Here is a 56,612-nt window from a genome sequence, read left to right on the forward strand (position 1 = left end):
AGCGGTCAAAACTGGCAGTGAATGTATTGATCATTCGTGCCTGATGTCTAATAGCTTAGCGACGATCCTTGCTGTCGAATCGCTAGCATCTGGGTCTGCAATGAAAGTTGACTTGTCTATTTTAAACAATGAATAAATCATTTTCGGTAGAGATAATTAAAAATCAGATGTTGGACGGAGCTCGCAAAGATAGTTTTGCGGGCTACGATCCTTTCGATGGTTTGAATAGTAAGCTTTTCAATGTGATGCCTGTATTACGCAAAGGCATTGCAGGCCTTGCTTGGATTCAACTATTTAAACAATCTCCCTTTAATCTTCGTCCGATATTGGGTGTGGCTAAAAAGAGAAACCCTAAAGGTATCGGTTTATTTATTCTTGGTTTATTACAAGATTATAAACGAACATCTGATGCGTCTTATCTAGATGAAGCTGTCGCTCTTGCTGATTGGCTACTGACTCAGCAATGTGACCAGGATAAGTGGCAGCATGCTTGTTGGGGCTACCATTTTGATTGGAAGGCGCGTGCTTTCTATGTGCCACAAGGTAAGCCGAACGTTATTACTACTATTTATGTGTCTCAAGCTTTGTTTGCCTTAGCGAATATCCTTGAGCAGCAAGGCTCGGGTGAGGCAGAAAAGTTTCGTGAGCCAGCGTTAGACTCCGCTAGTTTTATCGTTAACACGCTTTACACCGAAGCAGACGGTCGATCTTTCTTTGCTTATATTCCAGGTGAGACAGCCTTTGTTCATAACGCTAGCCTTTGGGCTGCTGCGTGGGTTGCTGTTGTTGGTCGTTACACTCAAAACACGCTTTATTGTGATATGGCTTTAAAGGCTGCTCGTCAATCGGCTGGTGAGCAAGCAGAAGATGGATCGTGGGTGTATGGGGCGCGTCATCACCACCAGTTTATAGATGGTTTCCATACGGGGTATAACCTTGAGGCACTTGATCTGATTCGTAAAACACTCGATGTTTCTGAGTTCGATGAGCCCATCGAAAAAGGGTTAGCGTATTACAAAACCCATTTTTTTGATGAAGATGGCACGGCTAAATATTACAACAACAACCGCTACCCGCTTGATATGCACTCCGTTGCCCAAGCTGTGATCACGCTATTAAAAGTGGGCGGTACACAAGAAGATTTTGATCTGGCTGAAAAGGTCATTGGTTGGTCTATTAATGAGCTTTACCTTTCTGATAAAAAGCGATTCGTCTATCAAAAAACAAAACGCTTTGTAAATAAGATTAACTATACACGGTGGACCCAGGCTTGGGTTTATTATTCTTTTTCATACTTCAATCAAATGCAGGCTAAACGCAATGAATCGTATTAATTTTCTGGGTAGCCCTATGGATTCCGGCAGCATGTCGGATACGGTTAGTGCGATTTCTGAAAGAATATTAAGCCAGCAGTTTACCCAGCATGTAGTCGTTAATGTTGCCAAGCTCGTTAATATGCGTAAAGACCCAGAGCTCGCAAAGTCTGTTACCGAATGCGATATCATTAATATTGATGGTATGGGTGTTGTATGGGGTGCGCGTTTTTTAGGCCATAACGTTGGCGAGCGGGTTTCGGGTGTTGATCTGTTTGCCGAGCTCAACGCTATGGCTGAGCGAGAAGGTTTTCCGGTGTTTTATTTGGGTGCAAAAGAAGAGGTTGTCACCAAAACCGGCGAAGTGATGCAAGCTCAGCATCCTCAGTTGACTATTGCAGGCACGCATCACGGTTACTTTTGGGATGATGAGCAGGCGGTGGTTGAGCAAATTAAAGCGTCTGGTGCACGCTTGTTATTTGTAGCGATTACATCACCTAAAAAAGAGAATTTTATCAACCGTTGGAAAGATGAGCTCGGTGTAGATTTTGTTATGGGTGTAGGCGGTACCTTTGATGTGGTGGCCGGTAAGGTGAGCAGGGCGCCCGTCTGGATGCAAAAATATGGGCTAGAATGGTTGTATCGCGTTATTCAAGAGCCAAGGCGTATGTGGAAGCGTTACTTAGTGACTAATTCCCAGTTTGCTTGGTTACTTGTTCAGGCTAAGTTAGGGTTTTTGAAAGATACTAAGCATAATAACGTTTAAACGATTCAACACGATTTATTTAGGATTTTCTAATGATCCCTATCATTCTCTCTGGTGGTTCTGGTACACGTTTGTGGCCACTGTCTCGTACCCAATATCCAAAGCAGTTTTTACCGTTAAATTCTGATTTAACCATGTTGCAAGAAACGGTAAAGCGCTTAAAAAAAGTCGATACCGTTAATGTGATCTGTAACGAAGAGCATCGCTTTTTGGCAGCAGAGCAAATGCGCCAGATTTCACAGGCGTGTTCTGTATTTTTGGAGCCTGTTGGGCGTAACACCGCGCCTGCTATTGCTTTGGCCGCCTTGGATGCCGTTGCTAAAGGGAAGGGTGAAGAGCCATTGTTAGTCTTGGCTGCTGACCATGTGATTGAAAACGAGAATGCATTTCGTGATGCCGTTGCATTAGCAGAGCCACTAGCCGTTGCCGGTAAGTTTGTGACTTTTGGTATTGTGCCAACACAGCCAGAAACGGGCTACGGTTATATTAAGCGAGGGAGCTACTCACAAGCCGGTGGTTTTCAGGTTGAGGGTTTTGTTGAAAAACCTGATATGAAAACAGCCGTGCAATATGTCGATTCGGGTGAGTATTATTGGAACAGCGGTATGTTTATGTTCCGTGCCGATCGCTATTTAGAAGAGCTAGGTAAGTTTCGCCCCGATATTCTTTCTGCCTGCCAAGCCGCGATGCAAACTACCGCCGCGGATTTTGATTTTATTCGCGTGGATGCCGATGCATTTAAAGCCTGCCCGGATGAGTCTATCGATTATGCAGTCATGGAGCCATTAAGTGCTGTTGATGGTGGTGATTCAGTGGCGGTTGTGCCATTGGATGCCGGTTGGAGTGATGTAGGTAGCTGGTCTGCGTTGTGGGATATCAAACCCAAAGATGAGCAAAACAATGTGCTGTCAGGCGATGTGATTGCACACGATACACGCGGCTCGTTAGTGATGTCTGACGATCGCTTGATCACGACTTTGGGTGTTGATGACCTCATTATTGTTGATACCAAAGATGCTTTGTTAGTTGCACACAAAGATAAAATTCAGAATGTAAAAGCGATTGTTGCCGAGATTAAAGACAACGACCGTTCCGAGCATTTCCAGCACCGTGAAGTGTATCGCCCATGGGGCAAGTACGACTCGATTGACACGGGTGAGCGTTATCAAGTTAAAAGGATTACGGTTAAACCCGGTGCTAAGTTGTCGGTGCAGATGCACCACCACCGTGCCGAACACTGGATCGTTGTTTCGGGTACTGCCAAAGTAACGGTCGATAATGAAGAGCGATACCTAACCGAGAACCAATCGGTTTATATACCCATTACTGCGGTTCATGCATTAGAGAACCCGGGTAAAGTTAATCTGGAGTTAATCGAAGTGCAGTCTGGTGCTTATTTAGACGAAGACGATATTGTACGCTTTGAAGACCGCTATGGGCGTGTAGAATAAATAGTAACTTGTTTAACTACAGGTAGTGTAAAGCCCGATATGTCGGGCTTTTTATTTTTTCTATTATTAACACATAACATAATGTGTACTAATAGAATTAGAAGCGAGTAGATAAGGGGTTTTATATGGCTATTTTAGTAACAGGTGGCGCTGGTTATATCGGTAGCCATACAGATATTCTATTACTGGAAGCGGGCTTTGATGTCGTGGTGCTGGATAATCTTTGTAATAGTGATCCTGAAGTGTTTAATCGCATCGAGACAATCACCGGTAAGTGCCCGGTGTTTGTTGAAGGGGATATTCTTGATAAAGCGGCACTGAACCAAGTATTCACTGACCACAAGATTGATGCTGTCATTCATTTTGCTGGACTCAAGGCTGTTGGTGAGTCTGTCGCTAAGCCAGTTATGTATTATCAAAATAATGTGGCGGGTTCTGTTAATTTATTCGAAGTGATGGCTCAGCATAACTGTAAGCGTATTGTTTTTAGCTCTTCAGCGACAGTTTATGGTGACCCTGCCTCTGTTCCTATCCGTGAAGATTTTCCGCTATCAGCAACTAACCCTTATGGGCAGTCTAAGTTGATGATCGAGAATGTACTTAGGGATATTGCGTTGGCAGACCCACAATGGCAAATCTCTATTCTTCGCTATTTTAACCCCGTGGGTGCGCATGCCAGTGGCTTGATTGGTGAGGATCCAAACGGAATTCCCAATAATTTGATGCCTTATGTTGCGCAAGTAGCGATTGGTAAGCTAGAGCAGCTCAATGTGTTTGGTGGCGATTACCCTACCGTTGATGGTACGGGTGTGCGTGATTATATTCATGTTGTGGATTTAGCAGCGGGCCACTTAAAGGCGTTAGCTGCGCTTTCTGTAACAGACGCGAAAGGCTCTCTTACACATGGCTGCCAGGTGTATAACTTGGGTACGGGTAATGGGTATTCTGTACTGCAGGTTGTTAGTGCATTCGAGAAAGCCAGTGGCCGTCGCGTTCCTTATTTGATTGCGGGCCGCCGTGCCGGTGATATTGCTACTTGTTACGCAGACCCAGCCCATAGTGCTAATAAGCTGGGTTGGCGTGCTGAGTTTGGAATAGAGCAGATGGTAGAAGATCATTGGCGCTGGCAGTCTTCTAACCCGAGCGGCTACAAGGCTTAATCCATATTGTTAGCGTACCGCCTTGGGTGGTCGTAACAGGGAGGTTTTATGGTATCTATTCAGCATCACGGCGCAGTACAGGGAGTCACTGGGTCGTGCCATCAAATGACGTTATCTAGTGGCGAAGCATTGCTGGTTGATTGCGGTATGTTTCAAGGGGCTGAATCTGCAGGCCGAGAACTAGACGAAGAGTTTGGCGAAAAGCAGATTGATTTCCCGCTTGATAACATTAAAGCGCTGGTTGTTACGCACTGTCATATTGATCATGTTGGGCGCATTCCATTTTTATTGGCCGCCGGTTTTAATGGGCCTATTTATGCTACCCAAGCCACCGCGCATCTATTGCCATTAGTGATTGAAGATGCCATCAAGGTGGGCGTCTCTCGGGATAAAGACCTAATCAATAAAGTGCTGCAACGCCTACAGCAGTTACTAAAGCCTATTCCTTATGATCAGTGGTTTGTGGTAGATGGTTTGCCTAAAACACGCGGACGCTTTCGTGTTGCCGGTCATATTATGGGTTCTGCCTATGTTGAGTTTGACGCACAAGGTGAGCGGGTTTTATTTTCGGGAGATTTAGGCGCGCCCCATTCTCCGTTATTGCCTGCCCCTAAATCGCCGTATAAAGCGGATATTGTTGTTATTGAAAGTACGTATGGCGACAAACTTCATGAAGGCCGAAAAAAGCGCCGACAGTTATTAAAGTCGGTTATTGAGCGTTGCTTAAAAGATCGCGGTACGGTGCTTATTCCTGCCTTTAGTATTGGTCGCACTCAAGAGCTACTGTATGAACTTGAAGAGATTATTCATCGTGCTACTAAACGCAGTAACGCTAAGCAACAAGAGAAAGCAGAAACGCAAAGCCCTTGGGAAACTATCGATGTCATTGTGGATTCTCCTTTAGCAGCAAAGTTTACGGCGCATTATCGGGATCTTAAGCACTTATGGGATGCAGAAGCGCAGAAAAAACTAGCGGATAACCGCCATCCACTGTCCTTTGATCAGTTAATAACCATTGATAGCCATCAGCAGCATATGAAATTGGTGCAGCATCTTAAAGACTCAGGGCGCCCGTCCATTGTTATTGCCGCAAGTGGTATGTGTGCGGGTGGTCGTATACAAAACCACCTTAAGGCGTTGTTGCCAGACTCACGCACTGAGGTGTTGTTTGTTGGTTATCAGGCAAAAGGCACTCCTGGGCGTGATATTCAAACCTATGGGCCGCGCGGTGGTTATGTATTTTTGGATAATGAGCGGATAGATATCCGTGCCGGTATTTTTACGATTAGTGGTTACTCCGCACATGCAGACCAAGCTAACTTGGTAAGTTTTGTTAAACGTATCTACAAAAAGCCCAGCGAAGTGCGTGTTGTTCATGGTGATGAAGAGGCAAAAGCAGCATTGGTTAAAAAGTTACAAGCAATTGTACCCGGTGCAAAAGTGTGGGTACCGCATGAGTAATCTTTTAATACAGCATGGTTTCTAATGAATAGTCGGTTTTTATCTTCTGCTTGGTTTCGCTGGGCAATTTTTTTGTTGTGTGCAGCGGCTGTGGCTTATGGGGTTTTTAGGCCTGTACCACCGCCACAGTTATTCCATGGCTCAGATAAAGTAGGGCATGTCTGTGGTTTTTTAGGTTTGTCGCTTACGGCATGGGTTGCGTTTAGGTCGGTGAGTTGGTTCTATTTTTGGCCTGTGTTGTTTGGTTTAGCGCCATTGTTAGAGTATCTTCAGGGGGCGTGGCGGCCATTGCGTGTTTATAGCATGGGCGATAGCTACGCCAACCTTGCTGGCGTAGCTATTGCTTTGCTGTTTGTGCTCTCCTTTCGCGCTAGCGTCCGATTCCGTAATAGGTAAAACCAAGGCTTTCGAGTAGTTCTTTGCTGAACAGGTTACGGCCATCGATAATAAGCGGTGTGAGCATTCGCTCTTTCATCTCTTCGCAGTCAGGTGATGCATACTCTGGCCATTCTGTTAGCAGCAGCAGGGCATCTGCATTGTTGAGTGCTGCGTACTTATCTCGGTAGGTATGTACCTGCGGGTGCTCCCCGTAAAGCTTTTCGATATTCTCTAGTGCTTCCGGGTCATGTATGTGCACGCTTGCCTGTTGTGCGGTTAACGCGCTAATAATCTTTAAGCTGGGCGCACTATCCAGTGCTGCAGATCCGGGTTTAAATGATACGCCCCAAATCGCTATATTAAGGTTATGGATGTCGCATTCATAATGTCGCCACAGTTTACGAAACGGCTGTTCTTTCTGCTTTTCATTTTCTTCTAGTACGGTATCCAATAGTTGAGATTGGCGCTTTTCAGAGAGCAGGTTAGCCAGCCCTTTAATCGTTTGCGAAAAAGTATTACCGCCAAAACCACAACCCGGCGCAAGGTAATGATGCCCAATGCGTGGGTCGGCACCAAGGCTCTGCTTGATAACTTCGATATCAACATCCAGTTGTTCTGCTAAGTTAGCGAGTTCATTGATGTAGCCAATACGCAGTGCGAGCATGCCAGTGATGGATAGTTTGGCAAATTCAGCTTCTTTAGGTGTCATAACCAGTAGCTGTTCAAGCTGGCTACTAAAAGGCCGCAATAATGAACGGGTCATCATGCTGGCCCATTCGCTGGTGCTGCCTAAAGTGAGAGAGGTTGGTTTACGTATGTTTTTAAGTGCTTCACCTTCCGAAATGTTCTCTGCTAGATAGACCACCACTTGGTCTTTTTCGATATCGAGAATCTTTTGTAATTTGTCAGTGTAGCCTACGCCAAAATGGCTTTGGTTGATGATCAGTACTTTCTCTAAACCTTGTTTGGCTATTTGGGAAACCGTATGTTGGGCGTGCTCAAACTCGGCGGGGTTCATGCTGAGAAAGTGCGTAGAAAATAAAGCCGCTGAGCTACTTTGGATAAACTGTAAGTTTTGTTTGTCGAACTGCTGGTTAATAAGGTCTTTTAGGCCGGGTTCATTACTAATGCTACTTCCCATTAATGCGACAGGGTCAGTGATGTGTGTATCGTTAACAATAAAAACATCATTACCCGATTGTGCCAGCATGCCCGCTGTTGCCCAAGCGGTTAGTTCGAGCCCCCAGATAACGATTTTCATTATTTCAGCTCCTTATCAAGAGTTTGTAGCGAAAGAATGCTGTTCAACAGCCCTGTGGTTGAGCTATCAAATGTGGCGGGTGCATCCTCATTAAGCAGCGGTTTGAGAAGCTCTGTCGCCATTTTTTTGCCTAGCTCTACACCCCATTGGTCAAACGGGTTAACTTCCCAGATAACAGATTGCACAAATACTTTATGCTCGTACAAGGCAATGAGTTGGCCAAATGAGTATGGGGTCAGCTCATCAATTAAAACGGTAGTGCTTGGTTGGTTACCGCGGTAGCGTTTGTGGATCGGGGCTTTGTCGTTACCCTCAATCGCAGAGTCTCCCAGTGCCAGCAGGCGTGACTGGGCAAGGCAGTTAGCCAGTGATAATTGGTGTTGCTGTTGTAGTTCGGTATTTTCAAAACCATCATAACGTCTGGCAGGTGTAATAAAATCACACATGACAGACTCGGTGCCTTGATGGAGTAGCTGATAAAAGGCGTGTTGTGCATTAGGGCCAATCTCACCCCAAAGAATAGGGCAAGTGTGGTAATCAATGCTATTGCCTTGGCGATTAGCGCTTTTCCCGTTGCTTTCCATTTCTAGTTGTTCAAGGTAAGCGGGTAAGTGGCTTAACCGGCCATCATAAGGGAGGATGGCGTGAGCATGAATGTTCAGAAAATTAATATTCCAAATGCCGATCATCCCCAGTTGTACCGGTAGGTTCTCTTCAAAAGGTGCATTTTTGAAATGCTCATCCATAGCATGAGCACCACTAAGCATCTCTTTAAAACCGCTCATCCCTATACGTAACGCAATAGGTAGACCAATAGCCGACCATAAAGAATAGCGCCCTCCGGTCCAATCCCAAAAGTTGAGCTGGCTTTTTTCGGGGATGCCCCATTGGCTCATTTTATCTGGGCTGGCCGAAACGCCAATAAAATGTCGGCGGTTCAGTAGCTCGTCTTTAACGCCACTGGCTGATTTTAACCACTGCCGAGCGGTATTCGCGTTAGACAGAGTATCAATAGTGGTAAACGACTTAGACGAAATAATAAATAACGTCGTGGTCGGTGAAAGTTGGTCGAGTAGGTTGGCAATCTGGCTACCATCCATGGATGATACAAAGTGCATTTTTAACTGCTGGCCAGCGGGTGGTTGTGAATCACTTAATGCTTTGCAGGCCATCAAGGGGCCAAGGTCTGAGCCGCCAACACCTATATTAACGATGGTATCAATGGGCAGGCCTGAATATCCTCGCCATTGTCCGGCGTGTATGCGCGCAACCATGCTGCTCATATGTGCCAGGTTTGCTTGTATATCGGTCACAATGTTGTGGTTGTCGAGTGATAGCTGGCTGTTATACGGCAGGCGAAGCGCTGTGTGTAATGCTGGGCGGTTTTCAGATGTATTAATTGTGTCGCCAGAGAATAGCCGCTCTTTCCAGCGCTCTAGTTGGCAGTCTCTTGATAAGTTTTTTAACAGCGAAAGCGTTGTTTGTGTAATGCGTTGTTTTGAAAAATCGAGTAGTAAGCTGCCATTACTAACGCTGAATGTGTCAAATCGGCTGTTGGTCTTATCTATATTAGCGGGGGCGTCTACAGGTGTATCTTGTAAAAAAAGGTCGCGCAAATGCGTGGATTGCATTGTGTCAGCGTGTTGTTCGAGTGCTTTCCAGGCGGGTGATTCTTTTACGCTCAAAATTCCATCTCCGATGAGTAGTATGGAAGCCCGCTGTAAAGGTGCTAGCGGGCTGTAATACAGAAAGAAACTAGACCGTTAAACTAAGCCTTTTATAAAATCCTTAAAATCATTAGCGGTTTCACTGTGATGCAAGCCAAACACAACATTGGCTTGTAAAAAGCCTAGTTTATTACCGCAATCGTATGTTTTACCACGCATGCTGTAAGCATTAATAGGCGCTTCTTTGATCAACTGATCAAGCGCATCGGTGAGTTGTATTTCGCCGCCAGCGCCAGGTTTAGTGTCTTTTAATAGCTCCATAACTCTGGCAGGGAGAATGTAGCGCCCAACGATGGCTTGGTTAGAAGGCGCTTCTGCTTGTGGTGGCTTTTCTACCATGCCAACGATAGGTTGGCTTTGCCCGGGCGCGAGTGGTTTGCCTGCACAGTCAACAACACCGTAACGTTCTACATGTTCTAAGGGAACCGCTTCAACCATAATTTGGGCTGCGCCGCTATTGTGGTAGTCGGCGACCATCTCTGTTAAGTCACATTGCTCTGTTTGTGTACTATGAATCAGCATGTCAGGAAGCATAACTGCAAAATCATCATTGCCGATGGCTGGTGCTGCACATAAAACGGCATGGCCTAGCCCAAGCGGTTGGTTCTGGCGCACTGCACAAATAGACACATCTATTGGTAGTATGTCGCGTACGGCTGTTAGTAATGCGTCTTTACCTTTTCGAGCAAGTTCGGCTTCTAGTTCATAATGCTTATCAAAGTGATCTTCAATCGAGGATTTACCGCTACGCGTAACCAAAATGATCTCTGTAAAACCTGCCTTGATTGCTTCTTCGACAACGTGCTGAATAACCGGTTTATCAACAACGGTTAACATCTCTTTAGGAATAGCTTTACTTGCAGGTAGTACTCGTGTGCCCAGCCCTGCAACAGGTATGACGATTTTGGTTAGTGCGGACATCCATTTGCTCCCATTACCAATCAATTATTAAGAATGGCAGCATTCTAACATGGCTAGGCAACAAAAAACCTTTCCTTAATGTTCTGTGAAGTATTACCTATAAGGGCATTTTATTATTCTTTTTATTAAGTGAGACTGGCTGTGTAGGGCTATTAATTATTTGCGATAACAGATAAAATCGTAATAATTTTGCAGTGCAATACAGTTATACTTTTTTATAATCCTTTAATGATATTTTTAAAGTAAAACGGCGACGCTGTCTGAACGCAAAATGACTGGTCTGTCATTATGGAATCTAAAGATAATAGGAGTTATCTGCATGGAGTTTAAGAATACATACGCGTCGCTATTGGCTACGTCAGCACTGTTTACCTCGGCTATTGTTTCTCCCATGTTGGCGCACGCTATCGAGCCAGCCTCAATCTCTTTAGGCCCTGTTTCCATGATTCCTGCGCTAACTGTTCAAGCAGGTCATGATGATAATATTTTTCTTACGTCGACTAATGAAAAGAGCTCAGCGGTTACTGTTATTAATCCCACCGTGCAATTTATTGCAGAAGATGGTGCTAATGCCTATCAATTAACAGCGGATGTTAGACGTGGTATTTATCATAGTAGTCATGACGATAATTACACAGATATACAGCTACGCGGTGATGCTAACCTCGTTTTTGATGTGCGTAATAAATTAGACTTGCTCGCCGCTTACCTCAAAGCACACGAGGCGCGAGGCACGGGTTTAACGGAAGGTACTAATGCGACTGTTAACGATGCACCTGTTAAATATAACGAAAAAATAGTGGGCGCTACCTATACATACGGTGCCGATGAAGCGCAGGGGCGTATTGAAGGCAAGCTTTCTTACAACGTGCGTGATTATAGTAACTTTAGAAACCTAACTCGAAGTCGTGACCGCGATACGTTAAATACCGGTTTAACTTTTTATTACCGCGTCATGCCAAAAACCTCTTTGTTATTTGAAGCTCGCCGTACTGGTATTAATTATCAAAATGAGACAACGGGTGTTTCAAGCCTCGATAGTCATGAGTGGAAGTACCTGTTTGGTGCAACGTGGGATGCAACAGCCAAAACCACAGGTATCGTAAAAGCCGGTTATGCGCAGAAGAAATTCTCAGATGCAGGCCGAGATGATAAAGATGCATTTACCTGGGAAGCAGAGGTTAGCTGGGCGCCGCGCACATACTCTACTTTTGTTCTGCGTACAGGGCAGGAGCTAGAAGAGTCAAACGGTACTGATAACTTTATTGATACTCGCTCTGCTAGCGTGACATGGGATCATGCTTGGAATGATCGTATGAAAACTGCATTAGCATATGGCTTTGCTAATGAAGAATATGATTTAACCAATCGTAAAGATGATACCAATAGCTTTTCTGTTGGTGTGTCTTATGATCTTCGCCGTTGGTTGACTCTTGGCTTTGATGTTGAGCATGTTGAGCGTGATTCAAATCAGGCTGCATTTGATTATGATAATAATAGCGTATTCATGACAGTCCAGGGTTCTCTATAGCTTTAATGCTTTAGAGGGGTTGTCTGGTTTTATCGAGGTAATAGTTAACATGTGGCGTCGCGTTTTTGTGTATTTATGTCTGATTGCATTCAGTCAGTTATCGTATTCTGCCAGCGTATCGCAGGCTACTGAAGGCTCTCGTTCAGAAGGGTTGTCTGATTATCGTTTGGGTTCAGGAGACTTGCTAGGTATTAAGGTGTTTGGTGAGGAAGAGCTTAGCGTTGAAGTACGAATGAGTGACGCTGGTACTATCTCGTACCCTTTTCTGGGTGAGTTGCGAGTGAAAGGCCTTACTACGGGTGCGCTGGGTGATATGTTGGCAGCCCAGCTCAGAGATGGCTACTTAGTTAACCCTAGTGTGAGTGTAACTGTGCTTGAGTACCGTGAGTTTTATATTAACGGCGCTGTAAAAACCCCTGGCGCTTATCCGTATCAACCCGGTTTGACGCTGCAGCGTGCAGTGTCATTGGCGGGTGGCTTTACTGAAAGAGCGTCGTCTAGCAAGTTTTACTTATCTCACGAGAAAAGCGCCAGTAATGCTAAACCGTCAAAAGTGAAGTTAAATACGCGTGTTGCTCCTGGTGATGTGATCACTATCGAAGAAAGCTTTTTTTAATTCCTGCTTATTTAAGAGTACGAAAAACAACATGGATATTCAGAAAGAGCAGGGAGCGATAGATCGCATGCTGCAAGAAGATGTGATTGATTTACGCCAATACTGGCAAACAATTATGCGCCACAAATGGGGTATTATTGGGTTTGCTTTTATTGTGACCTTGCTAACCGCGCTGGTGGTGGCATCGTTAACACCTATTTATAGAGCGACAGCAACCTTATTGATTGAGTCGCAGCAGGCCAATATCGTTTCTATTGAAGAAGTGTATGGGCTTGATGGCGGCAATTCTGAATATTTCACCACGCAGTTTGAAATCTTAAAGTCACGAAATTTGGCTGAAAAAGTGGTGGCTAAGTTAGATCTAGTCAATCACCCTATTTTCAACAAGCCAAAAGAATCGTTGCTGCCTTTTGATTTTAACTGGCGTGACTGGCTGCCGTTTGAGTTGCCGGCAGCTCCTGTTGTTGTCGAAACGCAAGAGATTAAATTTCGCAATGTTGTTGATCAGTTTATGGGGGGGTTGACGGTTTCACCACTCAGAAAAACCCAGCTTGTAAAGCTCACTTATGAGTCTTCAGATGCACTATTGGCAACAAAAATTGCCAATGCGGTTGGCGAAAGTTACATCGAGAGTAACTTAGATGCAAAGTTGCAGTTAACACTAAAAGCTTCCTCTTGGTTGAGCGGTCAGCTTGAAGGGCTTCGTTCTGAGTTAACAAAAGCTGAGCAGCGTTTACAGGAGTACCGTGAGCAAGAACAAATTGTTGGCGAGAAAGGCGGCTTAAATATAGCTGGGCAAGAGCTCGAGTTGGTTGCCGGTAAATTGGTTGATGCACGCCGTGATCGATTAGAAGCAGAAAGCTTATATAGCCAGGTGCGTGCTATTGGTAAAAAGAACCCTGCTCGGTTGGAGTTGGTGCCTACAGTATTACAGCATCCTTTAGTACAGCGTATGAAAGAATCATATGCTCGCGTCGAATTAAAGCGTTCTGAGTTAGCAAAACGTTATGGTGCGAAGCATCCAACAATGCGGGCGGTGAACTCAGAATTAGCTAATGCGAGATCGGCTCTGCATAGGCAGATATTGTCTGTGGTAAACGGTATAGAAACCAACTACAAGGTTGCTGTTGCTAATGAGAACTCTTTAAAGTCTGCACTTGAAGGCACTAAAGGTAATATTCAAAACCTTAGCCGTAAAGAGTATAAGTTGAGTGAGTACCAGCAGGATGTAGAGACTAAGCGTACTGTATTTAATACGTTTTTAACGCGTTTTAATGAGACCTCAGCTACGGGCGATCTTAAAACGGCTAATGCACGTGTTTCTGACCCAGCAGTGGTTCCATTGCATCCTGCTAAACCTAAGAAAAAGCTCATTGTTGCATTGGCTTTTGTAGTAAGTGCTATGTTTGGGGTGATGTTTGCATTTGTGTTGCAGGCGCTTAATAACACCGTTAAAAGTGCTTCTGAAGTTGAGAGTAAGCTCGGTGTTGTTATGCTAGGTTTACTGCCGTTGTTGCCTAAAAAGAAGAAAACGCCTAACCAGAGTTATGGTCAATTTATTGATGACCCTCAGTCTGCTTATGCTGAGTCGTTGCGTACTATTCGTACCGGTTTGATTTTATCGGCACTTGATAATCCCCATAAAACAGTTTCTATTACCTCCTCTGTACCAGGGGAAGGTAAGACCTCGTTAGCGCTGGGTTTGGCATTTTCTACTGGGCAAATGGAAAAGGTGTTATTGGTTGATGCTGACTTGCGTCGTCCTTCTGTCGCCAAGGCGCTCGGGTTGGATCGTGCGGCATCTGGCTTGTCTAATTTAGTGGCCGGCACTGCTTCGGTTGATGAATGTATTCAACGTTACGAAGAAGGTAATATTGATGTGATTTGTGCAGGCATTATTCCTCCGAATCCTTCTGAGCTACTTTCTTCTAAGCGCTTTGCTGATGTTTTGGCAATGTTGGAAACAAAGTATGATCGAATCATTATTGATACTGCGCCATCTCAGGCAGTTAGTGATGCAATGGTGCTAGCGCCATTAGTGGGTGCGATGATTTATGTTGTAAGGTCTGATTCCACGCCTTATCAGCATGCGAAGAACGGTTTGAAGCGTCTACGCGAAGTCAATGCGCCAATTATTGGTGTTGTGCTTAACCAGGTTGATGTGAAAAAGGGCGCTAAGTACTACGGTCAGGAGTACGGCGGTTACTATGACGTCTATGGTTACAGCAGCGAAAAAGCATGATTGATCTGCATTGTCATCTGTTACCAGGTGTCGATGATGGTGCAGAGAATTTATCGGATGCAATTGAGCTTGCTCGTATGGCGGTTGCCGATGGTATTCGTCATATGGTGCTTACTCCGCACCTGCATCCTGGGCGTTATGACAATTCTTTGGCAGGTTTGCAGCCACACTTTGATGCTTTTCAGCAGGCTTTGGTTGAGCAGCACGTTCCGTTATCGGTGTCTTTGTCATGTGAGGTTCGCTTAAGCGCCGAGGTGCTACAGTTAGCCGCTACTCATGTGTTGCCATTTATTGGAAAGTGGAATGGCCAAGATGTTTTGTTGCTAGAATTGCCGCACAGTCATATACCACCGGGTAGTGATAAGTTAGTTAAGTGGCTGTTAGCGCGTAATATTATTCCCATGATTGCGCACCCTGAGCGCAATAAAGATATTGTGCACAACCTCGATAAAATCCTCCCTTTTGTTGATTTGGGGTGTTTATTCCAAGTTACCGCTATGTCTGTAACGGGTGAATTTGGTGCGCCTGCTCATCAGAAGGCGCATGAAATATTGGAAAACGATTGGGTAACGGTTATTGCAACCGATGCGCATAATCGCCAGCACCGTCCACCTTTACTTTCTAAAGCGCGAGATTTAATTGAGCAGATGTATGGTACTAAACGTGCGCAAGACTTGTTTGTTAATCATCCGTCTAAAATTGTTGGTATTGCTACCAGCGGCGAAGCGTAAGCGGTGAGTGCGAGTGTAAAAAACCGCCTTGCACGGCTGTTAGCAATGCTGGTTATTCTTGTTTCTATTCCTTTGGTTTATTTCGCATTTCGTTGGGCGGTTGCAGATATCAGTGCATATCCTGTGCGTTATGCTATTGAGCGTTGGCAAGCTAAACCGGGCACGGTTGATTTGCTCTCGTTAGATAAGGCTGAGCAGGACATTAACTCAGCATTGAGTTGGAATTCGGGCAATGCTGAGTATTACGAGTTAAAAGCACGCTTGATGTTTTATCGGGCTTCACTGTCAGACAGTTCGTCAGAATCACCTTTATCTATGAATGAGGTTCGCCAGGCGTTATCCCTTCATGAGTCTGCTATTAAACTGCGGCCTAATTGGGCTTATAGCTGGGCTAATAAGAGCTTGATGAAAGCTTATTTGGGTGAGTTTGATGAGGTGTTTTTTGACGCTATAAAACGTGCAGAAAAAACAGGGCCATGGGAATTAAGTGCAAATCTTGCGGTGCTTGAGGCGGGTTTGTTGGGGTGGAGGCAATTGTCTTCTGAGTCGCGCGCGGTTATCGTTGGTGCGGCCGGGCGTGCGACAGAGCATCGGCCGAAAGTGGTGCGTTCGTTGTTGGATAGTTATGCGTTACGAGTAGCTGTTTGCTCTCGCATGCTGCGCACTACTAAGCAGGCAAAAGTCTGTCAATAATATTGAGGAGTTGTGATGGGGTCGGTTGAATTGCAGTCGTTAAATATTGCTGTGTTAACAGTGTCTGATACCCGTGTTCCTGAAACGGATAAATCTGGCGATACTCTGCAAAAAGGTATTGAAGAGGCAGGGCATAAAGCTGCTCAGCGTTGCATTGTGAAAGATGATATCTATCAAATTCGTGCGGTGCTTTCTCAATGGATTGCCGACACTGATATTCATGCGGTGTTAGTAACTGGCGGTACAGGTTTTACTGCGAGAGATAGTACACCTGAGGCAGTCATCCCTTTATTGGATAAACAGATCGAAGGGTATGGTGAGTTGTTTAGGTCGCTCTCTTATGATGAGATCGGTACTTCAACTATTCAGTCTAGGACTGTTGCTGGCGTTGCTAATAGAACGGTTATCTTTTGTATGCCGGGCTCAACGGGTGCTTGTAAAACGGCTTGGCATCAAATTATTCGTGAGCAATTGGATAGTCGTCATCGGCCGTGTAACTTTGTAGAGATGGTGATGCAAAGAGGTTAATGAGGCGCGTTTCGTTCTAAACTATGTTGCGCTGCAGTACATATTGATAGTGATCATGTATAAAGCCGGTTTATAATACCGGCTTTTTATTGCCTGTAATTTGTATCTAAGCTAAGCGAGCGCATGTTGATAGATTTCTTTTCGCCATTCTTGGAAGCTTTTTTCCTAGTGTTTATGGCTGAGTTTGGTGATAAGAGTCAGTTAGTAGCAATGACGCTTGCTGTGCGTTACCGGCCAATACCCATCGTTATTGCTTCTGTCGCTGCGTTTGCTGTACTTAATTTTTTCGGTGTTGTATTTGGTGCAATGGCCGCTCACTGGTTGCCGATGTGGCTGGTTGCCGTCGTTGTTGCCTTGTTGTTTTTTGTTTTTGGTGTTCAATCATTTTCTGTTGTTGAGGATGATGCTGCAAGTATGGATGCAAAGATGGGTAAGCAGTTATTACTGTCTGTGTTTTTGCTGATGTTGATGGCTGAGTTTGGGGATAAAACTCAATTAGCCGTCGCTGCACTTGGCGGTATTAATAGCTTGTGGCCGGTATGGTCTGGTGCGACTGCAGCTTTGGCGGTGACCACTGTGCTCGGAGTGGTAGTAGGAAAAAAACTGTTGGGCTGCATATCGTTAGTTTGGGTTCATAGGGGAGCGGGCGTTCTCTTTATTGTATTTGGTTGCGTTGCTTTGTATGAAGCGATTACTCAGTTTGTGCTCATTAATGGGGAAGTGTAGTGCTTAACGGTTTTTTAGCGTTGTTGCTTTGTCAGTTATTAGGTGAGCTGGTGGTGTTGGCATCGGGTGTGCCAGTACCGGGCCCTGTTGTCGGTATGGTCTTGTTATTACTGGCGCTTGTTGTTTTTAAAAGAACCCCTAAGTCGGTGCGGTTGGTTTCAGAAGGCTTGTTGCGACACTTGGCTTTTTTATATGTGCCAGCAGGTGTTGGCTTGATGGTGCATCTGGAGATGATTTCTCACTATTGGTTGGCTATTTTGGTTGCTCTGTTGGTCAGTACATTCGTCACTCTGTTGGTAACCGTTCTCATATTTCGCTTGTTGGGTCGGCTTAATGGGCCTACAAAAGGTAGTTCAGCGTTGAGCGGCTCATCAGGGGAGGCGAAGTAATGGAGTTTTGGGTATATTTTGCTGCCAAACCGTTATTTTGGTTGATTGTCACTTTAGCCGTTTTTATGTTTGCTTTAGCGCTAAATAGGCGCTCAGGTGGTACGCCGTTTTTGCATCCTGTTTTGGTCTCCATGGCGGTTATCATCAGTTTTTTGTTGGTTACAGGCACGCGCTATGAAACCTACTTTGAGGGCGCGCAGTTTATTCACTTTTTACTGGGGCCAGCCACGGTAGCTCTTGCGGTCCCTTTGTTTGATCATTTTGAGCGCATTAAAAAGATGTGGTTTGTGTTGTTAGTGGCTTGTATTAGTGGTGCTGTGACAGCCATTGTGTCGGTGCTGTTGGTCGGCTTGATGTTTGATTTGCCAACTGAGGTGTTGTTGTCTTTAGCGCCTAAGTCAGTTACCTCTCCTATTGCCATTGGGATTGTTGAGAAAATAGGTGGTTATCCGTCGTTAGCTGCTGGCCTTGTGTTAATTACAGGTGCGATGGGGTGCTTGATGTCTGCGCTTGTTTTTAAGTTGCTCAATGTGACAGATGACGCGGTTAAAGGTTTTACGCTTGGTTTGGCTGCTCATGGTTTTGGGACGGCATATGCGTTCGAGACAAGTGCGGTAGCGGGTGCTTTCGCGGGGTTGGCGATGGGGATGACAGGATTGTTAACAGCCTTTTTGTTGCCTGTTGTTATTTCGTTGATGGGTTTTAATTAGTGTGATGTGTGTAAGTTTTAAAGGCTGAATGTTGTTTAGCCTATTGTTGAATTTGAATGTGGGGCGCTTCTGGTACAGTTCGCCCCTGTATTTTAGTGCCTACTGATCAGGGTGATGTGGAAAAATGACTCCATTAGAGCGTTATAAAAAAGACTTGTTGCGAGATGACTTTTCATACGATCCTGCACAGGAGATTGCTATCGGCCATCTTCAACGTTTGTATGATGATCTGATTGCGGTTGACAATGTTCAGCCTCAAACGTTGATGCAGCGTTTTAGTGGAAAGTTTAAAAAGCAGACGGTTGAGCCTGTGCAGGGTTTGTACTTTTGGGGTGGAGTCGGTCGTGGCAAAACTTACATGATGGACACCTTTTATGACAGCCTACCGTTTAAGCAAAAAAGGCGTACTCATTTTCATCGCTTTATGCAGGGCGTGCATGCCGATTTGCGTTTGCTTGATGGTACTAAAAACCCGCTCACTGAAATCGCCCGTAAATACGCAGATGAAGCGCGTATTATCTGTTTTGATGAGTTTTTTGTTTCGGACATCACCGACGCGATGATTTTGGGGAGTTTGTTTGAGCAGTTGTTTGCTAATGGTGTTTCGTTGGTGGCGACTTCGAATATTGTTCCTGATGGTCTGTATAGAGACGGTTTGCAGAGGGCTCGCTTTCTGCCGGCAATCGCACTGTTAAACAAGTATACCGATGTTGTTAATGTAGATGGCGGTGTGGACTATCGGTTGCGAGCGTTGGAGCAAGCTGAGCTATACCACTATCCGTTGGATGCGACGGCAGATGAAAGCTTGAATACGAGTTTTGAAAGTTTGGCGCCTGACTTGGAAGAGGCGCTAGATAATGAGCTGGTCGATATTAATGGTCGTGGTATCCCATCAAGAAGAACATGCGAAGATGTTGTCTGGTTTGACTTCCCTGCATTGTGTGAAGGGCCGCGTTCGCAGAATGACTATATTGAAATTGCTAAAATTTACCATGCCGTCGTTATTTCTAATGTTCCGCAGCTGGGGACTAAAAATGATGATGCGGCGCGTCGCTTCATTAATCTCGTTGATGAGTTTTATGATTGTGGTGTGAAGTTGATTGTATCTGCTGCCGTACCTATTCATGAAATCTATACAGGTGGGCGTTTGTCTTTTGAGGTAGAGAGGACGCAAAGTAGGCTTTTAGAGATGCAATCTCACGATTATTTAGCAAAAGCCCACAAAGCTTAATTTATTGTTGTGCTTGTTAATTAAATGCGTAGGCGTGGGTTTAAATGCTTTGTAGTTTTTATATTAAATAAGTGCACAGAAATACTCGCATTAGCTGGGTAATTTGACTATAATTCGCGCTCCTCATTTCAGGATGAGGTTTCGTACGTTGTTTATTGCTGTTTTCAGTAGTTAACAACTAATAATTATAAGGTAAGTCGGACGCGGAAATTCTGATCTTCAGGTCCGTTATCTAGACTTAATTAAAGTATAGGCGAACAATCGATGACTACTTTTGTTGCTAAGCCAGCCGAGGTAAAACGCGACTGGTACGTAATTGACGCAGAAGGCAAAACTCTTGGCCGTATGGCTACTGAAATTGCTCGACGTCTGCGCGGTAAGCATAAACCAGAATTCACACCACACGTAGATACTGGCGATTACATTGTTGTTGTAAACGCAGAGAAAGTACACGTGTCTGGTAACAAGCGTAAAGCTAAAATTTATTACCGTCATACAGGTTTCCCTGGTGGTCTTAAGCAGGCTAACTTTGAGATCATGATTAACAGCCAGCCAGAAAAAGTTATCGAATTGGCTGTTAAAGGTATGCTACCAAAAGGTCCTTTGGGTCGTGCTATGTACACTAAATTGAAAGTGTATGCAGGTAACGAACATCCACACCAGGCTCAGCAGCCTCAAGAACTGAAACTCTAAGGGGAAGTAGATAATGTCAGCTACTCAGTATTACGGTACAGGTCGTCGCAAAACTTCTACAGCCCGAGTTTTCTTGCGTCCTGGTACAGGCACAATCTCTATCAACGATCGTACTATCGAAGTTTACTTCGGTCGCGAAACTGCACGTATGATCGTTCGTCAGCCATTAGAGTTGACTGAAACTCTAGAAAAATTCGACGTAATCGTTACTGTTAAAGGTGGTGGTAGCTTCGGTCAAGCAGGTGCGATCCGTCATGGTATCACTCGTGCATTGATGGAATACGACGAAACTATGCGTCCTGCACTGCGTAAAGCTGGTTTCGTAACCCGCGACGCTCGTGAAGTTGAACGTAAGAAAGTTGGTCTACGTAAAGCACGTAAGAAACCACAATTCTCTAAACGTTAATTGTTTGCCGGTTATCCGGCATGCGATTTGGAAAACGCTCGTGGCTGTTATGGCACGGGCGTTTTTTTTATCTGTGCATTAGGTCAATACTTAGTCTTATAGATACCTCTGAAGGGATAATTCACCTTGTAAAATAGGGGTATTTTCTTTACTATTTGGCCATTTTTACAGAACCGGATTTCGTGAATTTTTTATACTGAACGGTTGGTGATTATTTGTACAAGCAAATAGCCTGGCCGAGTGAGGGGGATATACTTGATGAGCAATGACGGCGTGAACAAGGGTCGGCGTCGGCTTCTTATAGGTGCCACTTCTGCCGTTGGGGCAGTGGGTGCTGTAGGAGCGGCGGTCCCGTTCGTGGCTTCCTGGAATCCAAGTGCCAAGGCGAAAGCCGCTGGCGCACCAGCTAAAGCTGATATTAGCAAGCTGGAACCAGGTCAGCAGATGATAGTTGAGTGGCGTGGAAAACCTGTTTGGGTTGTTAAGCGTGGCGAGGAAGCGTTAGCTGCCTTAAGTAGTATTGATCCAGGTAAGTTGTCGGACCCCGATTCGGAAGTTCCGCAGCAGCCGGCATATATTCCGAATGATGCGGATCGATCAATTCGTCCTGATATCTCTGTATTGGTAGGTATATGCACACATTTAGGGTGCTCTCCTAGCTATAAGCCTGAGGTTGGGCCGCAAGAATTTGACGCTAATTGGGTTGGTGGTTTTTATTGCCCATGCCATGGCTCTCGTTTTGATTTATCGGGCCGTGTCTATAAGGGCTCACCGGCACCGACAAACCTAGTGATTCCGCCTCATAAATACGAAGGCGAAGACATTATCATTGTTGGCGTGGATCAGGAGAACGCATAATGGCTGGTTACCGTAATAAAGGAAAAAGCGGCTTTATGGGATGGGTCGATGACCGTTTCCCGGCGACTGCTATGTGGGAAGACCACTTATCAAAATACTATGCGCCAAAAAACTTTAACTTTTGGTACTTTTTTGGCTCTCTAGCCATGCTGATGTTGGTTAACCAGATCATTACCGGTATTTGGCTAACAATGAGCTACAACCCTTCTGCAGAAGGTGCGTTTGCTTCTGTAGAGTACATCATGCGAGATGTTGATTACGGTTGGTTGCTGCGCTACTTGCACTCTACTGGTGCTTCGGCATTCTTCTGTGTTGTTTATCTGCATATGTTCCGTGGCATGATGTACGGCTCATACCGTAAGCCGCGTGAATTGATATGGCTATTCGGTATGGCTATTTATCTTGCGTTGATGGCTGAAGCTTTCATGGGTTACTTGCTACCATGGGGTCAGATGTCTTATTGGGGTGCTGCGGTAATTGTATCTTTGTTCCAAGCTGTGCCTTTTGTTGGGCCTGAGCTGGCAGAGTGGATTCGTGGTGATTACCTGATCTCTGGTGTGACGCTAAACCGTTTCTTCTCTTTGCATGTTGTTGCATTACCTATCGTCTTATTGGCGCTAGTTGTGTTGCATATCATTGCGTTGCATGAGGTTGGTTCTAACAACCCAGACGGTATCGAAATTAAAGAAAACAAAGATGAAAACGGCGTGCCGTTGGATGGAATTCCATTCCACCCATACTACACAGTGAAAGACATTGTGGGTGTTGTTGTCTTCCTATTTGTCTTCTGCATTATTGTATTCTTCTTCCCAGAAGGTGGTGGCTACTTAATTGAAGCGCCAAACTTTGAACCAGCTAATCCGCTGAAAACACCGCCGCATATCGCGCCTGTTTGGTACTTTACGCCATTCTACGCAATGTTGCGTGCTATTCCGCCAATTGCTGCTTCCCAGTTCCCTGGTGTTGTTGTGATGGGTGGTGCGATTGCTATCCTGTTTGTTCTTCCTTGGTTGGATCGCAGCCCTGTTAAGTCAATTCGCTATAAAGGGATGTTTAGCAAAGTGGCGTTGGTAATCTTTGCTGTTAGCTTTGTAATCTTGGGTTACCTAGGTGTGGTTGCATCTACTCCTGAGCGTACGTTGGTGGCTCAGATCTGTACTGCTCTTTATTTTGCTTTCTTCTTCTTGATGCCGTTTTACACCAAGATGGAGAAAACTAAACCAGTACCAGAGAGGGTTACAGGATAATGAAAAAGTATTTGGTTGCATTCGTTATTGCACTGTTCCCATTAGCAAGTTTTGCTTCGGGCGGTGCGGGTCCTAAATTGGACCACATGGCTGTGGATCTGCATAACCAGGCTTCATTGCAGCGCGGTATGCAGGTATTTGTGAATAACTGTTTGGGTTGTCACTCTGCACAATATCAGCGTTATCAGCGTGCTGCTGAAGATTTGGGCATGCCGATTAACTTGGTAGAAGAGAATCTACTTTTGGGTAATCAAAAAGTAGGTCAGCAGATGACCAATACTATGCTCAAAGAAGATTCTGCTAGTTGGTTTGGTACAGCGCCACCTGACTTGACGCTTGAGTCTCGTTTGCGTGGGCCTGACTGGTTGTACACATATTTACGAAGCTTCTATAAAGACTCTTCACGTCCATGGGGTGTGAATAACGTGGTCTTTCCTGATGTAGGTATGCCTAACGTGCTTGAGTATTTGCAAGGTGAGCAGGTTAATCATTGCTCAGCTGAAGAAGCCCAGCATCATGAAGCTAAAATTGATCCGTTAACAGGTAAGATGATGGGCGGTTGTATGTCTATCAGTAAGAAAGGGCAGCAGACGACAGAAGAGTTTGATAAAACTGTTTATGATCTGGTGAACTTTATGGCCTATATCGGTGAGCCGTCTAAATTAGACTCTCAGCGTATCGGAACAAAAGTGTTAATCTTCCTCTTCTTGTTCTTCTTCGTTGCTTATGCACTGAAAAAAGAATACTGGAAAGATGTTCACTGATTTTACAGCGCAAATCTGTTAGAATCATTTTTTTGCGCGGCCTGAGTTTCAGGCCGCGCTTATTTATTTTCTACGGTAAGTAATACGGGGATATATTAATGGGAGTTGTGGCTAAACGTTCTTCCATGACCTTTTACTCTGACGGTGCTGATCATTACAGCCATCGTGTTCGCATTGTGTTAGCGGAAAAAGGAGTAGCGGTTGACGTTATTGATTGTCATGTCGAGGATCTTCCTGAAGATTTGGCAGGTTTAAATCCTTATAATAGCTTGCCTACTCTCTTGGATAGAGATTTGGTGCTGTATGAGCCAAATGTAATGATGGAATATTTGGATGAGCGTTTCCCTCATCCGCCGTTATTGCCTGTTTATCCTGTTGCGCGCGCAGAAAGCCGTTTGTACATGCATCGAATTCAGAAAGATTGGTGCAAGCATGTAGATGTCTTGGTGTCAGTTAAATCAACAGATGATGAAGTTGAAGCGGCACGTAAAGATTTACGTGATAGCTTGGTGGCAATTTCACCTATCTTTGCTGAAAAACCGTTCTTCATGAGTGAAGAGTTTACATTGGTTGATTGCTGTCTTGCTCCGCTATTGTGGCGTTTGCCTTATTTGGGTGTTGATTTGCCTGAAGCTCAGTGCAAATCACTGTATGAGTACATGGAGCGTTTATTTGAGCGTGAATCTTTCCGTGAGAGTCTCTCGGAAGCTGAACGTGAAATGCGTGACTAGTATTATATCTGCTTGAATATTTAGTTCAGAAAGGGATGATAATATCATCCCTTTTTTATGTTTGGAGTGTTTATGAAACCCAGTCGTCCTTATCTTATCAAGGCTTTACAAGAATGGTTGCTTGATAATGACTGTACGCCACATTTGGCGGTAGATGTTGCAGTGAGAGGGGTTATGGTGCCGGAGCAATTTATTTCTGACGGCCAGATTGTTCTTAATATTAGCCCTTCGGCAGTGCAAAATTTTTTGATAGACGATGAAGCTATTAGCTTTAATGCACGCTTTGGTGGTGTGCCAATGAATGTCTATGTTCCTATGGCTGCCGTTTTGGCTGTGTATGCGCGTGAAAATGGTGCAGGGATGGGGTTTGGAATGGAGCCCGGTGCTGATTTTTATGAGTTAGAGCAAGAAGAAGAGCTAAATCCGGAGCCACCAAAACCATCAGGTGGGCGGCCAACATTGAAAGTTGTTAAGTAATAGCCTGCATTAAATAATACAGGCTATTTGTGTGTGGTTTAGCGATGTGGGATATATTCGAAGACCTTAACAATTCTTTGCACACCAGGGATGGTGCGGATAATATTTACTGCGGTATCAGCTTCTTGCTCTGTCACTAAGCCCATCAAATATGTTGAGCTGTTTTCTGTAACTACCTTTATACGGCTGCCTTCTACTGTTTCGTCAGCGAGTAGTTGTAGTTTAATGCGGCTCGTTAGGTATCCATCATTGGCGCGAACAATGCTCGATGTTGGGCCGGAAATTTCAAGTTCATTGTGAATTTTGCGAACTTTTCGAGTCTGAGTGGCAATTTGTTCTGCTTCTAGTTTGGCATTTTCGTGCGGTACCTGGCCGGTGAGTAATAGAATGCCGTTGTAGCTGGTCACGCTGATATGCGAGTTTCTAACCGTTTCTGAGCCTTTATTGATATTGACGAGTGTTTTGTTTTCAATAACTTCGTCTTCGATATAAGCACCAACCGTGCGACTTCCTTGGTCTTCGCGGATGGGCTCTTCTCGTGATGCGCTGATCAAATTCGAGCAGCCTGAAAGTGTCGTTAGTACACAAGCGGTCGTAATGCATTTCAAAAGCGTTGAGTTCATAGCGTCAGGCTCCAAATAATTGGTATTCGATTAAATCGCATAAGCAATGAAGAATCAGTAGGTGCGCACTGTAAATCATTGCGTTGTCGTCAGATGGTACGCATATTTCGACTTCATCTGGTCTTAAAAGTGCAGAAATATTGCTGCTATCATGTCCGGTGATGGCAATGACTGACATATCACGGTCATGAGCCGCTTGTATTGCTTGTACTAGGCTATTTGAGCGCCCTTGGTTTGAGATGACTAGTAGGACGTCTCCGGGTTGCCCAATGGCTCTAATCTGCTTTGAGTACACTTCACTAAAGCTGCTTTCTTCTGCAATACCGGTAAGTACGGCGCTGTCTGCGCCTACCGTTATGGCCGGCAGGCCAGGTCTTTCATTTCTGAAGCGGCTAAGCAATAGTGCAGAGAAGTGTTGAGCCAGGGCTGCTGAGCCACCATTGCCAACACATACGACTTTAAGTTCGCTGGCAAGGCTGGAGAGCATGAGCTCGCTAGCATGAGCGATCATCGGCGTGTATTGCTCAATGGTGTGAGCATTTGTGTCCATCGAATTGTGAAATAAGTTAACAATTCGCTCTTCAAGTTCCATTCACTAATTCCGGTCTTAAAGTCTGAAGGCGTCTTTATACCATACTGGTTTATTTTCTTCAGAAGGAGTTTCGTATGCAATGACATCAAATCGGCAGTTATGCTGCTGAAAATGACTATGAGTCATTAAGAAATGTTGTGCAGTACGGATAATTTTTTTCTGTTTAGTTGTTGTTACTGAGTTTGCAGCTCCGCCAAAGTGCTTATGTGTGCGATATCTCACCTCTACAAAAACCAGTGTGTTGTTATCAACTAGTATCAGATCAATTTCACCTAATTTACATAGGTAGTTTCTCGTTACAGGCTTCAGTCCTTGTTGGGTAAGCCAGTGCCAAGCTTTTGTTTCGGCATCCTTGCCGCGTGTTTGTCTGTCCATAGAGGGTCACTATTCAATAAGTTTTGGTGTGCCGTTTTCAAAAATGGCCCATTGTAGGTGTCGATTAACTTTATTTTCTTCAGTTAACGACAGCATGCCTGTCTCGCCTTGTAAGCGTGCGCCTTGTGCGGCACCTAGCTGTTGTAAATATGGATATAGGTTGTATGCATCAATGCCTAAGGCGTACAGCCTGCCAAAGCGGGTGCCTGTATTGTTGCGTATGGCGTTAAGTGCGCGTCTATTGTCTGACGGAGGGGACAGTACCCACGGGATATCACCAAACATGATGCCGTTAAGGTCGATATCTGCTGCTGTATTGCTTGCGCCCGAAAAAATCTGCGAGGTGGCATAAACAGGCAGGTCGCCGGCGAAGTAGAATGACAGGATGGGTTTAATTAGTCGTGCATCTTGCGGGCGAGCAGCAAGTAAAATTGTGTCGGCATCTTGGCGACGTCTTTCTTCAAATTCGAAGTTGAGCCCTGTTGCTTTTCTTAGTCTGATCGCTCGTGCTTTACTTTCGTCTGTTTTCAATAATTGAGCGATATTTTGGTTGAGTTCCTCTTTGTTGAAAGATGCTCGAGAAACAATGGTCCCGCCAAGCGAGCTGAACGTATCTGCAAAAGCGGTTTCTGCTCGCTTCCCCCATGCACTATTAGGAGTGAGGATTAAAGCGTAACGTTTTCCGGCATTAATTGCTTGGGTGGCTGCATCGCGCGCTTCGTCTTCTGCAGATAGCCCAAACTGGTACAGGTTGCTAGCGCTTCCGTCGGTATAGTTAAGTGCTAAAAAAGGAAGAGGTAGCGATTCGAACTGGCTGAGAGCGCTGACTTTGTCTTTTTCAAGTGGGCCGATGATTAGCTGAACGTCTTTTTCTTGTGCCGCTTGTAGTATTTCATCTGCGGTTGCATAAAGAGCGCTGTCCAAGAATACAAGTTCTGGGGCGCTGTTGCGTTCTTGGTTAGCAAAGTGTGCGGTGCTAATACCATCTTGTATTGCTTTGCCCACCTTCTCTAAAGAGCCTGATGTGGGTAGTAAGATGCCTATGCGTGCAACATTGAGCAAATCAATGCTTTGTGGGGAAGCAAGGTTGCCGGGCATGAGTTGTGCTGCAGGGTGGGCTTGCCATAGGTTTAACCAGTTCTCAATATTGTTGGTTTGCGTTTGGATATCAGCAATGGATCGAGACGCTAGCGCTAATTCCAGCCAGCCTTGTAGTAGGTAGTTGTTATTAGGTTGCTGTAAAGCGCTGTGTAATTCTGCATCATTAGTTGTTTGTAGTGCCTGCCAGATGCGGTCGTGTAGAAGCTGTAGCCTTTCTTGGTCCTGAATATAATCAGTGCCTTCGATGAGTATTTTGGCTTCTTCTAAGGATTGCCCATTGAGCCCGTAAGCATCGGCATATAGTTGCTCGGATAGGAGGGCGTCATCTTCTGGTAGTGTGCTCAGTGATGGCATGTAAGCAAGGTAGCTGAGAGCTTTTTCGCCATCGTTGTTATCTAGTGCCTGCTGCGTCTGCAGTTTGATGATATTGAACTGCAGCGTTGGCGGTAAATTTGCAGTATCGATATCTTTCAGAATATCGCTCGCACGATCCTGCTCACCTTGGGATGCGAGTAATTGGGCTGCTTGTAGCTTAAGCTCTGCTGCGCGAATCGGTGAGGACCGTTGAGCTTGTGACAGCAGTGAGTCGACATTCGCTTCTTGGGACGATGATGGCAGGCTGCCTGTTACCAGTGGTGGTGACATTGGCGGCATAGCGCAACCAGCAATAATGCTTGTTAAGGTAACAATTAGAGACAGGCGTTTCAAAATCATCATATACTCTATCACCCTGATGATGGATGGAAAAATTATGTCTGACGCGGTTTTTTATGTTGTAGCCACGCCTATCGGCAATCTTGGAGATTTAACGCCCCGGGCAGTGGATGTTTTGCAGTCCGTTGCCTTGATTGCTGCCGAAGATACTAGACACAGTGGTCGTTTAATGGCGCACTTTAACATTAAAACTCCTATGATTTCAGTGCATGATCATAATGAGCGTCAACGACTGCAGACAATACTGGATAAATTGGCTGCTGGCGACAGTATTGCACTGATTTCTGATGCAGGAACGCCATTAATTTCTGATCCTGGGTTTATTGTGGTGCGTGGAGTACGTGAGGCAGGTTATAAAGTTGTGCCTGTGCCCGGGTGTTGCGCTGTGATTACGGCAATGTGTGCAGCGGGTTTGCCAACTGATCGATTTGTTTTTGAAGGCTTTCTGCCTGCAAAAAGATCGGGGCGCCAGCAAAAGCTATCGATGATTGAGTTCGAAACGCGAACGGTTATCTATTATGAGTCAACGCATCGGATTCTTGATTCATTGCAAGATATGATCGAAGTATTGGGTTCCGAGCGTTATGTGGTTTTAGCAAGAGAGCTAACTAAAACGTTTGAGACGATACATGGTGATAATGTAGGTGCTTTACTGGAGTGGGTTAAGCAGGATGCTAATCAGCAAAAGGGTGAGTTTGTTGTTCTGATTCAAGGTGTCGAGCTGATTGAAGAGGAGGGCTTGTCTGTTGAGTCTTTGAAGGTGCTGGATGTGTTGTTAAGTGAGTTGCCAGTTAAGCAGGCAGCGGCCTTGACTGCAAAAATCACAGGTGAGAAGAAGAATGCGCTTTATCAAGAGGCTTTATCTCGTAAGTAGTTGCTTCTCGTCTGATTGTTGGTATCCTTGCGCCCAAGAGTTCGCCGGACAGTCGCTGTCTTGCTTACTTGCAACTTGTTGTAAGTAAAGTGGGAGGGAGGAAAGTCCGGGCTCCAAAGGGTAGAGTGCCAGATAACGTCTGGGCGGTGTAAGCCGACGGAAAGTGCAGCAGAGAGAAGACCGCCTAAGTATCTTCGGATAACGGTAAGGGTGAAAGGGTGCGGTAAGAGCGCACCGCGTGGGTGGCAACATTCCACGGCATGGTAAACCCCACTCGGAGCAAGACCAAATAGGGATCCAATAGGTGTGACCCGCACTGGATCCGGGTAGGTTGCTTGAGGCGTACAGTGATGTGCGTCCCAGATGAATGACTGTCTATTACAAAACCCGGCTTATAGGCGGACTCTTGCTTTTTTCCTCTAAAAATTCAAATGCTTGTAATTCAAGCCGCTTTAAGCCTCCCTTATTTATTCTGAGTGGTCTTTTCATTATTAATGTTTGGTGTAAAGTCCTTTGTCGTAAATAGATTGTGAAATCTTCAGCGAGTGTTAACTCTTTATGCCTGAAACTAAGGCTATATATAAAATTGTGTATACATCAGTCTTTGTAATGTAGTGAAACGCTTTGTGGATATTTGTTTTTTTGATAAATATTGTTGGGCGACAGCGCGCATTATTTGAGCTAGTCTGCGTAAAGCTAATGGATTGGCAGCTTTCTCTACTGAAAAAGTTTTAGTGTGAAAGGGCGTTTCTGAGGCTGGGTTTGTAGTTTATGTAAATACAATTTTTATCCTAGATAATAAAGAATAGGTATTCCCTGAGGCGCTATATGAAAAAAACTGCTCTATTTTTACCATTAAGTATTTTGTCAGCATCCGTGCTTCTTGTTGGTTGTGGGGGAGGCGGGGGCTCATCTGTTAAGTCGGCAGGAGCTGCGCCGGCCACGCTTATAACAAGCAATCCAGCGTCATTTGATGCGGTCACTAATGAGGTGGATTACACCGCGTTAGGCCCTGTGGCGACATCTGCTGTGGATAGAGGGATTAGCCAGACGTCAAGGACTGACTTGACATATAATTCGAGTGGTGATTTGACTAAGCTGGTGGTGACGACTCCTGGCTCAACGGTTACTTGGGATTCGACAAGTGGTGATACGCAGACCCCGGTGCCAGGTTTTTCTGATCATATTGTGTTAAGTGATGCTGCAAATAGTTATGACATGTTGGTGGTAGACACTGATTTTGACTATCAAGCATTCGGTGTTTGGAGAACGGGTAATGGTACGGCGGCAGGTGTTATAGGTGGCTTAAGTTTTGGCTTGAAAACGGCCTCGGTTCCGGTGACTGGAAATGCAACCTTTACCGGTCAATTGGTTGGGACTTATATTAATGCCATAGGGCAGGGTAATTTTGTGAAGGGTGCTGTGTCTATTAACTCTGACTTTGCGGCGCGTTCTCTTGCCTTCTCTACTAGTGGTACGAGTACCATTAACCCAAGTAGCGGAGCGACTTCAGCGATATCTAGTTTAGATATGACGGGTACGCTTACTTATGGTGCAGGGGCCAATGCATTTTCAGGAGGAGTGTCTACTGCAGGAACGGGTCTAACTGGAACAGCAAGTGGTGCTTTCTATGGGCCTAATGCTGCTGAAATTGGTGGTGTGTTCAATGTTAAAGCGGCTTCTGGGGTTGAGTTTTATTCGGGCTCATTTGGCGCTAAGCAATAATAAACTATGAAATATGCTTCACTTGTAAGTACTGCCTCATTTTTACTAGTTCTGGGGCAGTACTCGTTTGCATCTGAGAATGTAGTTGCTGGGGAAGAGAGTGCTGTAGTTTCTGCGAAGCAGCGTTCTTTGCAGAAGCTGTTTGTAATGGGGTTGCTTACCCTTGAGCAGCGAGATTATAAAGCCTCTATTGCGATTTTTTCAGAGATGCTAAAGAAAACTGATAGCCCGCGAGTTAGGCTTGAGCTTGCGCGAGCGTTGTTTTTGGATCGGCAGTTTACTGCGAGTAAAGCAAATTTTCAGAAAGTGCTTTTTAAAGAGGGAGTTCCTTGGGGCGTAAAGCAAAATATTCGCCAGTACCTTAATCAAATTGATAATGATATTGGTTTTATTAAGCTAGGAGTCTCTTTCGTTAGTGACTCTAACCCAAGTAATTTTACTTCCAGCGAAGAAGTTAGTATTTCAGGGCGCTCTTTTAAAGTTGTTCGTCCAGAAGGCGATCAGGAAGCGAAGGGTGTTCGTTATAATATGAATAGCGGGTTTCCGTTGTCTGCCGATTCGCGTACTCAGGCTTTTTTAAACATCTCTTTTAGCGACTTTCAGGGCGGTGACTTGGATCGTTGGTTGGGCGATGTAGGAATTGTTTCGTCTTTTGAGGCGCTGCCTAAAGTTAAAGCTAAGGCTGGGTTAGAGTACTCAGAAAAAAATGGAAACAAGCAATACGACTTCTCTTACTTGAGTGTTTTTTATACCCCTAGCGTTATCGATCAGTTTAGTTTTCGGCATGAAGTGAGGGTAGCAAAACTCGCTGTTGATGGTGCCTCACATCTTGATGCAGATGTCTACAGGGTGGCTACGATTTTTACTAGCCCATTAAAGAGCGGAATGTTTCTTGATGGAGGGCTGACTATTGATAAGTCGGTTGCACGGGAGAATCCTTACTCTTATCACGAAGGTGTTCTGTCTTTAGGGCTTGATTTACCTGTTAACGACTGGGCTTTTAAGTTATCTAGCTCTTTAGGTATGCGCTTATACGGAGAGGTTGATCCCTTTTTTGGTGAGCGGCGCCGCGATACTAATAAGAAACTTGGTTTCTTGTTAAGCAATAAAACGATTCATTCATACGGTTATAAGCCTGAAGTCGGTGTGACGTATGAGCAAAATGATTCCTCTCTGGCTTTTTTTGAATACGATAAAATTAGTCTGGTTTTTAGCCTTAAAGAAAGTTACTAGTGTTGGCTTTGTTGGTAGAATGAGCTATTAATTTATCTGAATCCCCCTGTGCTTGGCTTTGTACTCTATTTCAAAGCAAGTATTGTCTTTGATTGTTGTAGTGGTTTGGCTGTTTTTGAATATTTCTTATGTTATCTCTTTTTTCTTCCCCTATTCCAAAAAGCGCCTTCCAGTCTTGTCTTTGTTGCGTCTGTAATTAATTGACTGAAATATAAGCGCTTTATCTGGCTTTGAATAATCGGGGGGGCAATTACTGCAGAATCGATGCTGTTTTTCCTTGTATTTAGGGCGTTGTCGGCGTTGTGCCACGCTTGCAAAAAAGGGGGGTAGTTTCTATAGTATGTATTAGTGGGTAAATGTGGGTAAATGTGGTTTTTTATGAAGAAATTGGGTGAGTAAGCGATGTTTCGCGGCGTTAATCAGATAAATCTGGATGTGAAAGGCCGAATGGCCATTCCCGCCCGCTACCGAGAGATGATCTCGGTACAGTGTGCTGGGCATCTGGTTTTAACGATTGATACTGAAGAGCGTTGCCTGTTGCTTTACCCCATTGATGAGTGGGAAATCATACAAGCGAAGATTGATGCGTTGCCAAGCCTTAACCCTGTAGCACGGCGCTTACAGCGTTTGTTAGTTGGGCATGCTTCAGATTTAGATATGGATAGCCATGGCCGCTTGTTAATACCTGCGCTGCTTCGTGAATATGCAGGACTAGAGAAAAAGACCATTTTGCTAGGTCAGGGGCGGAAGTTTGAAATTTGGGACGAGGCGAACTGGAACGCGACTCGTGACAGATACTTACAGGAAGTCGAAACTGAGGAGTTGCCTGATGCGCTACTCAATTTGTCACTTTAATATTTTATGCAGGGTCTTTCTGTGAGTACTGAATCATTACAACATATTACTGTATTACTTGATGAAGCCGTGACCGCATTGGTTCAGGATCCTGATGGGTTCTATGTCGATGGTACATTTGGCCGAGGTGGGCACTCATCACTCGTTCTTAATCACCTGTCAGGTAATGGGCGTTTGATGGCGATTGATAAAGATCTTGAAGCCATTGCTTGTGCTAACACAAGGTTTGCTGATGACTCCCGATTTGAAATCGCGCATGGTTCTTTTTCAGAACTGCAACAATTTGTGACTGATCGGGATATGTTTGGTGAGGTCGATGGTATTTTGCTTGATTTGGGGGTGAGTTCCCCTCAGCTTGACGACCCGACGCGTGGCTTTAGTTTTCAGAACGATGGGCCGTTGGATATGCGTATGGATACCACGACGGGTGAAAGTGTTGCGCAGTGGATTATGCGGGCGTCACAAGAAGAGATTGCTGATGTTATCTACACTTACGGTGAAGATAAGCATGGTCGACGAATGGCAAAAGCGGTAGTAGAAGCCAGAGCTGAAGCTCCCATTGAAACAACCGGACGGTTGGCGAAAATAATTTCTGATGCTAATCCGTCTTGGGAGAAAGGCAAGCATCCTGCTACTCGTGCTTTCCAGGCTTTTCGCATACATATAAACCGAGAATTAGAAGATTTAGAAAAATGTCTGGATCAATCGCTTGAATCACTAAAAGTAGGTGGGCGCTTAGTGATTATTAGCTTTCATTCATTAGAAGACCGAATCGTGAAGCGCTTTATTCGAAAGCACGTCAAAGGTGATGATCACTTGCCACTTAACATTCCGGTTACTAACGATATGCTAAATCAGCGGCTTAAAGCGGTTGGCAAAATGATTAAAGCTAGTGCAACGGAGGTGGATGAAAATCCACGTTCACGCAGTGCAGTTATGCGTATAGCAACAAAAATTGCTTGATGAAGTACCACTACGAAAACATAAAGTATTAAAGGTATTCATTTTGTTTTTATTACCAGCAGGGTTGATCAGAAACAAAGATGTTACTACATTGCCGGTTCTTGGCTTGGATGCAGTAGCTCGCCCTGTTTTTATCGTCTCTGTATTGGTGATTTTAATAGTTTGTAGTTCATTATCGGTTACTTATTCTGCTTTTCAATACAGACTTTTGTTTAATAAACAACAGGTTCTGGTACAGCAGTGGGATGAGTTTCAGGTTGAATGGGGACAGTTATTACTTGAGCAAAGTGCATTAGGAACCAACAACCGAGTTGAACAAGTGGCTAGAAAGCAATTGAAGATGATGACGCCACAGCCCGCCATGATAGAGATTGTTCAATATGAGCGATAATCCCGATCTTCCCGTTGTTGAATCTGCAGGGCGTAGTTGGCGTTTGATCTTGGTATTTGTGCTGTTGCTTCTTGTTGCTGGTGGTATTGTCACTAAATTAGTTTCTCTTTATACATTGGATCAAGACTTCTTGCAGCGTCAAGGCGATGCTCGGAGTTTAAGAACAATGCTGGTGCCTTCTCATCGAGGCATTATAACCGATAGGAATGGCGAGCCTTTGGCCGTTAGTGCACCTGTTGCTACTATTTGGGCTGATCCTAGTAAAGCGGATACGCACCATCAAGGATTGAAGCGCCTCGCTTATTTATTGGATGTAAAGCGCAGTGACTTGGTAGCTAAGCTTGAGAAGAATAGTAAGCGTCAGTTTATCTATCTTAAGCGTCAGGTAGCACCTGAGTTAGCTGAACAAATAGACACATTAAAGGTGCCAGGTATACATGTAGATGTAGACTACAAACGCTATTACCCTGCAGGTGAGGTTTCGACTCATCTAGTCGGCTTTACAGGCATTGAAGGTAATGGCCAAGAGGGGATGGAGCTGGCCTATGATGAGTGGTTAAGTGGCGAGCCCGGGCGTAAATTGGTTATGCAGGATCGTTTGGGCCGAACCATTAAGCATATTAAATCTATAGAGCAAGCTAAACCAGGGCAAGACATCCAGTTAAGTATCGACTTGCGTCTTCAATATATGGCGTATCGTGAGTTGAAAGCAGTGGTGCAGGCACATAAAGCAGATTCAGCATCAGCGGTGGTGTTAGACGCAAAAACGGGTGAAGTGTTAGCAATGGTTAACCAGCCTTCTTATAACCCAAATGATCGTAGCAGCATTGATGTAAAAGGCCTGCGTAATCGTGCTGTTACAGACTTGTTTGAGCCAGGTTCCACCATGAAGCCTTTGACCATTGCAGCGGCATTGATGAGTGGAAAATATACAACTAAATCTATTATTGATACGACTCCTGGATATATAAAAATACGCAGTAGTACTATTCGTGATCACCGTAACTACGGAAAGCTAAACCTTACATCAATTATTACTAAATCAAGTAATGTGGGCGCGACGAAGCTTGCGCTGAGCTTGCACGAAGATGCCATTAGAAATTTATTTCATAATGTCGGTTTAGGGCAGTCCTCAGGAACAGGGTTCCCGGGAGAGCGAAATGGTAGCTTGCCATATTATCCTGCTAAGCGTGTGGTCGAGCGCGCTACCATGTCTTATGGTTACGGCTTGTCGGTAACACCGTTGCAATTAGCACAAGCGTATCTGCCTTTAGCAAATGATGGCGTTGCTTTGCCAGCCAGCTTGATCAAGCTTGATGAAGCGGCAAAAGGTAGTCGAGTTATGCCAGCGACGATAGCAAATAGTGTTTTAAGAATGATGGAAACAGTGACTCAAAGCGGAGGGACTGGGCGCCGTGCAGCCGTACATGGCTATCGAGTTGCTGGAAAAACGGGCACTGTGCATAAAACCAGTCAAGGTGGTTATGCCGATGATAAGTATATAGCTGTATTCTCTGGTGTTGTCCCTGTTTCAGCCCCGCGAATTGTTGTTGTTGTCATGGTAAATAACCCCAAAGGTCAGGAATACTATGGTGGTGAGGTTGCCGCGCCAGTTTTTTCTCGTGTTTCAAGTAATGCATTGCGTTTGCTCAATGTGGCACCAGATCAATGGCCAGATGAACCCGTACAGACGATGGTGATGAAATGATGCAATTCAAGCCAGCAACATTGTTTGAACTTTCGATCGTTGGTCAGGATCACGCTGAGGCGAGTGTTCTGGCGACAGGTATTTGTTCTGATAGTCGTTATGTACAACAAGGTGATCTATTTGTCGCGCGTGATGGTGTTAATCACCGTGGTATAGATTTTGTTGTTCAAGCAGCCCAAGCGGGAGCCGTCGCCGCCATTGTTGAGTGCTCTGATAGTCAGGTTGGCGAGTTTGATCACGTTTCAATACCTGTTTTTCATGTAGATGATCTGGTTAACAGAACAGGTGTCCTTGCTTCAATGATGCTTGGTAACCCCAGTCATAAAATGACCATTATTGGCATAACGGGCACAAATGGTAAAACGTCTTGTGCGCATTATATTGCTCAAGCATTAACAGCATTAGGCAAAAAGACTGCTTTAATAGGAACGGTTGGTAATGGCTTTCCTGGTTCGTTAGAAACGGCTACGCACACTACTCCTGACTCAATTCGATTGCAGCAGTTATTAGCTGGCTTTTATGCGCAAAGTGCTGACGCCGTTGTCATGGAAGTTAGTTCACATGCATTGGATCAAGGGCGTGTGGCGGGAGTGCAATTTGATGCGGTTGCCCTAACAAACTTAAGCCGTGATCATCTGGATTATCATGGTTCTATGCAGGCATATGCTGACGCTAAATCACGACTGTTTTTGGGCAGTGAATCTGCGGGTGTACCTGCACGTATTGCGTTAAATGCTGATGATGATTTTGGCTGTGAATTAGCGGAGCAGTTGCAACAAGCTAATCAATCTTTTTTCCGCTATAGCATCAATTCGTCAGTGCCTGTTGATGTCTCGGTTAAGCGTTCAGTATTGAACTCCCAAGGTGTTACCTTGAGTATTGCGCTACCCCGTGGGGATATTCATTTCGATGCGGCTGTGATGGGCGATTTCAATATTTCTAACCTGTTATTAGTCGTGTCCGTACTTGCTCAATTAGGCTTCTCGAATACAGAAATCGAAACTGCCATGGCGCAAGTTTCTGCTGTTCCAGGTCGAATGGAATGCTTAGCTAAGGTTGGGTTTCCTGCAGCGATTATCGATTATGCGCATACACCCGACGCTTTGGAAAAAGCTTTGCAAGCAGCTCGCAAGCACTGTGAGAAAAAGCTATGGGTGGTATTCGGTTGTGGTGGTGATAGAGATACGGGTAAACGGGCTGAAATGGCCAGCATTGCAGAGAAGTTTGCAGACAAGATTATCGTGACCAGTGATAACCCCCGAACGGAAGCTGCAGATGAAATTATTAAAATGATAATGCAGGGTTTTTCTTGTGTAGAAAATGTGACTCAAGTGAGTGCGCGAGAAGATGCTATCTCTATGGCGGTGCAATTAGCAGGCCCTGAGGATTTAATACTAGTTGCGGGTAAAGGTCATGAGGATTACCAAGAAATAATGGGTGTGAAATATCCTTTTAGTGATAAGCACGTTATAGAAGGCTTAATGGGAGGGCGTGCTAATGATGCATAATCATTTCCTATTAAGTGAGTTGTTACCAGCGTTATCGGGGCAACTGTTAGGTAAAGACATTGCGTTTTCTAAAGTAAATACTGACACCCGCTCAGTTCAGTCTGGTGATCTATTCGTAGCGCTCAAGGGTGAGAATTTTGATGCTCATGACTTTGCAAATAAAGCTGTCGCTGCTGGGGCTGTTGCTCTTGTTGTGGATAGAGAGCTCGCGCTGGATGTCCCGCAGTTAATAGTTGCCGATACTCGTGTCGCTTTAGGCCAAATTGCAGAATATAATCGCAGTTTTTTTGATGGGGTTCTATTCGCTATTACTGGTAGTAGTGGGAAAACCACTGTTAAAGAGATGTTAGCTGAAATACTGTGCGGTGCCGGTCAGGTACTTGCGACCAAAGGAAACTTAAATAACGAGATTGGTGTGCCCCTTACTTTGTTAAGGATAGCACCTTGTGACCAATATGCTGTGATAGAAATGGGGGCGAGTGGCCCGGGTGAAATCGCTTATTCAGCAGGTTTGTCACACCCCGATATTGCTTTGATTAGTAACGCTATGGGGGCGCACCTTGAAGGTTTCGGATCACTGCAGGGTGTTGTTGAGGCAAAAGGTGAAATCTACGATGGATTAAGCTCTACAGGTACTGCGGTTGTTAATATAGATGACCCACATGCCGACCAATGGATTCGGCGTGTTGCTGATAAGCCGTTGCTAACATTCGGTATGGATTCCAACGCTGATATTAATGCTATTGATGTACAGATTTTAGAGGACGGTTGTTACAGTTTTGTTGTGCAGTATGGCGGCACGTCTGAAAAAGTGCAGTTAAAAGTAATGGGGCGCCATAATGTCATGAATGCATTAGCGGCCATTGCTTTAACCGTATCTGCGGGTTTGCCGTTATCGTTAGCTGTTGCAGGTTTAGAACGTTTTTGTGCAGTTAAAGGCAGAATGTGTAGCTTGTCAGGGCTCAATGGCGCTCGAATAATTGATGATAGTTATAACGCTAACCCGGGGTCAGTAAAAGCAGCGATTCTGGCGTTAGAAGAATTAAAAGGTGAGCGTATTTTTGTGTTAGGTGATATGGGCGAGTTAGGTCCTGAAGCAGAAAAAATGCATCGTGAAATAGGTCAGTTTACAGCTATGCATAACATTGAAAAATTATTAGCTGTAGGGCCTTTAAGTAAAGCGGCAGTTGAGGGGTTTGAATCATCGAATAATTTAGCTACTCAGCAAGCTGAACATTTTATTGATCAGAACAGTTTAGTAGACAGGATTCTTCCTAGGTTGCATGAAAATATGGTTGTTTTAGTCAAAGGATCCCGTAGTGCTGGGATGGACAAAGTCGTGACCCGATTAACGGAAGAGGTATAAAAGATAATGTTGTTAATTCTGGCTGACTATTTATCAGAGCATTTTTCAGCAATTGCCGTGTTTAAATATTTAACATTACGAGGCATTTTGGGTGTATTGACGGCGTTGGCTATTTCGCTATTTATTGGGCCAAAACTGATTCGCTATTTGAAAGATAAGCAAATTGGGCAGTCCGTGCGTAACGATGGCCCTCAATCACATTTAAGCAAAGCCGGTACGCCCACGATGGGGGGCGCTCTGATTCTTCTTTCAATAGCCGTTAGTACGTTATTGTGGGCAGACTTATCTAATCGTTATGTATGGATCGTGTTGATCGTTACTCTAATCTTTGGTGCTGTAGGTTGGGTCGATGATTGGCGCAAAGTGGTTGAAAAGAATTCTAGAGGCTTGCCGGCTCGATGGAAATATTTATGGCAGTCTGTTGGTGGATTGGGTGCGGCCTTTATTTTGTATTTTACTGCGCAAAGCCCAGCAGAAACACAGTTAATCGTTCCAATTTTTAAAGATGTCGCCATTGATATGGGGATCTTCTTTATTGTATTTACCTACTTTGTAATTGTTGGCACCTCAAATGCGGTCAACTTGACAGATGGCTTAGATGGTTTGGCTATTATGCCAACGGTTATGGTTGCAGGAGCATTGGCGGTGTTTGCTTACCTTAGCGGACATATTCGTTTTGCCGATTACTTACATATTCCCTACATTGCGGGTTCAGGTGAACTCATTGTTTTCTGCGGTGCGATTGTTGGGGCTGGGTTAGGCTTCTTGTGGTTTAACACGTATCCAGCACAGGTGTTCATGGGTGATGTTGGTGCGCTGGCATTAGGTGCTGCATTGGGTACAGTTGCTGTTGTCGTAAGGCAGGAACTGGTGTTAGTGATTATGGGCGGAGTGTTTGTGATGGAAACGGTCTCCGTTATTTTGCAGGTGGCGTCCTATAAATTGACCGGGCGGCGAATATTCAGAATGGCACCTATCCATCATCATTTTGAGCTTAAGGGCTGGCCTGAACCTAGGGTAATCGTTCGTTTTTGGATTATTACCGTTATTTTAGTATTGGTAGGCCTTGCTACGTTGAAAGTACGTTAAGAAATGCAGGAAATTACGAGATAAAGATTAGTTGTTACGTGTGTAGAGCGTACATAGCCAAGAATAGGTAGTCAGGATAAAAGATGTCATTAATTACATCAGACCAGTTAAAAATTGTTATCGGTTTAGGACAGACTGGGCTTTCCTGCGCACGTTTTTTTGGCGAGAAAAGGTTTTCGATTTTCACTCGTTGATACACGAGATAACCCGCCCAATTTAGAGCAGATTAGAGCTGAGTTTTCTGGTATAGACCTACATTTAGGCGAGCTAAATCCTCAGTATCTTATGCAGGCTAGCGAGCTTGTGCTCAGCCCAGGTGTTTCTCAGCAATTGCCTGCTATAAAAGAAGCTGTTGCTAGCGGTGTTTCTTTGATCGGTGATATTGATCTTTTCTGTCGTGAAGTAAGCGCTCCGGTTGTGGCTATCACGGGCTCAAATGCAAAAAGCACGGTGACAACGCTTGTTGGTGAAATGGCAAAATCGGCGGGTATTGATGTAGGTGTTGGTGGTAATTTGGGGCTGCCAGTTTTAGATATGTTAGCGGCAGGTGAGCAGTCTTTATATGTATTAGAGCTCTCGAGCTTTCAATTGGAAACAGTGCATGATTTACGAGCTCAGGTTGCGACGGTGTTAAATGTCAGCCCTGATCACTTGGATCGTTACGATGGCATGCAAGGTTACTATCAAGCGAAGCACCGTATATTTCGCGGTTGTATGTCTGCAGTTGAAAACCGTGATGATACATTAACACACCCATTACTTCCTAAAGGTGTTGAGCTACTAGGTTATCGGTTGAGTAAGCCTGACTTTAAAGTCTTTGGTTTACTAGAAGAGTCGGGTGTTGAGTGGCTGGCTATTGGCCACGATAAGCTATTGCCTAGCCGCGACATTAAAATGCCGGGTCGTCATAATGTTGCTAATGCGCTGGCTGCCTTAGCGCTTGGGCGAGCTGTGAATATTCCTATGGCCGCGATGTTGGATACATTAAAAACTTTCGGTGGTTTGGCGCATCGCTGTCAATGGGTTGCTAATAAAGCCGGTCTTGATTTTTACAATGATTCCAAAGGAACTAATGTGGGCGCTACAGTGGCTGCATTGGACGGGTTAGGTGCGGGCTTATCTGCGGATCAGCGAATCGTATTGATTGCTGGTGGCGATGGCAAAGGTGCAAGTTTTGATGACTTAATTACACCTGTGAAACGCTTTGTGCGTTCAGTTGTATTAATCGGTCAAGATGCTAATAAAATTAGCCAAACGCTTGTTGGTGTAGAGTCTTCTACCCATGCCTCTCTACAGGATGCTGTTCAGCGAGCTGTTAAAGTCGCAAAACAGGGCGATATTGTGTTGTTATCTCCTGCGTGTGCGAGCATCGATATGTTCAAGAATTACACTCAGCGTGGCGATCAGTTTGTCGCGTTAGTGGATGCTTTATGAATGAGATAAGCTCACTAGGTCAACCTAGGTGGTTATCATTTCCCCAGCACGGAGTATCTCCTTTTGATCCTTTGTTGTTAGGGAGTGCATTGGCACTGGTGTTGACTGGCTTTGTGATGATTACTTCAGCCTCAATGGATGTTGCTGCCGAGAAGTTTGGCGGTCCATTTTTCTTTGCTCAACGACATGGCATTTTTATCATATTGGCATTGATTGCTTCAATCATTGTTGTGCGTATACCGATTAAGTATTGGGAGAAGTACGGTCCGATCTTATTGGGTGTCGGTTTTGTTTTGTTATTGCTGGTGCTTATTCCAGGTATTGGTAAAGAAGTTAACGGCAGTCAGCGCTGGATTCGCCTAGGGCCTCTGAATTTACAAGCCTCAGAAATTGCTAAGTTTTGTATGGTTATTTATGTCGCTGGGTATCTGGTGCGTCGTCTATCTGAAGTAAGAACAAGTTGGGGTGGTGTGGTAAAGCCTGTGCTGCCACTGGCTTTCTTTGTTTCTCTATTATTAGGAGAACCAGACTATGGTGCGGCTGTTGTTTTAATGGGTACTGTTATGGGAATGATATTCCTTGGCGGGATGCGGTTTACTCAGTTTATTATGGTGCTCTCTTGTGCGGTTGGTCTCATTATGATGATGGCCGTTGCGCAGCCTTACCGAATGGCGCGACTCAAATCATTTCAAGACCCTTGGGCGGACCCTTTTGGTAGTGGTTACCAATTGTCACAAGCACAAATTGCTTTCGGTCGTGGAGAGTGGTTCGGCACGGGTTTAGGTAACAGTGTTCAGAAGTTGTTTTATTTACCCGAAGCACATACAGATTTTGTGTACTCAGTATTAGCTGAAGAGTTCGGTTTAATTGGTGCTTTGTTGGTGGTGGTACTTTACGCCGTTATGATATGTCGTATCTTTCTCATTGGGCGTCAGGCCGAAAAGCAAAAGCAATTCTTTATGGGCTATGTGGCATATGGCTTTGGGCTTGTTTTTGCAGCTCAAGCATTAATCAATATTGGTGTAAATGTCGGTGCGTTGCCTACAAAGGGTTTGACGTTACCGTTGTTAAGTTACGGCGGCAGTAGTTTGTTAGTTTGTGCCGCAATGATCGCTATTATTATTCGCATAGATTTTGAGTTGAAGCGTTTGAGGGCTGCTAACAACGTTGAAGTTTGCAAGTCTGAAGCAACAAACACTAAGCAAAAAAAATCTAAAGCATCTGTTAAAAAGCTCTCTTCGCAAAAACAAGTAGAGGAGAAACTTGGGCATGCATAAAACGGCATTAGTGATGGCGGGTGGAACCGGAGGTCATGTGTTTCCTGCTTTGGCAACGGCTCGTTGTCTTGAGCAACAGAGCGTGACTATTCATTGGATGGGGACCCAAAAGGGTATTGAATCCAGCGTTGTTCCCAATGCCGGTATTCCATTGCATACCATCGATGTACAAGGGCTACGTGGTAAAGGTCGGTTGAGTTTGTTATTGGCGCCTTTTAAGTTGATAAAAGCTATTTGGCAGGCTGTAAAGGTTGTACGTAAAGTTAGGCCTGATGTAGTACTGGGTATGGGAGGGTTTGCTTCTGGCCCAGGTGCAGTTGCTGCTCGGTTATTGGGTGTTCCTTTAGTTATTCACGAACAAAATGCCGTTGCAGGTATGACGAACCGTATTTCTGCAAAGTTAGCTCAACGTATTTTGGTGGCTTTTCCCAGTGCTTTTTCGGGCTCGATTAAAGCTGAACAAACGGGTAACCCTGTGCGAGGTGCCATTCTGGATTTGCCGGAACCGGGTGTACGCTATAGCCAGCGAGATGGTGCTATCAATGTGTTAATAGTGGGTGGAAGTCTTGGTGCGAAAGCTATTAATGACATCGTGCCTGAAGCACTGGCTGAATTAAGCTTAGAAGAGCGCCCATGTGTGTGGCATCAAACAGGAAAGCAGAATTTTGATGCCACGCAAGAAAAGTACAGTGCGCTTAATATAACCGCGCGTGTTGATGCATTTATTGAACACATGGATGAAGCATATGGATGGGCTGACTTAGTTATTTGTCGCTCTGGTGCTTTGACAATTAGTGAGTTAGCAATAGCGGGTGTGCCTGCATTGCTAATTCCTTTCCCTTTTGCTGTCGATGATCATCAGACGGGTAATGCACGTTACCTTGAAGAGGCTGGTGCTGCATGGATTATCCAGCAGTCTGATTTAAAGAAAGATGATCTCGTTAACATTTTACGTAATAAGACTGATCGGCGCTCATTACTTGAAATGGCATTAAAGGCGCGCAGTGTCGCTAAGCCCAATGCCAGTATCGATGTAGCTAGAATTTGTCTGGAGAGTATGAAATGAGTTCTGTATCACAAGCGCCAACCGTTTATGAAGTTCCTGAGATGCGTCGTATTCGTACGATTCATTTTGTTGGTATTGGCGGAGTAGGAATGTGCGGAATTGCTGAGGTTTTATGTAATCAAGGGTATCAGATCTCTGGTTCTGATATTCGTGCCTCTGTGACAACAGACCGCTTAGTTGGTATGGGTGCCAACATTCATATTGGCCATGCCCCAGAAAATATACAAGGTGTTGATGTTGTTGTTATCTCCAGTGCTGTTAATGATAGCAATCCAGAAGTAGAGGCTGCACGAGAAAGCCGTATCCCAGTAGTGCGTCGTGCCGAAATGTTAGCTGAGTTAATGCGTTATCGTCACGGCGTTGCTGTTGCTGGTACGCATGGAAAAACCACCACGACAAGCTTACTGGCTTCCGTTTTTGCTGAGGGCGATCTAGACCCTACCTTTGTTATAGGTGGCCGGCTTAATAGTGCAGGTACTAACGCACGTATGGGTGCTAGCCGTTATTTGATTGCAGAAGCGGATGAGAGTGATGCATCGTTTCTGCATTTACAGCCGATGGTTTCTATCATCACTAATATTGATGCCGACCATATGGATACTTATGGCGGTGATTTCAACGTACTAAAACGTACCTTTGTCGAATTTTTACATAACTTGCCGTTTTATGGTTTGGCCGTTTTGTGTACCGATGATGAAATTGTGCGTGAGATTCTTCCAGAAATTAGTCGCCCTGTCGTGACTTACGGCTTGAATGAGTCGGCTGATTACCGGGCAGTAAATATAACTCAGTCAGGTATGCATACTCATTTTACGGTTAAGCGCCCTGAAGGGCATGATGATCTTGATATTACTCTCAATATGCCAGGTGTTCATAATGTATTGAATGCATTAGCAACCATTGCCGTTGCAACTGATGAAGGGATTGATAGTAAGGCAATTGCGACAGCTCTTAAGCAGTTTTCAGGTGTTGGGCGCCGCTTTCAGGTGCTAGATGAGCTTAGTGTCGAGGGTGGTTCGGTGATGCTAGTGGATGATTATGGGCACCATCCAAGGGAAGTTGAAGCAACCATTAAAGCGGTTAAAGCTGGCTGGCCTGATCGCCGTTTGGTAATGATTAACCAGCCTCATCGTTATACGCGTACCCGTGATTTGTATGAGGATTTTGTTCAAGTACTGTCTGATGTTGACGTGTTGATGTTGATGGAAGTATACGCCGCAGGTGAAGAGCCCATTGCAGGGGCCGATAGTCGTAGTTTATGCCGTAGTATACGCCAGCGCGGTAATGTTGAGCCTGTGTATGTGAAGTCCGCAGAAGAAGTGCCTGAAGTGCTGAAAAACATTCTACGCCCCGGTGATTTATTACTGACGCAGGGTGCAGGGAATATTACCGCTTTGGCTCATCAGATATCGGGGCTTGATCTGACAGGAGATCAAGAATGACATATCGGATTAGTGAACAACAAAAAAATATGTTTGGTCGAGTCGCTGTTATTTATGGCGGAAATTCAGCGGAGCGTCCAGTTTCCTTAAACAGTGGTCAGGCTGTTTATAATGCTCTGACAGCCGCCGGTGTTAATGCCTTCTTGCTTGATCTTTATGGGCCTGCAGGAGAGTTAAATCCTGTTGAGCAGTTACAGCAAGAAAAAATTGATGCTGCTTTTTTGATTTTGCATGGTCGTGTTGGCGAAGATGGTGTTATTCAGGGCTTACTGGAAATGATGGCAATTCCTTATACAGGTAGCCGAGTTGCTGCATCCGCTTTGGGTATGGATAAGCTGAGAAGTAAGCAATTATTTGTTGGCGCAGGCCTTCCAACACCGCCATTTCGGGTGCTACGTACAGAAAGTGATTTATCGCTCTGTGCTGCGGAACTTGATTTCCCTTTGATGATCAAACCTGCGCATGAAGGATCTAGCATTGGTATGCATAAGGTCGATAATGCATCAGATTTGAGGTCTGCTTGGGAAGATGCATGTCGTTATGATCAAAGTGTTATTGCTGAAAAGTGGATTACTGGGGCGGAATTCACTGTAGCTGTTTTGAATAATAAAGCGTTACCAGCAATACGCTTGGAAACACCGCATGACTTTTATGATTATGATGCGAAATATGAGGCGAATGATACTCGCTACTTATTTGATGACACGTTAAGCCCAGAAAAAGATAACGAGCTACTTAGGTTATCAGAGCAGGCGTTTATTGCTATTGGTTGTAAGAGTTGGGGGCGTGTTGATGTTATGCAGGATAAAGAAGGGCATTTTTATCTCTTAGAAGTTAATACAACGCCAGGTATGACGGATCATAGCTTGGTGCCAATGGCTGCCAAGCAAGCCGGCATCAGTTTTGAACAGCTGGTGGTTGAAATCTTGAAAGAGGCTAACTGATATGTCAGCTGGTCTTCAGAAGCTAAAAGTATTTGATCAGTCATCTTTGCCACCGCAAGCGGCAAGTGACGGTTCGGTACTTGAGCAAGCATCTGAGCTGGCGCCAGAGCGTGAAATAGAAAAATATTGGCGACCATTATTGATATTAACGGCGCTTTTGATTTTTTGCAGCTTGCTATTTAGTAGCTATATGCAAGTGATGACATGGTTAGATAAGCCTGTTGCTCAAATTAGAGTTTTAGGTGATACCAAATATTTGAATAAGAGACAGCTTGCAGAAAAATTGGCTGCGGGTATCAATGCACCACTGCTGCATGTGGATATATCATCTCTTAGAGAAAGCATACTTGATGAGCCTTGGGTGCATGAAGCTAAGATAAAGCGTGATTGGCCACCGGCTGTAGAAGTCGTGATTGAAGAGCAGATTCCGGTAGCACGTTGGGGAGGAAAAGGGCTTTTAAACCATCAGGGTGATATTTTTTGGCCCAATACCTCAGGTAAGTATTTGAGTTTACCTGTTTTAAATGGCCCAGCAACTGAAACGCAGCATTTGATGGCTCAGTATCATGATTTGAGCCGCCTATTTCAGGGTGCAAATGTTAAAATGGTGGGGCTTTCAATGGAGGCTCGTGGTGCTTGGTCACTAGTGTTAGATAATGGTATAGAAGTTATTGTTGGAAAAGAGCAATTACGGGAAAGATTGCAGCGGTTTTTACACGTTTACCAAAAAGAATTGTCTTCACGTGCCGCTCATATTGAGAAAGTTGATATTCGTTATACCAATGGTGTTGCTGTGAAGTGGCGTAAGCTTGAAGAACAGGTTAAGGCGGGTTAAGAAAGAATGTCAGATGCTAACATGATTGTCGCACTGGATATCGGCACCTCTAAAGTGGTGTGCTTGGTAGCCGAGGTAATGCCCGATGGCCATATTGAGGTTGTCGGTATCGGCTCGCACCCATCGCGGGGACTAAAGCGCGGTGTTGTGATTAATATCGAATCAACGGTGGGTTCTATTCAGCGTGCCGTAGAAGAAGCAGAATTGATGGCCGGTTGTAAAATACACTCGGTAACCGTCGGTATTGCCGGTAGTCATATCAGTAGCTTGAACTCACACGGGATTGTTGCTGTACGTGATCGCGAAGTCATGGATCATGATCTGGAGCGTGTCATTGATGCAGCCAGTGCTGTAGCGATTCCGGCGGATCAGAAAATTCTGCATATTCTACCGCAGGAATACCTGATCGATAACCAAGAGGGCATTAAAGAGCCCTTGGGTATGTCGGGTGTACGCTTAGAAGCCAAAGTACATTTGGTCACCGGTGCCATTAATGCCATCCAGAATATCGAAAAATGTGTTCGTCGTTGCGGCTTAGAAGTTGATGGCGTTGTACTCGAACAATTAGCGTCTAGCTATGCCGTATTGACTGAAGATGAAAAAGACCTCGGTGTTTGCATGGTGGATATCGGCGGCGGCACTACGGATATTGCTATTTTCACCGGTGGTTCTATTCGCCACACCGGTGTTATTCCTATCGCAGGTGACCAAGTCACCAATGATATTGCCATGGCGTTGCGCACACCGACTCAGCATGCCGAGCAGCTAAAGATGAAATATGCCTGTGCCTTGGCACAGCTCGCCAGCATAGATGAAACCATTAAAGTACCGAGTGTCGGCGATCGTCCTCCGCGTGACTTATCACGTCAAGCACTGGCGGAAGTGGTTGAGCCGCGCTATGACGAACTGATCTCACTTGTGCAAGCAGAGCTGCGCCGCAGTGGTTTTGAAGACCTTGTAGCAGCAGGCATTGTTTTGACCGGTGGTACGGCGAAGATGGAAGGCGTTGTTGAGCTTGCTGAAGAGATCTTCCATATGCCAGTGCGCTTGGCAATGCCACACGGTGTACGTGGTATGGATGATATTTTACAAAACCCTATTTTTGCGACCGGCATTGGTCTGTTGCACTACGCGAGCCAAGGCGGCCAGGTAGGAAGTGCATCATCAGTACATATGCCTTCCAAATCAGCAGTGTTCGCTGGTGAGAAACGAGAAAGTAAACAAGAAATTTTAAAACCAGTAAAAGAAGGTCCGGGGCTATTTAACCGGATTAAAGACTGGTTTAAAGGCAATTTTTAATTTATTCGATGCCCTAGAATGGGATCATAAGTATCGCCGGATTGCTGTAAAGGCGTGGAATCCGACAGGAGAATGAAATGTTTGAGCTATTAGACAGTGATCCACAGAACGCCGTGATCAAAGTGATGGGTGTAGGTGGTGGCGGCGGAAATGCCGTAGAGCATATGGTTAAGACTGAGCTCGATGGTGTTGAGTTTATGTGTGTTAACACCGATGCTCAAGCGTTAGCGAAGATGTCTGCTAAGGGATTGTTGCAGCTTGGTAGTGCAACAACAAAAGGCTTGGGTGCAGGTGCTGACCCTGAGGTCGGGCGTTTGGCCGCGGTGGAAGATAGAGAGCATATTGCTGAGATGCTAGACGGTGCTGACATGGTCTTTATCACAGCAGGCATGGGTGGTGGCACAGGAACCGGAGCGGCTCCGGTTGTTGCTGATGTGGCTAAAGAGCTTGGTATTTTAACGGTAGCTGTTGTTACTAAACCGTTCCCGTTTGAAGGCCGTAAACGAATGAAATTGGCCGATGAAGGGATTGCTGAATTACGTGAAAATGTAGACTCTTTAATTATCATTCCTAATGAGAAGTTAATGAAAGTACTCGGGCGTAATTGCAGCCTTATTAATGCGTTTAACACAGCCAATGATGTACTTCGTGGTGCCGTGCAGGGAATCGCTGATCTAATTACCCGCCCTGGTATGATCAACGTCGATTTTGCAGACGTGCGTACAGTGATGTCTAAAATGGGTATGGCAATGATGGGTACGGGAGCTGCTAAGGGTGAAGACCGTGCTACGGTAGCTGCTGAAGCTGCTATTAATAGCCCGCTTTTAGAAGACGTAGACCTAAAAGGTGCGAGTGGCATTTTAGTTAACATTACTGCAGGCCTAGATTTAAGTCTGGGTGAGTTTACTGAAGTAGGTAACATTGTTGAAGAATATGCGTCTGATGACGCAACTATTGTTGTTGGTACTGTTATCGACCCAGAAATGACTGATGATATTAAAGTCACTGTTGTTGCAACAGGTTTTGATAAGCGTGCAGAGCCAGTACCGGTTGTAGCGCCAACGCATAAGCGTAACGATGGCTCAGTTAATTTTAATCAGATTGAGTTGCCAACGGTGTTGCGACGACAGAAGCAAGAAGCATTACTTGAACCGTCAACGAGCCAAGATTTGAAGTCAGATAAGCAGCAAGATGTTGAGATGCTAGATATCCCAACTTATATTCGTAGACAAGCTGATTAAGATAGTTTTGCGTTAACGGCTTGTGTTGCCGATTTGACGCTATTTTGTTACCATTTTGGGTTATTGAGACAATTAAAATATTGGCGGACGCATGATCAGACAACGAACACTGAAGAACAGTATTAAGGCTACCGGAATTGGTCTGCACACCGGACAAAAAGTGTATCTGACGCTCCTGCCAGCCGCCGTAAATACGGGTATTGTTTTCCGTCGTACTGATATAGAACCTGTCATTGATATTGCGGCTTGTACCGAAAATGTTGTCGATACCACGTTGTCAACTAACTTGGGTAAAGACGGCGTGCGTGTAGCCACTGTTGAGCATCTATTATCTGCTTTGGCAGGTTTGGGTATTGATAACGTGGTTATTGAGTTGAGCTCTGAAGAAGTACCTATCATGGATGGTAGCGCCGCACCGTTTGTGTTCTTGATTCAGTCAGCCGGGATTGATGAGCAAGATGCACCTAAACAGTTTATTCGGATTAAAAAGGAGATAACGGTCAGTTCTGATGGCAAGTCAGCGACATTCCGTCCTTTTGAAGGTTTTAAAGTGGGCTTTTGTATTGAGTTTGAACATCCCGCTTTTGAAGGTCGTAATAAAGAAACGACATTGGATTTTTCTAGCACCTCTTTTGTAAAAGAAGTGAGCCGTGCTAGAACTTTTGGTTTTATGCGTGATTTTGAATACTTGCGCTCACAAAACTTAGCTCTAGGTGGCAGCTTAGAGAATGCTATTGTTGTTGATGACTACCGTATTCTAAATGACGATGGCTTGCGTTACGACGATGAGTTTGTAAAGCATAAGGTACTTGATGCCGTTGGTGATTTATACCTGTTAGGAAAAAGCCTAATAGGAGAGTTTATTGGCTTCAAGTCAGGACACTCATTGAATAACTTATTATTAAATAAGTTGCTGGAAACTAAAGATGCTTGGGAAGTGGTTACTTTTGAAGATCATGAGCAAACAGCCCCAATATCTTATCAAAAGCCGGTTTTGGCAGATTAGAGTATTAGAACATTAGAATGCCGGGCTTTGCCCGGCTTTTTAATATAAAGCGATCTGAGTTATAAGATTGCGAGTTAAGTGGTTGAAATTTATAAATCAACCCTAATAGACAATACAATCACTTTGTTATTTACCTTAATCATAAAAGTGCAGTTGCTTTCGGCTTCTGGGACTCACGGAAAGATAATCAATATATGTTGACCTCATTGTTTAAAAAAGTCTTTGGTAATAAAAACGATCGAGAGTTAAAACGTATGGGGAAGCTAGTTAAGCTGATCAATGCGTTTGAAGAAGAGATCGAAAAATTATCAGATTCTGAAATAATCGCCAAAACAGAAGATTTTAAGCAGCAAGTAGCGAATGGTACTTCTTTAGAAACTATTCTTCCTGAAGCATTTGCACTGGTTCGTGAAGCCTCTAAGCGTTCAATGGGGCTACGCCACTTTGACGTGCAGTTGATCGGTGGTATCACGTTGCATGAAGGTAACGTAGCAGAGATGCGAACAGGCGAGGGTAAAACGCTTGTAGCAACGTTAGCCGTTTATTTGAATGCACTTGAAGGGAAGGGTGTTCATCTTGTTACGGTGAATGATTATCTAGCGAGCCGCGATGCGGAATGGATGCGTCCGTTATACGAAGCATTGGGGTTAAGCGTAGGTGTTGTTTTATCCCGCCAAGAGCCGGAAGTAAAGCGTGCAGCCTATGCGGCGGATATCACTTATGGTACTAACAATGAATTTGGCTTTGACTATCTGCGCGATAATATGGCTTTTAGCCTTGCAGAGAAGGTACAGAGAGAATTTCATTACGCGGTAGTGGATGAGGTTGATTCCATTCTTATTGATGAAGCGCGTACTCCTTTGATTATTTCAGGGCCCGCTGAAGATAGCTCCGCGATGTATCATAAGGTGAATTTACTTATTCCTAACTTGCTACGCTTTGACGGTGAGATAGACCCTAAAGATACGGAGCAAGAAATCAATGAGCACTTTGTTGTTGATGAGAAGAACCGCACGGTTGAGTTAACTGAAGCAGGTCATCAGGTTATAGAAGAACTTCTGACTAAAGAAGGTATTTTGGAAGAAGGTGAGAGTCTTTATGCGCCCCATAACCTTAACCGTTTACATCATGTATTAGCAGCCCTTCGTGCACATAACCTTTTCATTCGCGATAAAGATTATATTGTTCAAGACGATCAGGTTGTTATTGTTGATGAGCATACCGGCCGTATTATGCCTGGACGTCGCTGGTCCGAAGGGCTTCATCAAGCTGTTGAAGCTAAAGAAGGCGTTTCTATTCAATTAGAAAGCCAGACGCTTGCATCGACAACGTTCCAGAACTACTTCCGTCTTTACGGTAAGTTAGCAGGTATGACAGGTACTGCAGATACTGAAGCATTTGAGTTAAATCAAATCTACGGATTGGATGTTCTTGTTATACCGACCAATCGAGATGTTGCCCGAAAAGATTTAAACGATATTATTTTCCTAACGATGGAAGAAAAATATGATGCAATCGTTAAAGAGATAGCGGATTGTCGCGAGCGTGGGCAGCCGGTCTTAGTGGGAACAGCATCTGTTGAATCATCCGAATTAATCTCTAGTTATCTAAATAAATCCAAGGTAGAGCACAACGTACTTAACGCTAAAAACCATGAACGCGAAGCGACCATTATTGCCGAAGCAGGAAGCCCAGGAGCGGTTACTATTGCAACTAACATGGCTGGGCGTGGTACTGATATTAAGCTTGGCGGTAAGTTAGAGCTAGAGCTAGAGAGCTTGGTTGATCCAACGGAAGCCGACATTGAATTAGCTAAGGCAGATTGGGAAAAACGTCACGAGCAAGTGCTTGCTGCAGGCGGTCTACACATTATAGGTACAGAGCGTCATGAATCTCGTCGCATTGATAACCAGCTGCGTGGCCGTTCTGGACGACAGGGTGATCCTGGCTCTTCACGTTTCTTCTTGTCATTAGAAGATGACTTGATGCGCATCTTTGCATCAGACCGCGTGCGTGGTTTTATGCAAGCTTTGGGTATGGAGAAAGGCGAAGCCATTGAGCATAAAATGGTTTCAAATGCGATTGAGAAAGCGCAGCGCAAAGTAGAAGGCCGTAACTTTGATATTCGTAAGTCATTGTTGGAATATGATGATGTAGCGAATGACCAGCGTACGGTTATTTATAATCAGCGGAATGAGTTAATGGCTTCCGATGATATTTCTGACACGATGAAAGCGATTCGTGAAGAAGTTGTTGATAATTCTATTAGTAGCTATATCCCTCCTCAAAGCCTAGCCGAACAGTGGGATATTGCAGGTTTGGAGCGAGCACTAGAAGCTGAGTTTTCATTAAGCATGCCTGTTAAGCAGTGGCTTGATGAAGATAGCTCGCTACATGAAGAAACGTTGAGAGATAAAATTCAAGCAGAAATTGCTGGCGCGTACGAAGCGAAAGAAGCCATTGCTGGTGCTGAAAGTATCCGCTTATTTGAGAAGCAGGTAATGCTTCAAGTGCTGGATACCCTATGGAAAGAGCACTTGCAAACAATGGATCATCTGCGCCAAGGTATTCACTTACGTGGTTATGCCCAGAAAAACCCTAAGCAAGAATATAAGCGCGAGTCATTTTCACTGTTCCAAGAGCTTTTAGAAAACATTAAGCGTGATGTAGTAAAAATTCTGAGTCACGTTAAAGTACAGATGCCTGAAGAGGTTGAAGTAATTGAACAGCAGCGTCGTGAGCAATTAGCACAGCAGCAAATGAATTTTGAGCATCAAAGTAACTCTGGTTTTTCTGAAGATTCAGCTGAAGAAGCAAGCAGCAATGGAGAGCCTGAATTGCCTGAAACATTTGTACGAGACGAGCGTAAAGTCGGTCGTAATGAACCATGCCCATGTGGTTCGGGGAAAAAGTACAAACACTGTCACGGCAAGTTAGATTAAGACGGTTCAGTAAGTTTTTAATAATATTTTATAAAAGAAAGCAGCCTTGGCTGCTTTCTTTATGTTGAAAGAGGATAATAAAATGGCAATCGGACCCGCTACATTACCAGTACTACATCCGGTAAATGGTGTGCGTTTAGGTGTAGCATCTGCAGGTGTTAAGACTGCAGGGCGTAAAGATGTAGTTGTTATCGAAATGGCTAAGAAGTCTACACTGGCTGGCGTTTTTACTAAAAACGCTTTCTGTGCCGCTCCTGTTATTGTATCTAAGGAGCATTTAAATCAAGGTAAAAACCGTTTTCTGTTAATTAACACGGGTAATGCGAATGCCGGTACAGGTGAGAAAGGCTTAAAAGATGCTTATGCATGCTGTAGTGCTTTAGCTGATGCTGCTCATGTGAATCAGGCGGATATTATGCCTTTTTCGACAGGTGTTATTGGTGAGCCACTTCCTGTTGATAAAATCATTAATGTTTTTCCCGCTGCGTTGGATAACCTAGATGAGAATCATTGGGCAGAAGCTGCTGAAGGTATTTTAACTACCGATACACGCCCTAAAGGAGCTTGTGTTCAGTTCATACATGAAGGTCAGACGATAACCATTACAGGTATATCCAAAGGCTCCGGTATGATCATGCCTAACATGGCTACTATGTTGGGTTTTGTTGCAACAGATGCTGCTATTAGTAGTGAGCTATTGCAGTCCCTACTTGTTGAAGCAGCAGATTTAACGTTTAACCGCATAACCATTGATGGTGATACCTCAACGAATGACTCGTGTATGTTGATAGCGACTGGGCAATCTGGTGCTGTCCTTACACAAGAGAATGAGGCATTGTATCGTCTCTTCAAAGATGCACTTCACCAAGTTATGTTGGAGCTTTCACTTGCCATTGTAAAAGATGGCGAGGGTGCGACTAAGTTAGTGACTATTCGTGTGGAGCAAGCCGCTACTCAGGAAGAAGCATTAGCTACCGCTTATACTGTAGCGCACTCACCGCTAGTAAAGACTGCGCTATTTGCAAGTGATCCAAATTGGGGACGTATTTTAGCTGCAGTAGGTCGTGCGGGTGTAGAAAACTTACAGTTGAATGACCTGCAGATCTATTTAGATGAAGTCTGTATTGTTGAGAATGGTGGTCGTGCTGATAGCTATACGGAAGAAGCGGGTAAAAAGGTTATGAGTCAGGAGAATATACTGATTAAGATCGTTTTGAATCGCGGAATTATCAATGAAACAGTATGGACCACTGACCTTTCTCATGATTATGTCACCATTAATGCTGACTATCGCAGCTGATGCTTCATTCAGAGAAAAAAATGATACATGTTGCTGCTGCTGTCATTGATGATGGCGCAGGTAACATTTTTCTAGCAAAACGCCCTGATGATAAGCATCAGGGTGGTTTGTGGGAGTTTCCTGGCGGGAAAGTTGAACCGGGAGAATCTTCCGAAGTAGCGCTGGCAAGGGAGCTAGATGAAGAGATTGGTATTAAGGTTAATCAGGTTGAGTCTCTAATACAGATTCCTTATCACTATTCTGATAAGTCAGTTTTTCTAGATGTATTTCGTGTCACTGGGTTTTCTGGCGAGGCATGGGGGAGGGAGGGGCAGGAAGTTCGTTGGGTGCCGCTCAATGAGCTTGATAGCTACCCTTTTCCTGCTGCAAACAAGCCTATCCTTAATGCTGTTTTATTACCTGATAAGCTTTTAATTACGAAGGCTTATAGTTCTGTGTCCGGGTGTATTTCTGGGACAGAAAGTGCGATAAATGCTTTTTCTCTCACTTGGTTTATGTTGCGACAAAAGCAATTATCTGAGGAAGGGTATGCTCACTGGGTAAGGACGATGCGCGCAGCTTCTCAGTTAAACAACAGGCGCTTAATATTGAGTTGTTCAGTAGAGCTTGCTAACAGTTTGAAAGGAGAGGCTTTGCATTTAACTTCCCAGCGCTTGATGGCAATGTCTAATCGGGAAGAGTTCTCGGGTCGTTTTTTAGGGGCTTCCTGCCATTCGCTAGAAGAGCTTAATAAAGCCCAATTAATGCAATGTGACTATGTGACCTTGTCGCCAATTAGCCCAACTAAAAGTCATCCCAGTACTCCTGTATTAGGATGGAAAGCTGCCTCGAATATCATTGCACAAGCTGCTTTACCCGTGTTTTTATTGGGGGGGATGAATCAGAGCGACTTAATGCAAGCTAAGAGTATTGGTGCTCAAGGTATTGCTGGTATTAATGCATGGTGCTCGTAAACATGTGGCCGTCACTACTGGGCTGGTCATCATAGTCGTCAACTGATGGCGATACCGGTAGTTGGTACTCCTCACTTGCCCATGCACCTAAATCGATAAGTTTACAGCGATCACTGCAGAAAGGGCGTGAGTTATTAGTTTCATCCCATATTGATGGGCCGGAACATTGAGGGCATTTTATCTTTTTCATGTACGGTACTCGTTTACTGCTAACTCACGTAATTTTATATCCAGTAGCTTTATCTGGTTTTCTAGGTTTTCTAGATCGGAACTGTTATCTATTATAGTATCAGCAAGCTCAAGCCTATTTTGGCGGCTTAGCTGTGCTTCCATAATACGTTGCACCTGCTCTTTATTGTTTTTATCGCGCGATATTACTCGTTTAATTTGCAAGCTTTCAGGTACATCAACAACAATAATGTGATCAACCATTTTATGTTGATCTGTTTCAAGCAAGAGAGGAGAAGCTAAAATAGCAAAAGGCGCGGAGCCTTGATAGCTCTCTATTTTTTCCATAATTCGATTGCGAATAATGGGGTGCAATAATTGCTCAAGCCACTCTCGTGATTTACTATCAGAAAAAACAGTTTCTCTTAAGCTGGCTCGATCTAATTTACCATTCTCTGATAGCATTTGTGGACCAAACTGTTCGACTATTTTTTTTAATGCTGCCTCGCCCGGCTCCACCACTTCACGAGCAACAATATCAGCATCAATTATGGGTCTTCCCAATAGTTCAAACTGC

56 protein-coding genes and 1 other RNA gene (2 of these 57 cut by a window edge) are annotated in these 56,612 nt (G+C 44.6%); 48 read left to right on the plus strand and 9 right to left on the minus strand.

The genetic code is table 11. The features are described 5' to 3' along the window. The 7 genes from NEJAP_RS04690 to NEJAP_RS04720 form a co-directional block, all read left to right on the plus strand. On the plus strand, positions 1-136 hold the final stretch of the coding sequence (locus NEJAP_RS04690) for a bi-domain-containing oxidoreductase (RefSeq protein ID WP_201349528.1). Its footprint begins 2,039 nt before the window's first position; only the last 136 of its 2,175 coding nucleotides appear in the window; its start codon lies off the left edge, out of view; it ends in the stop codon at positions 134-136. Next, a complete protein-coding gene (locus NEJAP_RS04695; RefSeq protein ID WP_236591066.1) occupies positions 129-1,334 on the plus strand; it encodes an aspartate-semialdehyde dehydrogenase in 1,206 nt (401 codons plus the stop codon). Before NEJAP_RS04690 ends, NEJAP_RS04695 begins: the two co-directional genes overlap by 8 nt. Further along, positions 1,321-2,079 (plus strand): WecB/TagA/CpsF family glycosyltransferase, encoded by a 759-nt coding sequence (locus tag NEJAP_RS04700; protein ID WP_201349529.1) that lies wholly within the window; start codon positions 1,321-1,323, stop codon positions 2,077-2,079. The genes NEJAP_RS04695 and NEJAP_RS04700 overlap by 14 nt, the downstream gene beginning before the upstream one ends. 32 nt (positions 2,080-2,111) lie before the next feature. After that, positions 2,112-3,530, plus strand: coding sequence for a mannose-1-phosphate guanylyltransferase/mannose-6-phosphate isomerase (locus NEJAP_RS04705; RefSeq protein WP_201349530.1), 1,419 nt, complete (start codon positions 2,112-2,114; stop codon positions 3,528-3,530). Between the two features lie 125 nt (positions 3,531-3,655). Next, entirely contained in the window at positions 3,656-4,690 is a 1,035-nt protein-coding gene (gene galE / locus NEJAP_RS04710) for a UDP-glucose 4-epimerase GalE (protein WP_201349531.1), read from the plus strand. A 48-nt stretch (positions 4,691-4,738) separates the two neighbouring features. Further along, the gene (locus tag NEJAP_RS04715) at positions 4,739-6,151 is read left to right on the plus strand and encodes an MBL fold metallo-hydrolase (protein WP_201349532.1); all 1,413 of its coding nucleotides are present in this window, start codon (positions 4,739-4,741) and stop codon (positions 6,149-6,151) included. A 24-nt stretch (positions 6,152-6,175) separates the two neighbouring features. After that, positions 6,176-6,547 (plus strand): hypothetical protein, encoded by a 372-nt coding sequence (locus NEJAP_RS04720; RefSeq protein WP_201349533.1) that lies wholly within the window; start codon positions 6,176-6,178, stop codon positions 6,545-6,547. On the opposite strand, the gene NEJAP_RS04725 is transcribed toward NEJAP_RS04720, so the two are convergent. The 3 genes from NEJAP_RS04725 to galU form a co-directional block, all read right to left on the minus strand. Further along, the gene (locus tag NEJAP_RS04725; RefSeq protein ID WP_201349534.1) at positions 6,522-7,790 is read right to left on the minus strand and encodes a nucleotide sugar dehydrogenase; all 1,269 of its coding nucleotides are present in this window, start codon (positions 7,788-7,790) and stop codon (positions 6,522-6,524) included. The two genes, NEJAP_RS04720 and NEJAP_RS04725, sit on opposite strands and share 26 nt — an antisense overlap. Beyond that, positions 7,790-9,475, minus strand: a complete 1,686-nt coding sequence (gene pgi / locus NEJAP_RS04730) for a glucose-6-phosphate isomerase (RefSeq protein WP_201349535.1) — start codon at positions 9,473-9,475, stop codon at positions 7,790-7,792. Before pgi ends, NEJAP_RS04725 begins: the two co-directional genes overlap by 1 nt. Before the next feature lie 78 nt (positions 9,476-9,553). After that, the gene (gene galU / locus NEJAP_RS04735; RefSeq protein WP_201349536.1) at positions 9,554-10,438 is read right to left on the minus strand and encodes a UTP--glucose-1-phosphate uridylyltransferase GalU; all 885 of its coding nucleotides are present in this window, start codon (positions 10,436-10,438) and stop codon (positions 9,554-9,556) included. Between the two features lie 319 nt (positions 10,439-10,757). On the opposite strand from galU, the gene NEJAP_RS04740 reads away from it, so the two are divergent. The 17 genes from NEJAP_RS04740 to NEJAP_RS04820 all read left to right on the plus strand — a co-directional run bounded on the left by NEJAP_RS04740 (position 10,758) and on the right by NEJAP_RS04820 (position 25,011). Continuing rightward, the gene (locus NEJAP_RS04740; protein ID WP_201349537.1) at positions 10,758-11,969 is read left to right on the plus strand and encodes an outer membrane beta-barrel protein; all 1,212 of its coding nucleotides are present in this window, start codon (positions 10,758-10,760) and stop codon (positions 11,967-11,969) included. Between the two features lie 49 nt (positions 11,970-12,018). Continuing rightward, complete coding sequence (locus NEJAP_RS04745) at positions 12,019-12,585, plus strand: polysaccharide biosynthesis/export family protein (RefSeq protein WP_201349538.1); 567 nt, start codon at positions 12,019-12,021, stop codon at positions 12,583-12,585. A 31-nt stretch (positions 12,586-12,616) separates the two neighbouring features. After that, positions 12,617-14,827: a GumC family protein gene (locus NEJAP_RS04750; RefSeq protein WP_201349539.1), complete on the plus strand. Its 2,211-nt coding sequence runs from the start codon at positions 12,617-12,619 to the stop codon at positions 14,825-14,827. After that, entirely contained in the window at positions 14,824-15,558 is a 735-nt protein-coding gene (locus NEJAP_RS04755; protein WP_201349540.1) for a tyrosine-protein phosphatase, read from the plus strand. Before NEJAP_RS04750 ends, NEJAP_RS04755 begins: the two co-directional genes overlap by 4 nt. A gap of 3 nt (positions 15,559-15,561) precedes the next feature. After that, entirely contained in the window at positions 15,562-16,251 is a 690-nt protein-coding gene (locus tag NEJAP_RS04760; protein ID WP_201349541.1) for a hypothetical protein, read from the plus strand. 15 nt (positions 16,252-16,266) lie between these two features. Beyond that, the gene (gene moaB, locus NEJAP_RS04765; RefSeq protein ID WP_201349542.1) at positions 16,267-16,779 is read left to right on the plus strand and encodes a molybdenum cofactor biosynthesis protein B; all 513 of its coding nucleotides are present in this window, start codon (positions 16,267-16,269) and stop codon (positions 16,777-16,779) included. A 123-nt stretch (positions 16,780-16,902) separates the two neighbouring features. Next, on the plus strand, positions 16,903-17,505 hold the full coding sequence (locus NEJAP_RS04770; protein ID WP_201349543.1) for a TMEM165/GDT1 family protein: 603 nt from the start codon (positions 16,903-16,905) through the stop codon (positions 17,503-17,505). Next, on the plus strand, positions 17,505-17,894 hold the full coding sequence (locus tag NEJAP_RS04775; RefSeq protein WP_201349544.1) for a CidA/LrgA family protein: 390 nt from the start codon (positions 17,505-17,507) through the stop codon (positions 17,892-17,894). The genes NEJAP_RS04770 and NEJAP_RS04775 overlap by 1 nt, the downstream gene beginning before the upstream one ends. After that, entirely contained in the window at positions 17,894-18,604 is a 711-nt protein-coding gene (locus NEJAP_RS04780) for an LrgB family protein (protein WP_201349545.1), read from the plus strand. The genes NEJAP_RS04775 and NEJAP_RS04780 overlap by 1 nt, the downstream gene beginning before the upstream one ends. 124 nt (positions 18,605-18,728) lie before the next feature. Further along, complete coding sequence (gene zapE, locus NEJAP_RS04785; RefSeq protein WP_201349546.1) at positions 18,729-19,835, plus strand: cell division protein ZapE; 1,107 nt, start codon at positions 18,729-18,731, stop codon at positions 19,833-19,835. Positions 19,836-20,099: 264 nt separating this feature from the next. Further along, the gene (gene rplM / locus NEJAP_RS04790) at positions 20,100-20,528 is read left to right on the plus strand and encodes a 50S ribosomal protein L13 (RefSeq protein ID WP_028469786.1); all 429 of its coding nucleotides are present in this window, start codon (positions 20,100-20,102) and stop codon (positions 20,526-20,528) included. Between the two features lie 13 nt (positions 20,529-20,541). After that, entirely contained in the window at positions 20,542-20,934 is a 393-nt protein-coding gene (gene rpsI, locus NEJAP_RS04795; protein ID WP_201349547.1) for a 30S ribosomal protein S9, read from the plus strand. A 258-nt stretch (positions 20,935-21,192) separates the two neighbouring features. Continuing rightward, positions 21,193-21,792 (plus strand): ubiquinol-cytochrome c reductase iron-sulfur subunit, encoded by a 600-nt coding sequence (petA, locus tag NEJAP_RS04800; RefSeq protein ID WP_201349548.1) that lies wholly within the window; start codon positions 21,193-21,195, stop codon positions 21,790-21,792. Next, positions 21,792-23,039, plus strand: a complete 1,248-nt coding sequence (locus NEJAP_RS04805) for a cytochrome b (RefSeq protein ID WP_028469789.1) — start codon at positions 21,792-21,794, stop codon at positions 23,037-23,039. The genes petA and NEJAP_RS04805 overlap by 1 nt, the downstream gene beginning before the upstream one ends. After that, a complete protein-coding gene (locus tag NEJAP_RS04810) occupies positions 23,039-23,803 on the plus strand; it encodes a cytochrome c1 (protein WP_201349549.1) in 765 nt (254 codons plus the stop codon). The genes NEJAP_RS04805 and NEJAP_RS04810 overlap by 1 nt, the downstream gene beginning before the upstream one ends. Positions 23,804-23,901: 98 nt before the next feature. Next, positions 23,902-24,534 carry a glutathione S-transferase N-terminal domain-containing protein gene (locus NEJAP_RS04815; protein ID WP_028469791.1) on the plus strand — a complete coding sequence of 211 codons (633 nt, stop codon included), beginning with the start codon at positions 23,902-23,904 and terminating at the stop codon, positions 24,532-24,534. A 72-nt stretch (positions 24,535-24,606) separates the two neighbouring features. Next, complete coding sequence (locus tag NEJAP_RS04820; protein WP_201349550.1) at positions 24,607-25,011, plus strand: ClpXP protease specificity-enhancing factor; 405 nt, start codon at positions 24,607-24,609, stop codon at positions 25,009-25,011. Between the two features lie 38 nt (positions 25,012-25,049). Here NEJAP_RS04820 and NEJAP_RS04825 read toward each other — a convergent pair whose 3' ends face one another. Genes NEJAP_RS04825 through NEJAP_RS04840 form a run of 4 tightly spaced genes read right to left on the minus strand, consistent with a single transcriptional unit; the run spans position 25,050 to position 28,419 of the window. Beyond that, positions 25,050-25,634 carry a BON domain-containing protein gene (locus NEJAP_RS04825; protein ID WP_201349551.1) on the minus strand — a complete coding sequence of 195 codons (585 nt, stop codon included), beginning with the start codon at positions 25,632-25,634 and terminating at the stop codon, positions 25,050-25,052. A 4-nt stretch (positions 25,635-25,638) separates the two neighbouring features. Then, positions 25,639-26,226 (minus strand): SIS domain-containing protein, encoded by a 588-nt coding sequence (locus NEJAP_RS04830; RefSeq protein ID WP_201349552.1) that lies wholly within the window; start codon positions 26,224-26,226, stop codon positions 25,639-25,641. A gap of 15 nt (positions 26,227-26,241) precedes the next feature. After that, positions 26,242-26,601 carry a YraN family protein gene (locus NEJAP_RS04835; protein ID WP_201349553.1) on the minus strand — a complete coding sequence of 120 codons (360 nt, stop codon included), beginning with the start codon at positions 26,599-26,601 and terminating at the stop codon, positions 26,242-26,244. A 9-nt stretch (positions 26,602-26,610) separates the two neighbouring features. After that, positions 26,611-28,419, minus strand: a complete 1,809-nt coding sequence (locus NEJAP_RS04840) for a penicillin-binding protein activator (RefSeq protein WP_201349554.1) — start codon at positions 28,417-28,419, stop codon at positions 26,611-26,613. A gap of 34 nt (positions 28,420-28,453) precedes the next feature. Here NEJAP_RS04840 and rsmI point away from each other — a divergent pair, with 34 nt between their 5' ends. The 24 genes from rsmI (at position 28,454) to NEJAP_RS04955 (ending at position 55,867) form a co-directional block, all read left to right on the plus strand. Beyond that, a complete protein-coding gene (gene rsmI, locus NEJAP_RS04845) occupies positions 28,454-29,290 on the plus strand; it encodes a 16S rRNA (cytidine(1402)-2'-O)-methyltransferase (RefSeq protein WP_201349555.1) in 837 nt (278 codons plus the stop codon). 36 nt (positions 29,291-29,326) lie between these two features. Then, an RNA gene (rnpB, locus tag NEJAP_RS04850) (RNase P RNA component class A) lies at positions 29,327-29,701 on the plus strand. A 417-nt stretch (positions 29,702-30,118) separates the two neighbouring features. Further along, a complete protein-coding gene (locus NEJAP_RS04855; RefSeq protein ID WP_201349556.1) occupies positions 30,119-31,015 on the plus strand; it encodes a transferrin-binding protein-like solute binding protein in 897 nt (298 codons plus the stop codon). A 6-nt stretch (positions 31,016-31,021) separates the two neighbouring features. Then, the gene (locus NEJAP_RS04860) at positions 31,022-32,248 is read left to right on the plus strand and encodes a surface lipoprotein assembly modifier (protein WP_201349557.1); all 1,227 of its coding nucleotides are present in this window, start codon (positions 31,022-31,024) and stop codon (positions 32,246-32,248) included. Between the two features lie 402 nt (positions 32,249-32,650). Beyond that, positions 32,651-33,103 (plus strand): division/cell wall cluster transcriptional repressor MraZ, encoded by a 453-nt coding sequence (gene mraZ / locus NEJAP_RS04865; RefSeq protein ID WP_201349558.1) that lies wholly within the window; start codon positions 32,651-32,653, stop codon positions 33,101-33,103. Between the two features lie 6 nt (positions 33,104-33,109). After that, the gene (gene rsmH, locus NEJAP_RS04870) at positions 33,110-34,066 is read left to right on the plus strand and encodes a 16S rRNA (cytosine(1402)-N(4))-methyltransferase RsmH (protein ID WP_201349559.1); all 957 of its coding nucleotides are present in this window, start codon (positions 33,110-33,112) and stop codon (positions 34,064-34,066) included. A 43-nt stretch (positions 34,067-34,109) separates the two neighbouring features. Further along, the gene (gene ftsL / locus NEJAP_RS04875) at positions 34,110-34,457 is read left to right on the plus strand and encodes a cell division protein FtsL (RefSeq protein WP_236591067.1); all 348 of its coding nucleotides are present in this window, start codon (positions 34,110-34,112) and stop codon (positions 34,455-34,457) included. Beyond that, positions 34,447-36,165 carry a peptidoglycan D,D-transpeptidase FtsI family protein gene (locus NEJAP_RS04880; RefSeq protein WP_201349560.1) on the plus strand — a complete coding sequence of 573 codons (1,719 nt, stop codon included), beginning with the start codon at positions 34,447-34,449 and terminating at the stop codon, positions 36,163-36,165. The genes ftsL and NEJAP_RS04880 overlap by 11 nt, the downstream gene beginning before the upstream one ends. Continuing rightward, on the plus strand, positions 36,162-37,673 hold the full coding sequence (locus NEJAP_RS04885) for a UDP-N-acetylmuramoyl-L-alanyl-D-glutamate--2,6-diaminopimelate ligase (RefSeq protein ID WP_236591068.1): 1,512 nt from the start codon (positions 36,162-36,164) through the stop codon (positions 37,671-37,673). The genes NEJAP_RS04880 and NEJAP_RS04885 overlap by 4 nt, the downstream gene beginning before the upstream one ends. Next, positions 37,663-39,039 (plus strand): UDP-N-acetylmuramoyl-tripeptide--D-alanyl-D-alanine ligase, encoded by a 1,377-nt coding sequence (locus NEJAP_RS04890; RefSeq protein ID WP_236591069.1) that lies wholly within the window; start codon positions 37,663-37,665, stop codon positions 39,037-39,039. The genes NEJAP_RS04885 and NEJAP_RS04890 overlap by 11 nt, the downstream gene beginning before the upstream one ends. Before the next feature lie 6 nt (positions 39,040-39,045). Then, the gene (gene mraY / locus NEJAP_RS04895; RefSeq protein ID WP_201349561.1) at positions 39,046-40,128 is read left to right on the plus strand and encodes a phospho-N-acetylmuramoyl-pentapeptide-transferase; all 1,083 of its coding nucleotides are present in this window, start codon (positions 39,046-39,048) and stop codon (positions 40,126-40,128) included. Between the two features lie 83 nt (positions 40,129-40,211). After that, positions 40,212-40,322, plus strand: coding sequence for a hypothetical protein (locus tag NEJAP_RS19480; RefSeq protein WP_329610932.1), 111 nt, complete (start codon positions 40,212-40,214; stop codon positions 40,320-40,322). Next, a complete protein-coding gene (murD, locus tag NEJAP_RS04900; protein ID WP_329610933.1) occupies positions 40,288-41,562 on the plus strand; it encodes a UDP-N-acetylmuramoyl-L-alanine--D-glutamate ligase in 1,275 nt (424 codons plus the stop codon). The genes NEJAP_RS19480 and murD overlap by 35 nt, the downstream gene beginning before the upstream one ends. Next, positions 41,559-42,839, plus strand: a complete 1,281-nt coding sequence (gene ftsW, locus NEJAP_RS04905) for a putative lipid II flippase FtsW (protein WP_201349562.1) — start codon at positions 41,559-41,561, stop codon at positions 42,837-42,839. The genes murD and ftsW overlap by 4 nt, the downstream gene beginning before the upstream one ends. After that, positions 42,832-43,905, plus strand: coding sequence for an undecaprenyldiphospho-muramoylpentapeptide beta-N-acetylglucosaminyltransferase (gene murG, locus NEJAP_RS04910; RefSeq protein WP_201349563.1), 1,074 nt, complete (start codon positions 42,832-42,834; stop codon positions 43,903-43,905). The genes ftsW and murG overlap by 8 nt, the downstream gene beginning before the upstream one ends. Then, complete coding sequence (gene murC, locus NEJAP_RS04915; protein WP_201349564.1) at positions 43,902-45,347, plus strand: UDP-N-acetylmuramate--L-alanine ligase; 1,446 nt, start codon at positions 43,902-43,904, stop codon at positions 45,345-45,347. The genes murG and murC overlap by 4 nt, the downstream gene beginning before the upstream one ends. Continuing rightward, the gene (locus NEJAP_RS04920; RefSeq protein ID WP_329610934.1) at positions 45,344-46,291 is read left to right on the plus strand and encodes a D-alanine--D-alanine ligase; all 948 of its coding nucleotides are present in this window, start codon (positions 45,344-45,346) and stop codon (positions 46,289-46,291) included. The genes murC and NEJAP_RS04920 overlap by 4 nt, the downstream gene beginning before the upstream one ends. 1 nt (position 46,292) lies before the next feature. Continuing rightward, on the plus strand, positions 46,293-47,126 hold the full coding sequence (locus tag NEJAP_RS04925) for a cell division protein FtsQ/DivIB (protein WP_201349565.1): 834 nt from the start codon (positions 46,293-46,295) through the stop codon (positions 47,124-47,126). Between the two features lie 6 nt (positions 47,127-47,132). After that, positions 47,133-48,425 (plus strand): cell division protein FtsA, encoded by a 1,293-nt coding sequence (gene ftsA, locus NEJAP_RS04930; protein WP_201349566.1) that lies wholly within the window; start codon positions 47,133-47,135, stop codon positions 48,423-48,425. Positions 48,426-48,502: 77 nt separating this feature from the next. Next, positions 48,503-49,666: a cell division protein FtsZ gene (ftsZ, locus tag NEJAP_RS04935; RefSeq protein ID WP_201349567.1), complete on the plus strand. Its 1,164-nt coding sequence runs from the start codon at positions 48,503-48,505 to the stop codon at positions 49,664-49,666. A gap of 91 nt (positions 49,667-49,757) precedes the next feature. Continuing rightward, positions 49,758-50,672 (plus strand): UDP-3-O-acyl-N-acetylglucosamine deacetylase, encoded by a 915-nt coding sequence (gene lpxC, locus NEJAP_RS04940; RefSeq protein WP_201349568.1) that lies wholly within the window; start codon positions 49,758-49,760, stop codon positions 50,670-50,672. Positions 50,673-50,866: 194 nt separating this feature from the next. Further along, positions 50,867-53,614, plus strand: a complete 2,748-nt coding sequence (secA, locus tag NEJAP_RS04945; protein WP_201349569.1) for a preprotein translocase subunit SecA — start codon at positions 50,867-50,869, stop codon at positions 53,612-53,614. Between the two features lie 82 nt (positions 53,615-53,696). Further along, the gene (gene argJ, locus NEJAP_RS04950; RefSeq protein ID WP_201349570.1) at positions 53,697-54,914 is read left to right on the plus strand and encodes a bifunctional glutamate N-acetyltransferase/amino-acid acetyltransferase ArgJ; all 1,218 of its coding nucleotides are present in this window, start codon (positions 53,697-53,699) and stop codon (positions 54,912-54,914) included. Between the two features lie 20 nt (positions 54,915-54,934). Beyond that, positions 54,935-55,867 (plus strand): Nudix family hydrolase, encoded by a 933-nt coding sequence (locus tag NEJAP_RS04955; RefSeq protein WP_329610935.1) that lies wholly within the window; start codon positions 54,935-54,937, stop codon positions 55,865-55,867. Here NEJAP_RS04955 and NEJAP_RS04960 read toward each other — a convergent pair. Then, complete coding sequence (locus tag NEJAP_RS04960; protein ID WP_201349572.1) at positions 55,848-56,057, minus strand: DNA gyrase inhibitor YacG; 210 nt, start codon at positions 56,055-56,057, stop codon at positions 55,848-55,850. The genes NEJAP_RS04955 and NEJAP_RS04960 overlap by 20 nt on opposite strands. Continuing rightward, positions 56,054-56,612, minus strand: partial view of a dephospho-CoA kinase gene (coaE, locus tag NEJAP_RS04965; RefSeq protein ID WP_201349573.1) — the 3' portion only. Its footprint extends 56 nt past the window's final position; the window shows 559 of its 615 coding nt (coding positions 57-615); the start codon falls outside the window, past its right edge — the gene reads right to left on this strand; it ends in the stop codon at positions 56,054-56,056. Before coaE ends, NEJAP_RS04960 begins: the two co-directional genes overlap by 4 nt.

Source organism: Neptunomonas japonica JAMM 1380 (assembly GCF_016592555.1).
Taxonomy (GTDB): Bacteria; Pseudomonadota; Gammaproteobacteria; order Pseudomonadales; family Balneatricaceae; genus Neptunomonas; species Neptunomonas japonica_A.

What these genes read in the sequence shown, in the direction of transcription:
- ftsA (WP_201349566.1), top strand. Translation starts at nt 47,133, where the DNA reads ATGTCAGATGCTAACATGATTGTCGCACTGGATATCGGCACCTCTAAA.
- NEJAP_RS04860 (WP_201349557.1), top strand. Translation starts at nt 31,022, where the DNA reads ATGAAATATGCTTCACTTGTAAGTACTGCCTCATTTTTACTAGTTCTG.
- NEJAP_RS04700 (WP_201349529.1), top strand. Translation starts at nt 1,321, where the DNA reads ATGAATCGTATTAATTTTCTGGGTAGCCCTATGGATTCCGGCAGCATG.
- ftsW (WP_201349562.1), top strand. Translation starts at nt 41,559, where the DNA reads ATGAATGAGATAAGCTCACTAGGTCAACCTAGGTGGTTATCATTTCCC.
- NEJAP_RS04750 (WP_201349539.1), top strand. Translation starts at nt 12,617, where the DNA reads ATGGATATTCAGAAAGAGCAGGGAGCGATAGATCGCATGCTGCAAGAA.
- NEJAP_RS04725 (WP_201349534.1), bottom strand. Translation starts at nt 7,790, where the DNA reads ATGAAAATCGTTATCTGGGGGCTCGAACTAACCGCTTGGGCAACAGCG.
- lpxC (WP_201349568.1), top strand. Translation starts at nt 49,758, where the DNA reads ATGATCAGACAACGAACACTGAAGAACAGTATTAAGGCTACCGGAATT.
- rsmI (WP_201349555.1), top strand. Translation starts at nt 28,454, where the DNA reads ATGTCTGACGCGGTTTTTTATGTTGTAGCCACGCCTATCGGCAATCTT.
- NEJAP_RS04825 (WP_201349551.1), bottom strand. Translation starts at nt 25,634, where the DNA reads ATGAACTCAACGCTTTTGAAATGCATTACGACCGCTTGTGTACTAACG.
- NEJAP_RS04720 (WP_201349533.1), top strand. Translation starts at nt 6,176, where the DNA reads ATGAATAGTCGGTTTTTATCTTCTGCTTGGTTTCGCTGGGCAATTTTT.
- moaB (WP_201349542.1), top strand. Translation starts at nt 16,267, where the DNA reads ATGGGGTCGGTTGAATTGCAGTCGTTAAATATTGCTGTGTTAACAGTG.
- NEJAP_RS04755 (WP_201349540.1), top strand. Translation starts at nt 14,824, where the DNA reads ATGATTGATCTGCATTGTCATCTGTTACCAGGTGTCGATGATGGTGCA.
- NEJAP_RS04715 (WP_201349532.1), top strand. Translation starts at nt 4,739, where the DNA reads ATGGTATCTATTCAGCATCACGGCGCAGTACAGGGAGTCACTGGGTCG.
- argJ (WP_201349570.1), top strand. Translation starts at nt 53,697, where the DNA reads ATGGCAATCGGACCCGCTACATTACCAGTACTACATCCGGTAAATGGT.
- NEJAP_RS04745 (WP_201349538.1), top strand. Translation starts at nt 12,019, where the DNA reads ATGTGGCGTCGCGTTTTTGTGTATTTATGTCTGATTGCATTCAGTCAG.
- NEJAP_RS04835 (WP_201349553.1), bottom strand. Translation starts at nt 26,601, where the DNA reads ATGGACAGACAAACACGCGGCAAGGATGCCGAAACAAAAGCTTGGCAC.
- rpsI (WP_201349547.1), top strand. Translation starts at nt 20,542, where the DNA reads ATGTCAGCTACTCAGTATTACGGTACAGGTCGTCGCAAAACTTCTACA.
- mraY (WP_201349561.1), top strand. Translation starts at nt 39,046, where the DNA reads ATGTTGTTAATTCTGGCTGACTATTTATCAGAGCATTTTTCAGCAATT.
- NEJAP_RS04955 (WP_329610935.1), top strand. Translation starts at nt 54,935, where the DNA reads ATGATACATGTTGCTGCTGCTGTCATTGATGATGGCGCAGGTAACATT.
- NEJAP_RS04820 (WP_201349550.1), top strand. Translation starts at nt 24,607, where the DNA reads ATGAAACCCAGTCGTCCTTATCTTATCAAGGCTTTACAAGAATGGTTG.
- NEJAP_RS04705 (WP_201349530.1), top strand. Translation starts at nt 2,112, where the DNA reads ATGATCCCTATCATTCTCTCTGGTGGTTCTGGTACACGTTTGTGGCCA.
- NEJAP_RS04815 (WP_028469791.1), top strand. Translation starts at nt 23,902, where the DNA reads ATGGGAGTTGTGGCTAAACGTTCTTCCATGACCTTTTACTCTGACGGT.
- NEJAP_RS04880 (WP_201349560.1), top strand. Translation starts at nt 34,447, where the DNA reads ATGAGCGATAATCCCGATCTTCCCGTTGTTGAATCTGCAGGGCGTAGT.
- NEJAP_RS04890 (WP_236591069.1), top strand. Translation starts at nt 37,663, where the DNA reads ATGATGCATAATCATTTCCTATTAAGTGAGTTGTTACCAGCGTTATCG.
- NEJAP_RS04885 (WP_236591068.1), top strand. Translation starts at nt 36,162, where the DNA reads ATGATGCAATTCAAGCCAGCAACATTGTTTGAACTTTCGATCGTTGGT.
- NEJAP_RS04830 (WP_201349552.1), bottom strand. Translation starts at nt 26,226, where the DNA reads ATGGAACTTGAAGAGCGAATTGTTAACTTATTTCACAATTCGATGGAC.
- NEJAP_RS04920 (WP_329610934.1), top strand. Translation starts at nt 45,344, where the DNA reads ATGACATATCGGATTAGTGAACAACAAAAAAATATGTTTGGTCGAGTC.
- NEJAP_RS04740 (WP_201349537.1), top strand. Translation starts at nt 10,758, where the DNA reads ATGGAGTTTAAGAATACATACGCGTCGCTATTGGCTACGTCAGCACTG.
- rsmH (WP_201349559.1), top strand. Translation starts at nt 33,110, where the DNA reads ATGCAGGGTCTTTCTGTGAGTACTGAATCATTACAACATATTACTGTA.
- NEJAP_RS04780 (WP_201349545.1), top strand. Translation starts at nt 17,894, where the DNA reads ATGGAGTTTTGGGTATATTTTGCTGCCAAACCGTTATTTTGGTTGATT.
- NEJAP_RS04960 (WP_201349572.1), bottom strand. Translation starts at nt 56,057, where the DNA reads ATGAAAAAGATAAAATGCCCTCAATGTTCCGGCCCATCAATATGGGAT.
- murG (WP_201349563.1), top strand. Translation starts at nt 42,832, where the DNA reads ATGCATAAAACGGCATTAGTGATGGCGGGTGGAACCGGAGGTCATGTG.
- NEJAP_RS19480 (WP_329610932.1), top strand. Translation starts at nt 40,212, where the DNA reads ATGTCATTAATTACATCAGACCAGTTAAAAATTGTTATCGGTTTAGGA.
- NEJAP_RS04695 (WP_236591066.1), top strand. Translation starts at nt 129, where the DNA reads ATGAATAAATCATTTTCGGTAGAGATAATTAAAAATCAGATGTTGGAC.
- galU (WP_201349536.1), bottom strand. Translation starts at nt 10,438, where the DNA reads ATGTCCGCACTAACCAAAATCGTCATACCTGTTGCAGGGCTGGGCACA.
- NEJAP_RS04925 (WP_201349565.1), top strand. Translation starts at nt 46,293, where the DNA reads ATGTCAGCTGGTCTTCAGAAGCTAAAAGTATTTGATCAGTCATCTTTG.
- NEJAP_RS04810 (WP_201349549.1), top strand. Translation starts at nt 23,039, where the DNA reads ATGAAAAAGTATTTGGTTGCATTCGTTATTGCACTGTTCCCATTAGCA.
- secA (WP_201349569.1), top strand. Translation starts at nt 50,867, where the DNA reads ATGTTGACCTCATTGTTTAAAAAAGTCTTTGGTAATAAAAACGATCGA.
- NEJAP_RS04805 (WP_028469789.1), top strand. Translation starts at nt 21,792, where the DNA reads ATGGCTGGTTACCGTAATAAAGGAAAAAGCGGCTTTATGGGATGGGTC.
- NEJAP_RS04855 (WP_201349556.1), top strand. Translation starts at nt 30,119, where the DNA reads ATGAAAAAAACTGCTCTATTTTTACCATTAAGTATTTTGTCAGCATCC.
- murC (WP_201349564.1), top strand. Translation starts at nt 43,902, where the DNA reads ATGAGTTCTGTATCACAAGCGCCAACCGTTTATGAAGTTCCTGAGATG.
- mraZ (WP_201349558.1), top strand. Translation starts at nt 32,651, where the DNA reads ATGTTTCGCGGCGTTAATCAGATAAATCTGGATGTGAAAGGCCGAATG.
- ftsZ (WP_201349567.1), top strand. Translation starts at nt 48,503, where the DNA reads ATGTTTGAGCTATTAGACAGTGATCCACAGAACGCCGTGATCAAAGTG.
- rplM (WP_028469786.1), top strand. Translation starts at nt 20,100, where the DNA reads ATGACTACTTTTGTTGCTAAGCCAGCCGAGGTAAAACGCGACTGGTAC.
- zapE (WP_201349546.1), top strand. Translation starts at nt 18,729, where the DNA reads ATGACTCCATTAGAGCGTTATAAAAAAGACTTGTTGCGAGATGACTTT.
- NEJAP_RS04770 (WP_201349543.1), top strand. Translation starts at nt 16,903, where the DNA reads ATGTTGATAGATTTCTTTTCGCCATTCTTGGAAGCTTTTTTCCTAGTG.
- petA (WP_201349548.1), top strand. Translation starts at nt 21,193, where the DNA reads ATGAGCAATGACGGCGTGAACAAGGGTCGGCGTCGGCTTCTTATAGGT.
- NEJAP_RS04840 (WP_201349554.1), bottom strand. Translation starts at nt 28,419, where the DNA reads ATGATGATTTTGAAACGCCTGTCTCTAATTGTTACCTTAACAAGCATT.
- galE (WP_201349531.1), top strand. Translation starts at nt 3,656, where the DNA reads ATGGCTATTTTAGTAACAGGTGGCGCTGGTTATATCGGTAGCCATACA.